This is a genomic window from Oculatella sp. FACHB-28 (assembly GCF_014696015.1).
Taxonomy (GTDB): domain Bacteria; phylum Cyanobacteriota; class Cyanobacteriia; order Elainellales; family Elainellaceae; genus JAAUTN01.
Map to the genome: position 1 here is coordinate 1 of NZ_JACJPJ010000029.1, position 57671 is coordinate 57671.

Below are 57671 nucleotides of genomic sequence, written 5' to 3' on the forward strand. Positions count from 1 at the left end.
CGCTAAACGTTTCACGGTTGACCCCACACAAGCGCTTAAAGTGGCGCTTCGATAGATGCTCCAACTCGTTATATCGCATATCTGCTTCTGACATTAGCTTCTATTCAGAAGCTATCTTGCTTCGCTGCGATCCTCAACTGTCACACTCACTTTATATTCGTGCAGGAAGTCTATTATTAGTCTCACAACGCGCCTAATGTTTCTACAGTTTAGACTGTAAGAAACGATACAATTTGAGGCGTTCTAGTTTGAATAAGATAAGGTTTCAGTAAACTTCCATAAAAGAATCATAAATTTCAACGATTTTTAGCTTTAGAATAGATGATAAATCTGTTTTAGGTTACAACAGTGATATCTTTCAAAGTCTTCAACTACAACTGGCGCAGTAAATTCTTTTAATTCCTGTTGAGGACAATATCCCCTGTAATAATAGCCATCTTCGATTTATAAACCATCCAATAGAGCTTAGCAGAGTGAGCAAGCTGTTGATTATTTCACATTTAATCAACAGTTTCGCTCAAGGGTTCTTGCTGTAAATCTACGAGGGGATAAATGGTTGACTTTACTGTTGCAATTAGAACGTACAACCGAGCGGATTTACTGTCTCTGATTTTAGATCGATTGCGATCGCAAATCGGAACTGAAGGTATTCAATGGGAAGTCGTAGTAGTAGATAATAATAGCACGGATCATACTGCTAAAACTGTTCAAGATCATCAAGCTAATTGGACTTCATCATGTCCGTTGAGATATGTTGTTGAACTTAAACAAGGTGCTTCATTTGCGCGGAGACGAAGCATTCAAGAGGCTCAAGGAGAATTAATTGGCTTTCTAGATGATGATAATGTTCCTGCTTTAGACTGGGTTAAGAATGCTTATACATTTGCTCAATCGTATCCCAAGGCAGGAGCATATGGAGGGCAAATTCATGGAAGTTTTGAAGTTGAACCACCTCATAACTTTGGACGGATTGCTCATTTTTTCCCGGTTATTGAACGGCGAGAAGTCATTTGTTTTACTTCAAAATATCCTAATAAAAAAGTTTTACCCCCAGGAGCAGGGTTAGTTATTCGGAAGACAGCCTGGCTCGAAAACGTTCCTGAAAATTTAAGTTTGAAAGGACCAGTGGGAAATTCTCTGTCTGCTAAAGGAGAAGATATTGAAGCATTACTTTATCTCAGTAGAGCAGGTTGGGAAGTTTGGTTTAACCCAGAAATGCACATTTATCACCAAATTCCTAAGCATCGTTTTGAAAAGGATTATTTGATCCAATTCTTTCGAGGAATTGGCTTCAGTCGCTATTACACCCGTATGTTGGGATGGAGTTTTTGGCAGCGACCCCTAATATTGCCGTTATACATGACGAATGACTTGTTAAAGGTTGTTTTACACGTTGCCAAATATCGTAGACAGCTAATCACAGACATAGTTTTAGCTTGTGAAATGGAACTATTTCTGAGCAGCTTTATTAGCCCATTCCATGCCTGTAAAAAGTATTTTTTAGGGAAAGGAATCCATTCGTCATGACATCACAGATTCAATACCAGACCATTCCTAACATAAATTCCATTTCTTTTCAGAGTAAGCGAAAAAAGAAATTCAAATTAGGAGTTGTTGCTAACGAATTCTTTGATCTGTCAACTAGCAGAATGGGTGGGTTTGGTTGGGCAACCCGTCAAGTTTCTACTTGCTTTAATACAAATCCTGACCTTGGAGTTGAAGTCGTATTCCTAGCAGGCGAGTTGTACGAAACACCTGGGCAACCAGAACGGTTGATTCATGGTAGCCGATTAATATTGCGACAACGAAACCGTCTTGCATATTGTCAACGGCTATGGGCTGAACAGTTTGATTGCCTATTGGCGATCGACTACCGACCGAGTTATCGCTCTATTTTCTGGGCACTACCACTTACTCCTATCTTGGTCTGGGTCCGTGATCCCAGACCTCCAGAAGATGTTGATAAAATTAATACCTTGAAAATTCCAGGTGCAGAGGATATTCGCCCTAAAGGAATTGATCCTATCGATTGCACATCGTTAGCTCAAGTTGTGCAAGGTTCTAAATGGTTTAATCGCCCAGTGAAATTTGCTACTACCGCTTCTTTCCTAGATGCCAAAGTCCCTGGAACCTATGGCGTAAAGCCATCTAAAGTTCACTTTCTACCAAACATTATTGACCTTGATCCTGGACAGATCGAGAAGAGCGATCGCCCTACTGTTGTCTTCCTAGCTCGGCTTGATCCTTATAAACGCCCGTGGATGTTTACAGAGCTTGCCCATCACTTCCCAGAAGTAGAGTTTATATTTTTAGGAAAAGCACATTTCAAAGGCCGAGGGGCTTGGGAAGCAGAAAACCTACCAAGCAACATTAAGTTTATGGGACATGTGGATGGCGATGAAAAAAACAAACTTCTTTTGTCAGCTTGGGCTTTAATTAATACCTCCATTCATGAAGGATTGGCAGTAAGTTTTTTGGAAGCCCTGATATGCGAAACCCCAATTTTAAGCTGTCAAGATCCTGAGACTGTTGTATCCCGTTTTGGGATTTATACAGGACGTTGGGATGGCTCAGGCATGGAAGGGTTGTCAGCCTTTATTGACGGCTTAAACCGACTGCTTAAGGACTCAGAACTACGAACTCAATTGGGTAAGGCAGGACGGGAATGGGTTGAGCAAACCCACAATCAAGCTCGCTTTTTAACTGCATTTCAGAACTTATGTTCACAAGTAGGAGCGCTAAGTGCAACGAAGTCGAGCCAGCGCTCTAGTTAAAGGATGAGCTATGTCAACTCCCGTTGTTGTCTATCGCGATGAGTTGTTGCCTTACTCTGAAACCTTTATTCCAGCGCAGGTTGAGCACTACTCAACCTACCGAGGGGTTTATGTAGGAACAACCCGAACGACACAAGCAGATGCATTAATTCCTGTTGAGAAGAGCATTGTTTTAAGTGATTTCGTGTCATCTCCAGCAGTATGGAAAACAGCCTTTAAACTGGCAGGGGTCATTCATCCCGGCTGGTTGAATGCTTTGAAGGAACTTTCTCCTCACTTAATTCATGCTCACTTTGGGTTAGATGGAGTATTCGCCTTACCACTTGCACAACGGCTGCAGATTCCGCTGATAGTCACATTTCATGGCTACTTTGCAACTGCGGATATTCAACTTAGCCCTAATCTCACATTCGCATCTAATTTTTTCAAACAGCGCGGCAAATTTTTCCGCGAGCTGTATGCAAGAAGGCGCGATCGCCTGTTTCAAAACGCTCACTGTGGCATTGCGGTTTCTGATTTTATTCGCTCACAGCTTATTGCTAAAGGATATCCAGCTGACAAAATTCAAGTTCATTACATCGGCATTGACATTGATCAATTTGTTCCCAACTCAAGGGTCGAACGAGAATCTGTAGTGCTGTTTGTGGGACGATTTGTTGAAAAGAAAGGCTGTCAGTATTTGATTCAAGCGATGAGTCGAGTGCAAGCTGTTATGCCTGAGGTAGAGTTAGTCATGATTGGCAACGGACCTTTGAAATCCAGGTTAGAAGAGTTAGCAAAAAACACGTTGAAACGCTATCGATTTTTGGGAGTGCAACCGTCTACAGTAGTGCGAGAGTGGATGAATCGAGCGTCGGTGTTGTGTGCTCCCAGTTTGACCACAGAGACTGGAGAATCTGAGGGGTTGCCAATCGTTGTTTTAGAAGCGATGGCGATGCAGTTACCGGTTGTTAGCTCATTTCATGCGGGCATTCCAGAAGCGATCGCCCATGCCGAAACAGGATTTTTATCTGCTGAAAAAGATTGGCAAACTTTGGCACAAAATATCCTGATTTTGTTGCAGAACCGAGAGTTGCACAACCAATTTGCGATCGCCGCTCGTAATCGAGTAGAGCAACAGTTTAATTTGAAGCACAATACTGCCAAGTTAGAAACCTGTTATTCTCAAGCTGCTTTGGAGTATTACAGTCGTAGATAGGTTGAACTAGAGGGATGAGTTCTGCCGCAAATACTTGGTGCTAGAGCCAACTGCCAATCAATACAAAGGGTGCCCAGTAAGCAGGATGAGAAAATTCTTCTCCTGTTTCAATTAGCCTGGTTTGCGCTTGTTGAAGTGCCTCTGCTTTGCTGGACTGCGGAATTTTCAGGTTAGCGTAAAAGGTTTCGACCAGGTCGGCGGTTGCCTGGTCATTCACAAACCAGAGGGAAGCTAACACACTACGAACGCCTGCTTGGGCTGCGGCTCCCGCTAGTCCCAGCGCAGCGCGGTTGTCTCCTACGGCAGTGGTGCAAGCGGTTAGTACCAGGAGCTCAACGGGGCGATCGCTTTCTACTTGTCTCAGCAGTCGATCTAGATTGGTCAAGGTGAGTTTATTATCGGGCACATCACCCGTTACCAAGAAGGTATCTTCTGGCTCGGTGCCAAACTCACCATGAGTGGCGATATGTAGAATTGGAAACTCTGCCGAAGTCAGGTTTTCCTCAATCCGCTCCAGGCGAAAGTCTGAATTGGTTAGGGTGACGCTTTCGGGTAGCTCTGCTTTGATTGCGGAAATTTCCTGATCTACATTGCTCAGGGCAGCGTAGAAGCCAGCTTCGCTATTTGCAGGAGTTTCCATCGTAAGTCCGGCAGCTAATGCTCGCAGGTTTTCTCGATCGAGCGGGTTCAGGTCGGTGAGTTGCAGGCTGGGAGTGTAGGCGATCGCATACCGTTGAATCAAAAACTTTTCCCCGTCGTGCAGAGCAGCCATTGGGACACTGCGTAAAATGTCATCTTGCACAAACACCAGTGTTTCAACCTGGGCAGTTGCCAGGGTTGCTTCAAACGGGCGAATCAACTGCTCATAGAGTCTTTGAGCTGGCTCTAAGTTGTAGCGACGAAAGGCAGTTTCTAACCCCAAGCGGTAGTCATTAACAGCGGTGGTAATTTCTGGACGAGAGAGCGGAATCCATTCGTACTGCTGGCGACTATCCGGTAGCGTCAAGATGATAGCGGTTTGGTCATCCAGAATTACCGTACTTAATAGGGCAGCGCGATCGCCTCGGGTCAACAGTTGTTCTGGCTCCGTCAAGTCCAGGTTACGGGCTATCAATACACAGTCATTGCCAAAGTAATTTTGCAGTTCTGCCAGTTTGAGTGAGTCGAGCGTGGTCAGGACACGACTCAGATCGTTAGGCTGATCCTCGGGCAAAGCAGGAAACAGGGTCGAGGGTGGGCTTTGCTTGAGCCGCAGGCTCATCAGTTGGCGGTAAATTGGCTCGATCGCATCGCGAAAGTCAAACTGCACGTCTCGACTAGCAATCAGAATGTCATCTCGGATCGTTTCTAGTGTTGTAACCGACTGCTCATATGCCTGAATTGCAGCGTCAGCCTGGTTTTGCGCTTGCAGAATGCGCCCTGCCTGCCATTCCCACAGATAGCGACTGTCAAAATCATATTCGGCTGCTGCCCGTGCCTGTTGGGTTTGCCTGAGCGCTTCAGCTATACGCCCCTGGCATTCATAGAGCCGTCCCAAAGCGCCTAATGCAAAGGACTGCGATCGCCGATCGCCAATTTGCTCAGCAATTTGAATCGCTTGCTGTAGCAGTGCCTCGGTGGGGGCGAGCGCTTCCTCCGCAGCACACTGGTTGCTGGGTCGTGGCTGATCAACCGTTGCAGGTACCTGTAACAGCGCCAGGTCAATTGCTGCTAGTGCTTTCTCCTGCATATCAGGAAGCTGGTTAAGCAAAGCTTCTGCCTGCTGGCGAGACTGTTGAGCAGCGGTCGTCGATCCGGTGCGATCGTAGGCTGGAATTGCCGCCAGCAGCACCCGCAGTTGATTCAGCGGTAGGGTTGGGCGAGATAAACTTTGCTGAAACTGTTGTAAAGCCATCTGGTCAAAGGTTTGTCCCTCATTCCTCAAATCCAAGGCTCTGTCCGTATCGCCCAGCAACTCTGCTGCAGCATACTGGCGATAGCGCACCACCGCCTGACTTGCAGCCGTTGCCCCCAAATCCGCATGAATTGAAGCTTCCAGCAGTGGATTATCTGCCTGCTGAGCAATGGCTAAAGCTGCATCAAGATATTCCCTGGCGAGGTCATAGTCTCCCATGAGTCGGTGTGCCTGCCCCAAGCTGCCTAGCGCTGCCGTTTCGCCTAACGGGTCCGCTGAAGTTTGGGCGATCGCCAGCGCACTGCCCTCCACACAGCTACTCTGCCCATCAAAACTGCCACACAGCAGCGTAACGGCTTTGCGCGACTGCCCAATGCGGCTATAGATCTGCGCCTGCTCGGTGAGCGATCGCCCTAACTGCTGCACATATTCGGATCGCTGAGCCGACGGGCTGGGCTGAAGCTCACCGTAATGGTCGATCACATTCTGCCAGAGGGCGATCGCCTCTGTTGCCTGCCCCAAGGACTGGTGAGCACGGGCTAAATTCTCCAGTACAGTTGCTTCGTCAGCTAAGTTCGGGTGCTGTTCGTAGTAGTCTAAAGCTGCCTCCCAGGGGGCGATCGCGCCCTGAAAGTCACCCTGCTGATAAAGCTCCACGCCTTGTTGTACCTGAGCCGTTACATCAACCGCAGGTTCCCTGGCTACTGCTGCAAGATGGCTGGTCAGCACGCTGAAAACCAGACTCAGACAAAACAACCCTACAAACAGCAGCCTACGCATTCATCCAACCCTAAAAATATCGCTAATGCTCAACACTCACTTACTTATTAACCCAGTATTAAAAAATACCTCAAAGACTCCCACAAGAAATAAATTTGTGTGAAATTAACTGTCAGAATATCTTGGCTTCAGGCAACCTTCAATTCGCTTTTACAAATCTTTCTCGGTACGTTAGGAGACATTGCAGATGTGGCAAGTGAGTAAACTACAGGTCAACCTCTGTATGGCACGGTTGAGCCTGGGAACCCTGATCATGAGTGGTGCATTCATTCCACTCTCTGCTGAGGCTCAGCTAGAACTCACGCCCAATACTGCTGGCGATCGCACCACCAACACCATCGTCACTCCCGTTAGCGCTGAAATCGATATCATTCAAGGTGGGGCGCGTCCTGCCGATGGTATCAACTTATTTCATAGTTTTGAAGAATTTAATGTGCCAGCAGATCGGGGCATTTACTTTGAAGCACCTAACGGGGTAGAAAACATCTTTAGCCGCATTACAGGAAGCGATCCTTCTGATCTGCTCGGCACTGTGGGCGTAATTGATCCGGCACTCAACTTTGACGATGCCAACCTGTTTTTGATCAACCCCAACGGTATCCTGTTTGGGCCAGATGCCATTTTGAATGTACAGGGTTCATTTGTTGGCACGACAGCCGATGCCATTGGGTTTGGCGATCGCGGCTCCTTTAGTGCGACTAACCCTGAATTGCCTTCTGAACTCCTAACGGTTAACCCATCGGTATTTTTCTTCAATCAACTAACTGCAGCCCCGATTCAAAGTACTGCACGGGATCTGTTGATTCCTGGACGCAGCGGTATCTTTTTAGGTGGAGACATTGTATTAAACAACAGCAACATTGCTGCCTTACGCAACAGATTAGAACTTGGTGGTGTTGCCGGACGGGGAACCGTTGGAATTAATTCTAATAATGGGATCTTTCGGCTGAACTTTCCAACCCATACAGCTAGGGCAGATGTTTCTCTGTTGAATGGCTCTGCGATCGGACTACTGGTGGATGGAGAGCTTGTAGTCAATGCTCATGATTTGAATCTCACCAACAACAGCAATATTATTTCAGGAATAACCCCTACACCAGGGTTTGAGGCTGCTCAAGCAGGAGACATCACCATTCATGCAACCGGAGATATTACCTTCTCTAACAGAAGCGGGGTGGCTAGTGGTGTTTTAGGTGCAACAGGCCGCAGCGGAAATATCCAAGTGACAGGTCAAAATCTCTTCCTAATCAACGGTTCTATCATTGGGTCTCTCAGTGCTGGACGAGGAGATGCCGGAGATGTAAATGTAGATATTGCAGATACCGTCTCCCTGTCTGGACGGGCACCCAATAATGCTGCTAGCAACATAACAAGCGTAGTTGGTTCTGACGATGAATTTGTAGGTATAGGTAATGGTGGTGATGTCAACATTCAAGCCAGGCGAGTTTTGTTAGACGATAGGGCTTCCATTTCATCCACCAACATTTTCGCTCAAGGTAATGCCGGAAACCTGCGAATAAGGGCAACTGATATTTTACGGTTAACCAATCTTTCTCGCTTAGAGACTGAAACAAGCGGTCGTGGAAGTGCTGGAAATATCTTAATTGAGTCAACCGATCAGGTCATTTTGTCTAGTGGTTCACGAATCTCAACGGCAACGAATGGAACGGGTAATGCAGGCAGAATTGACATTCAAGCAAATGACCGTGTTTTGCTAAACGGGGCTGATTCTTTAGGGAACAGAAGCATCATCTTTGCTTCGGTCAATCCCGCCGCTAACGCATTCCGAACCCGTAGAGCCGGAAACATCACTATCACGGTAGAAAATGGTCCGCTAACTCTAAATAATGGAACTTATATTGACAGCAATGTAGAAGCAGGAGCAGTCGGTATCGGTGGCAATATTTTCATCAACGCCGAATCACTTTCTCTGCTGAGTGGTTCTCAAATTCAGTCGATTCTTCGTGAAGAAGATTCAACCAGTAACACCCCCGGAGCGCAAGGCAGGACAGGTAATATTGCCATTACCACGAGGGATGTTTTTGCTGCCAGAGGATTAGATCGCAATGGATTTAGCAGTGGTGTGTTTACCTCAGTTGGAGCTGGCACACTGGGTGATGCAGGAAATATCAGGTTGCAAACTGGCTCCATTGCCTTCAACGCAGCTCGAATCACTTCTGAAACATTCGGGCGGGGAAGTGGAGGCAATATTGGAATTACAGCCAACTCCATCACCCTGGTGAATGGAGCGCAAATTGGCTCCAGTACTTATGGACGAGGAGATGCTGGAAACATTAACGTGGATGCTCGTGGCGGAAGGGTGACGTTTGATGGCAGGAGAGAGGGGATATTTCCTTCTGGCATCTTTAGCACAGTAGAACAAAATGCTATAGGCGATGGTGGCACGATAGAGGTTACAGCTGGTTCACTGTTCATCACAAACCGGGCACAGTTTTCTAGCTCGACGAGTGGTCGTGGCAATGCAGGAGATATCACGATTTATGCAAGCGATCGCGTCCACTTCCTCAACTCCATCATCATTTCTGAGGTGTCGAACGAAGGTGGTGTTGGGAGTGGAGGAGATATCGCTCTCACCGTAACAGATGGCTCTCTAGAACTGGTAAATGGCTCTGCTCTCCTCGCTGATACTGAGAACCAAGGTAATGCCGGAAATATCACGCTTGATATTGGTGATACCATTATCCTGACAGGTCAAGGCCCTAGCGCAGACGATATCAACATCATCGTTCCAAACCAAATTAGCTCTGCGGTAGATTCCTCCGGAACGGCGATTGGAGATGGAGGTGAAATTGATATCACCGCCAATCGACTTTTGATGACGGATGAAGCGTTTATTAGTTCTGCCACGTTTGGACGGGGAGATGCTGGAGATTTGTTTATCACCATTGATGATATTCAGCTTTCCCTCGGTAGCTCCATCACCAGTTCAGTTGGAAGTCGAGGAATTGGAGATGGCGGAGATATTGAAGTTGAATCTCGCTCCATTACCCTAACAGATGGCTCTCAGATTAGCGCCTTTGTCAATCGACAGCAGCGGAATAGCCAGGGAAATGTCATTCCGGCTGGGCAGGGAAGTGGTGGTACGCTTCGCATTCATGCATCTGAATCAATTACACTGACCGGAACCAGCAACAACGGATTCTCCAGCGGCTTTTCCTCACTCACCGAAAGGGGGGCATCGGGACGGGCAGGTGATATCTATATTGATACTGGTGAGTTGCAGATTGCAGATGGGGCAATTGTAGTTGCCAGTACTTTTAATGCCAGTCCCGGAGGTGATATCTACATTGATGCCAACACGTTAGAGGTAACGGGTGGAGCGCAGGTTGTCACTTCGGCTCGCGATGGTGGAAATGCCGGAGGTATTCAACTCAATATCACCGATTCAATTCAGCTATCTGGATTTGATGCTAATTTTGGCGATCGCCAGCAGCGCGTTGAGCAGTTTATTCCCACCTCTGAAGGGCAGTTTGAGCAAGTTGACGACATCATCACAAATGAAGGAGCCAATAGCGGCATTTTTGCAAACACTCGTTCTGGCTCAACGGGCAGAGGCGGTCAAATTACGGCAAATAGCACCAATCTAACCCTTATAGATGGGGCAACCATTACAGCTCGAAGTGACGGGAGTGGGTTTGCTGGAGATATCTTTATCACAACGAGCGATCGCCTTCGTCTAAACAACAGTGATATTGTCACCAGTGCGCTCAACTCCTCGGGTGGAGACATTCTAATCAACGCAATTAGAGAAAATAATGGCGAAGTCAGACTGGCGGATCGAGGTATTGTCACTCTAGAAGCAGACAGCGACATTACCACCAACAGCAGCGGTGATGGCGGCAACATCGCCATCGGTGGAACTGGGGTGATTGCCTTTGATGACAGCGATATTATTAGCCGCTCCAGTGAAGCACGGGGTGGAGATATCACGTTAAGTACTTTCTTTAGTGAAACCAATCCTCCTGGCAGTGCAGAAGACTTTGATCGGAATGACCAGGTTGATGTAAGCGCGGCAGGCGCACTGGAGTCAGGGCAGATTGTCACCACTGACACGACCACAGTGCAGAACAGTCTGGCTGATTTGCCTGACACCTCTGTGAATGTCAATCAGCTACTTGCAAATAGCTGCATCGTCCGTAGCCAGGAAAGCGGCACGTTTTTGGTGACTGGGACGGGTGGACTGCCTCAACGTCCGGGTGATACGGTCGTGCCGTCTTATCCAACGGGAGAGGTTCGTTCAATCCTCCAGGAGACTTCTGATGAAACAGTCTGGCAGTCTGGCAATCCCGTTGTGGAACCTCAAAACCTCTATCAGCTTGCAGATGGGCGAGTGGTGTTGAGTCGGGAGTGTGAGTAGAGGAAGAATGACGGAGGAAGGGTGAGGGATAAGAAGTGATAGGATAGTGGGTTCGTTGAGTTCTTATTGTTGGGCTGTGTGGATTAGAGCATTGAGGCGGAGAGGTTCTGGTGTTTTGGAGGCGATCGCCCTCTATTTAACTCTAACTGTGAGTATGACTTTGGGAGTGACCGCCCAGACCCCGCCTATGAATCTTCCTGATGACCTCCCTGACCCGGCTGAATCTGATATTCCAAACACCATTGACCAAATTACGCCGCGATCGCCCAGTGAGGAACCACTGCCCCTAGAGCCTCCAACCTCGCTCCCCTCCCCAATCCTGGAACCGCCTTCAGCAGTGCCGCCGGGGGTACCCAACTTAGCTCCCGTGCAGATTCGGGTGAATTCTATTGAAGTGCGAGGCAACAGCATTTTTGAGCAGGAGATTGATCAGTTAATTCAACCTTTGTTGGAACGCGAGGTTTCCTTTGATCAGTTGATTGCCCTACGGTCTGCAATTACGGCGCTCTATACCAGCCAGGGATACATTACTTCTAGTGCATTTTTGCCCAACAATCAGGATCTTTCCGATGGTGTGGTGCAAATTCAGGTAGTAGAAGGTGAGTTAGAAGCGGTTAATGTAGAGGGACTGGAGCAGCTTAACTCAAGTTACGTGCGATCGCGGCTCACTTTGGCAGGACGTAGACCGCTCAACCAACAAAACCTGGAACGCGCTCTACAACTGCTTCAGGTTGATCCACTTTTGCGTCAGGTGAATGCTGAATTAACCGCAGGCAGTGCTCCCGGACGCAGCATTCTTCAGGTTGATTTGCAAGAAGCTCCGCCACTGACCGCCAGCCTTGGCACCAACAACTACCAGCCGACCAGCATCGGTTCTGCTCAACTCACGGTTGCAGCTAGCTATACAAATGTGATGGGAATTGGCGATCGCCTCTCTGCTCAATACGGACGCACCAGTGGTTTAGATTTGTATGACATCAGCTACTCCCTACCTGTAAACCCTCGTGATGGCTCGCTCACGTTGCGCTATAACACCAATGACAGCCGCATCATTGAAGATGCAGTTGAAGACTTAGGCATTCGCAGCGAGGCAGAAAGCTGGTCATTAGAATTTCGTCAGCCCCTTTCTCGTAGCGTTACAGAGGAGTTTGCGCTGGGATTGGCGCTTGACCTGCGCCGCAGCCAAACTTACATTTTAGATGACATTCCTTTTTCGTTTTCGGCTGGAGCCGATGAAGGTGAGTCTAGAGTCACAGTGCTGCGGTTTTCCCAGGATTGGGTGAACCGGGGCAGAACTCAGGTGTTGGCGGCTCGTTCTCAGTTCAGCATTGGGCTGGATGCATTGGATGCCACGATTAACGATACTGGCACCGATGCAGAGTTTTTTAAGTGGCTGGGGCAGTTTCAGTGGGTGCGGCAAATTGAAGGGCGATCGCTCCTGGTTGCTCGGCTCAATGCCCAACTCACGCCCGACTCACTTCTCTCATTAGAGAAAATTGGATTGGGCGGACAAGACACCATTCGGGGCTATGCTCAAAACCAGCTCGTGGCAGACAACGCCATCTGGACTTCAGTAGAACTGCGCCTGCCGTTAAATCGCTCCAATCGTCTAGAGTTAATTCCTTTCCTAGAAGCAGGTCATGCTTGGAACAGCGACCTCCCCGACCCTGACCCCGATTTCTTGGTTGGAGCAGGCTTAGGCTTACGCTGGGAAGCATTACGCGGGCTAAATCTGCGAGTAGACTATGGCTTACCGCTGATTGGCGTTGACTCTGAAGGTGATTCTTTGCAGGACAATGGTATTTATTTGTCCGTACAATATTTCCCCTGGTAGATCCGCGTATTCCACGGTTAAAACTGTACCTTTTGAAGCTGAAACTAATTAAAGACTTTGTAAAGTGAGTCATTAACTCACCAAATGGCGTTAACTTAAATGGAGCAATGCCAGAAATGAGTTTCTCCCAAAAAACTTCTTCTAAGAAATTTTCTTGAGAAACCATGTTTGAAAATTGCTAAAAGTGTGGAACTTATCAAGCAATTCAACGTCCCTGTACTAAAACGTTTGGGAATCTACCGAATTCTGTTTGTTATTTCGACTGTCAACCATTCAGTAGCTTACTTAAAAGGAACATACAGTTGAACCCCTGATTTTACTACCGCAAAAGATGTATTGAGATACATCAAGATAGGATAACCAGGGCTTTTAAATTTTAATCACAGTAATTACTGGGTTGGCAATTACTAGTAGATAAACCCCAAAAGATCAGTAGTGCAAAAGTATTTAGCACTGCAAAAATATTCATGCCTGCTCCAGTCTGAAACATCTGATCCAACGGTGAGTAACTCAGGACATCTGCCAGTTGATGTTACTCAAGAGGAAAATCATGGCTGTTCTCACAGTTAGCAGTACCGCAAATGATGGTGCAGGTTCGTTAAGACAAGCGATCGCCAACGCTAAAGCAGGAGATACCATCAAGTTTGCCTCCAACTTGGCAGGGCAAAAAATTACACTCAGAAGCCAGCTCGAAATTAGCCCTGGCAAAAATTTAACCATTGATGGTGCTGGTGCGGCTGGGTTAACGATCAGCGGCAACAAGACTTCCCGCGTTTTCTACGTCAACTCTAATCAAGATTTTCCAACCAGTTTAACCGTCAAGAACCTGACGCTTACCGATGCTTACACGGCCGAACGAGGTGGTGGCATTCTTGCGGCTCATAAAGGCAATGTCACCGTAGAAAGTGTTCGCTTTAATAATAATGTTGCCGACAAGGGCGGTGGCGCAATCTACACCGAATGGGAAACCAATCTAACGGTCACCAATAGCAAATTTGACCGGAATCAAGCGACTCAAGGCAATGATGAAAGAGGGGCGGGGGCGATCGCCTTCCTCAGCTCTGGTAACTTTGTAGTTCGAAATAGTGAGTTCACCAACAATCGCGGCATCAATGGTGGAGCTATCAACAGTCTCAACGGTAAACTCACCATCGAAAATTCCAAGTTTACTAACAACGATACGACTGCTGCCAAATACGATACAGGCAAAGCAAATCCCTTCTTGCGTGGCTTTGGGGGCGCTGTCTATACCGATCGCGCCAGTTCTACAAATGAGGCATCTGGCACGATTCAAATCAAAAACAGCGTATTTGAGGGAAATAAGGGACGAGGTGAAGGCGGAGCTGCCTATCTTTACACCGGCACTCAAGACAAAGTCACTATCGAGTCTACCGATTTCAAGAAAAATGAGGTCTTGGCACTACCCAATGGCGGCAATGGTGGCAATGGCGGTGGACTGGTGGTGATGAGCAACGGGCTTAACAAGGGTCTGACCATCCGTGATACTGCCTTTACAGACAATACTGCCGCTGGTCAAGGGGGTGGACTTTGGACAATGGATTCCCCGACCACCATCAACGGCAGTCTTTTCTCAGGCAACAAAACTCTGGGGACAACCTACAGCAATGTAGGCGGAGCGATGGCTCTCTACAGTCCTACCGATATTGTAGATACCAAAATTCTTAACAACAAAGCAGGCTGGGTTGGCGGTGGTATTTCTGCTAGTGATAAGTTTCCCGTTACGGTAAAAGACACTGTCTTTTACAACAACACGGCTGACAACGGCACCAACAACTGGGGCATTCAGCAACACACCAGCAGTGAATTAACTGACAAAGGTGGAAATACTCAGTGGCCACCAAAGCGTACCAACAACTGGAATGATTACAACGCAACGGCTCGAATCACCATAGCTCAACCCACCGCAAGTGACTTAAACACCAACGGAATAGGAGTTGCCTCTGGCACAGGTGGAACTCCCACAACTCCTGGCACAGGTGGAACTCCAACGCCTACCGATCCGGTAACTCCCGGTACCGGTGGAACTCCCACAACTCCTGGTACCGGTGGAACTCCCACAACTCCTGGTACGGGCGGAACTCCAACGACTCCTACCGATCCAGTAACTCCTGGCACCGGTGGAACTCCGACAACTCCCGGTACAGGTGGAACTCCGACAACTCCTGGCACTCCTTTACCTCTTGTTGCCAGAGCAGATACTATCTCCACAGCAAAAAATACTCCAATTCGGATTGATCCGCTCTCTAATGATTCTGTAGGAAGCGATCGCCCTCTTACCTTAAATATCTCCAGACGTCCTACCCAAGGCAAGGTTGAGGTGTACGACAACAATACACCTGGAAATGTAACTGATGACTTCATCATCTACACACCCAAGAACAATGCCATAGGTAAAGACTCTTTCACCTATCAAATCAACACGGGTGACGGTGCTGCTTCTAATCCAGGTGTTGTGAGAGTAACGATCGGTTCCAAAACTTCTGCGATACCTCAACCTCCTGCGGCCCCGACTCCAACCCCCAACCCTCAACCCCCTTCAGCTCCCACTCCTGCGCTCAAAACACTCCGCTATGAAGCAGAGCAGATGAACCTCAACACCTATAAGGTGGAGGGACTGAACGGCTCCCGGGCATCAGCAGACCGCTACATCTCACTCCGCAGCACTGGCGAAACCTCGGGGAGTGCTAACGGTGTGTTTCGAGGTACAGCAGGTACTTATCAAGTCCGAGTCGGCTACTACGATGAAAACGATGGTCAGTCTTCTGCCAGCGTGACGGTTGCAGGTCAACGTAAGAACTTCAAGCTTGACAAAGACCTGCTCTCTGACTCTGCCATGCACGATGCTAAAGCCGTAGTCACGACTCATTCTGCTGTCACTTTGAAAACAGGTGATCGCTTTGAGATTTCGGCTCGATTAGATAAAGGAGAGTTCGCTCGATTCGACTATATCGAGTTTGTTCCTGTAAATCAAAGGAGCAGACCTGTAACTGGACGCACTGAGACATCCAGAACAGTGATTCAAGGTCGAGCGAGCAACGACACTCTGATTGGCTCCAGCGCTCCCAACAAACTGTACGGTGGCAAGGGCAGTGATTCCCTTGACGGAAAGGCAGGAAACGATGTGCTGATTGGAGTAGATGCCAGAGATCCAAATCCAGGACGCAACGAGAAGGATGACCTGGTGGGTGGAGAAGGCGCAGACCGCTTCTACTTGGGCGATCAGTCCAAGATTTACTATAACGACGGCAGGTCTGACAGGGCTGGGGTAGGAGATTATGCTCGAATTCAGGACTTCAATGCCAGTGAAGGAGACAAAATTTACCTACACGGCAAAGCAGAGGACTATCGATTAGGAGCAGCCCCTTCGAGAGTGGGCACAGGAACAAGTATCTTCCACACCATGGGTGAACGAGATGAATTAATTGCCGTGGTAGAAGAGGTGCAACTTAGCTTGAGCAGCAATAGCTTTAAGTTTGCATAGGGTTTGAGAGGTTATAGGGTGCTTACCGGTTGATGATTCATGAGAGAAACAACATGGCTATTATTACTGTTACAAGCATCGCCAATAGTGGAGCAGGTTCTCTGAGAGAGGCGATCGCCAACGCACAGTCTGGAGATACCATTAAATTTAGCTCTACTTTGGCAGGGCAAACGATTACCCTCACCAGCGGGCAGCTTGAAATCAACAAAGGTTTGACCATTGATGGTTCAGGTGCTGCAGGTGTAAAGATTAGTGGTAATAACACCAGTCGAATCTTTGATGTAACCGCATCCAGTTCAAGTTTTACACTGCGAAATCTCACCCTGATCAATGGAAGAGCCAATGGTACGGGAGAAGCAGGTGCCGGAGGTGCTATCCGCACCGCTGGCGGTGGTCAACTGATTGTCGAAAATAGCACCTTTCAAAATAATGCTTCTTTTGGTGAGGGTGGCGGTGCTATCTGGGCAGGTTACAACAGCACCAATACTATTCTCAACAGCACATTTAATGGCAATGATGGCACATCAGGTCAAGGGGAACGAGGTGGCGGTGCTATTGCAGTCAAGAGCAAAAGCAGTCTCACTGTTAAGAACAGCCAGTTTACCAATAACAAGGGAACTAATGGTGGTGCAATCAACAGTCTTTTAAGCGGACTCACGGTTGAAAACTCCACTTTTCTCAATAATGACTCAACCGCAGGTGGTCCGTTGGGCCCTCATACCAAAGGGTATGGAGGTGCCATTTACACCGATGGAGCCAATGCCTCTGGACCGAATGCTACACCCGGACCTCAAGGGGGTCTCATTACAATTCGCAGTAGTCGATTTGAAAGTAATACTGGGGCTGGACAAGGAGGAGGACTTTTTCTATTTGCTTATCCTCCAGACAAAGTAATCGTTGAAAACACAATTATCACAAAGAACAAGGTCGTTGAAGATGCGAAGGGAGATGCTCTTGGCGGTGGTCTTCGACTCGGCAATGCTGAATTTACAATTAAAAACACTACATTTACAAATAATCAGGCGCTTGACCAGGGTGGTGGCTTATGGGTAGGAGAAAAGTCTCCAGGCACCATCATTGACAGCACCTTTTCGGGTAATCGGGCTGAAAGCGCTGATCAGAAAGAAGGTCTGGGAGGAGCAATCACCCTAGCCAATGGCTCTAATCCTGTCGATATTGTTAATACTCTCGTTTCTGATAACTACGCTGGCTTTCAAGGTGGAGGCTTCTGGGGTGGCGGCTCGTCCACGACTGTTAAGGATTCTGTTTTCGTTGATAATGTCGCAAACAATGGCGGAAATAACTGGAACATCAAGAACCATACGGGAACTCAATTTGGCGATCGCGGCGGCAACATTCAATGGCCTCCCAAAAATCCAAATGACTCTACCGATGTGAATGTCACGGCAAACGTCAGACTGGTTGACCCAGCCCCCAACGATCTAAGAGACGTGGGCAGCAACATTCCTGTCGTAGGCAACCCCGTCCCGAGTATCCCAGATCCAGGTAGTACGCCCCCTCTTCCTAATACGCCTTCTCTAATCGCCAGAGCGGACTCCGCTACCACACGTCAAAACATCCCAGTTCGCATCAATCTCCTGGAAAACGACTCCCTCCCAAACGATCGCCCCTTCACTCTCAATATTGCTAACCGTCCCACACGCGGTCGTATTCAAATCAACAACAATGGTACCCTACAAAATACCTCCGACGACTTCGTTCTCTACACACCCAAAAACAACATTACAGGGCGAGATAGTTTTACCTATCAAATCAACACGGGTAACGGTACATCCGCTACAGCAGTAGTGAGAGTGGCGATCGCGCCCCAATCTCCTACCCAGCCTCCTACAGCTCCTTCCCAACCCTCATCGTCCCCCACACCCCTTAGAACTCTGCGTTATGAAGCAGAGCAAATGAGCCTCAACAACTACAAAGTTGAGTCCTTGGATAACTCCCAAGCATCCGCAAAACGATACATTTCCCTACGCAGCACTGGCGAAACCTCGGGGAGTGCTAACGGTGTGTTTCGAGGTACAGCAGGTACTTATCAAGTCCGAGTCGGCTACTACGACGAAAACGATGGTCAGTCTTCTGCTACAGTTACCGTTGCGGGTCAGCGTAAGAACTTCAAGCTTGATAAAGACCTGCTCTCTGACTCTGCTATGCACGATGCTAAAGCAGTGGTTACCACTCACTCGTCCGTCGCGCTCAAGACAGGCGATCGCTTTGAGATTTCGGCTCGATTGGATAAAGGAGAGTTTGCTCGATTCGACTACATTCAGTTTGTCCCCGTCAAGCAGCGACCGACTGGTACTGGTAAAAGCACTACAAACGCTCGAACAATGCCGAAAAATGCAGATGTGTTGCGGGGTGCCGAGGGAAATGACTTTTTAGATGGAGGGCGAGGAAATGATGTCTTGGTAGGAGCAGAAACAAGAAGCTCAACTCCAGGACGAAACGAGAGAGATATCTTAATTGGAGGCAAAGGTGCTGACCGTTTTCAGTTAGGAGATAAATCTCACGTCTTCTACAACGATGGCAAAGCCAACGACGCAGGACTTAGAGATTACGCTTTGATTAAAGACTTCAACCCCAGTCAAGGAGATAGAATTTATCTGCATGGGGAAGCTGATGATTACCGCATTGGAGCAGCTCCTTCAACGAACAGTAGAGGACTGGGAATTTACCACACAGGAGACGGACAACAGGAGTTAATCGCTGTGATCGAAAATCAGCAAAGCTTGAATTTGAGAAGCCATAACCTAAGGTTTGTATAAAGCGTCTAGCCTCTAGCACCCACTGTCATCGATAGTTGAGACTCAATTTGACCATACTCTAGCTTAATGATTTGGTCAGCCAAGTGGAAGTAGCGATCGTCATGAGTAATCACCAGAATGGTTTTGCCTTGCTCTTTTAGCCGGACAAGAATTTCTCGATAAAATAGCTCTCTAAACAGCGGATCTTGGTCAGAAGCCCATTCGTCAAACAGGTAGACGGGACGATCTTCTAAATACGCAGTTAGAAGTGCAAGCCGCTTTCGTTGTCCTTGAGAGAGATGAATCGTTGAAAATACGCCATTTCTCACACTCACTTTATGGTCTAGCTGCAACTGCTTCAGGTAACGTTTTGCTTCATGATCCAGATTAGGGCGATCGCATCCTAAACAGCGCTCGAACAGGTGAAAGTCCGAAAAGATAGCGGAGAAATGCTGTCGATACCATTCCCGATTGTGGTCAGCGATCGCCACGCCATCGATCGAAACCTTACCTGTCATCGGCGGATACAATCCTGTAATCAGCTTGGCGAGAGTAGACTTACCGCTACCGTTACCGCCAATCAGATAAGTCACCTGTCCGGGCTGCAAAGACAGGCTCACTGGACCCAGGCTAAACCCATGTTCATCTCCGTCAGGATGATAGGTATACGTCACCTGCTCAAGCTCAACCTGACAGTGCTGACTCACGTTTTGAGGAGTCATTCTGTGAGTTGCGGGGATATCGAGTTCGGCTTCCTGAGCCAGGGCTAATTTCATCCGTTCAATTTTCCGCAGCGCCACATTGCCGCGCAAGAAGTCAGGCAGTCGGTGCAGCAAATTTTGAATTGGAATTGCTAGATAAGTGGTCGTGAGCGCATAGGATGCCAGCATTGCAGGCGATGTTTCAACGAATCGAGGCAAGATAAACAGGGTGAAACCGAGGATGGCGAAGAGAGAGAACTGCCCTAAACCGTCTGCTAGTGCAAAGATTCTCATTGCCGCAATGTTTTTCTGGCGCATCGTGGCAGCACTGCCCTGTAGCTCCTCTGTCAAAAACTCTTCTCGGCGCGATCGATGCAGTTTTAATTCTTTGGTGCCAGTGGCGATCGCCTGAAAGTGCTTGAACAAATGATCCTCTTCTTCGCGGGCGATCGCAAACAGTTGTTGGGCTTTGCCTAACGTGGAGTGAGTACACCAAACGGCGATCGCCGTAATAGCAAAAATGACAATAAATACATCACTCGAAAGCCAAACTAAATAAGTTAAACAGCCGACAATAGTAGCGAGGTCGGTGCAGACATTAGGAATGACAGAAACCGTGTGTGAGAGAACACGCACGTCATCTGTGAGAGTCGCCAGTAGTCGATTACTGCCCAGCATTTCCAGATGTTGCAAGGGTGCAGCCAGAATATTTTCACTTAACCGCAGCCGCAGTCGATAAATTGCATTTTGGGAAAGGCTGATCAGCACAAACTGAGAGGAAGTACTGGTCAAAAGGGTTGCCGTTACCAGCCCCAAAAAGTAAAGCAGTGAGTGAGAAACAGCAGCTTGACCCACTGCCTGATTGATTAGCCAGATTAGCTTTGCGTTACACCCTCCGCTCACCAAACCCGCAACCGCAGCAATCACAATGTTGAGCCACGATGTCTTTAGCAAAAATTGGATAAATTTCATCTCACGCTGTCCTCTACAAAAGCTTTACCGAAATCGTTGTCTAGAGCGTTTGAAACAGAATGCCTTCTACCCCAACACCCGGTGAAAATGAGAAGGCAAGCCCTGTTAATGACTGTTGCGCTGTATCTTGCCATCCCGTACCGGGGTCAATTGGGGTGTGAAAAGCGCCTTCAGGATAGCGAAACTGCTCCAATCGATTTAGCATTCGCTCCATCACAAACAGCACAGAAGGACTCAACATGTTGCCATACTGCCGTAAGACTTCCCAACTGTCAGTTACCTGATCATCGGTTAGGTCAAGCGATCGCTGCACTTTCTGAATGATCCGAGTTCCACCAGGATGCACTGCCCACAGATCAATGTCTTCCTTGGTTAACTGGTGATCCGTCAGGTATCGTTCGATGATTCCGCCGACTCCTGCCTCAATGTAGTCAGGCAACTGACGCGAAAGTTTGCAGGTAATGCCGCTATCTTGAATCCCAAGAGCAATTCCATCTTGAGTGTTTTCTGCCAAATAGCTTAAATGATCGCGGATAACAACATGCCCCTGTCCCAAGCATTCTGCCTCCGTACAAGCACCAATCACCACAGCGGCACATCCATCTCCAAAAATGCTGTGAATGATCACGTCATTCAGGTCGTCTTCAAAGACAGCATTGACAGAACTGAGTTCCAGACAAACGACGAGAGACTTATGCGTCGGATTTGCTCTCACATAATCAGAGGCAACTCGTAAACCATTCATGGCAGCAGCACAACCCATAAAGTTGATTGTTACTCGCGCAATGTCTCGCCGCAGACCCAACCGATCAATCAAAGCTGCATCTACTCCCGGTGCCACAAATCCCGTGCTAGAAACAAACACAATCTGACGAATGTTACTCCTGATATCAACGGTTGTGTATCCAGAAAGGTTTACTCTTGGGGCTGAAGCGGCGGCGATCGCCCGTTCCGCAACCCGCTCTGCTAAAGGAACTGCGTGTTCTTGATAGAGCCGCATCCGGTCTTTGATGCTGTTAGCGTTGAGTGTGGCGATCGCATCCTTTGACAGCAAATTAATTGCCAGATGCCGAGTATCAATCCGAGTATTGTGATAGAGCTTTTCAATTAGCGATCGGTTTTGCTCCAGATTAGGCAGTTGAGCGACCAGTTGAGCTGCATCAGCTTGCCGGATAGTGTGTTCTGGTGTTCCGGTTGCAATGCCTTCAATGGTGGATAAGACTTGCCTCAAACTCACCAGGTTTGGTGCAAAAGTGTTATTGGCAAAAGAATTTGTGGAAGCGGGGTTAACTTGGACAGTGGCGGTACTCATGACACTTGCTCCTGACTAAGAATGAATCAATCACTAACACGTAATCTTGAACTCACACGAAATCCGTTTTGTAAAGAAGCACTATTTGGTGTACGGGCGAAGCATTCGGCAAAAGAATTGTGCCTCAGTGGCAGGGATTGTGACCGAATGCTTCGCCCCTACCGTTACCGCTACTCTACAGACGGATTTGACATCACATTTCTGGGCTGATTGCTTTCGCATCTGAACTTTCAATTACTCACATTCAGCGGTTTAGGATTAGATTGAACCGATACCAATTACACCTTTGATCATGTATTGCACAGAAGTTCGTAAAGCCTGAGGATTAACATGTTCTGCCAATACATTCAAATTGTTCTCTTTTGCCAAACGGGACGGACTGAACAGATAGTGTTTTGCCATGATGGGGAGGCGATCGCCAAAGAAATTCTTAGGCTGCAACCACTCAATTCCCATCTTTTCTGCTTCATCCCGAACAATTGCTTCACTGGCAATGTTGGCAAACCCACTTCTTTGGAAAGGCAAGACATGATGGACTCGATGCGGGCTCAATCCAGCCGACAGAAAACAGTCCACATATTTGTTGCCAATCATCGTCAGGTCATAGGAATTCTTGATCTGAAAAGTTGCCCAATCCTGACCCTGGCTCAAATCCGCAGTAGACTCCTCTTCCTCAAAATCGTGACTAGCGACAATCATGAAGGTGCTAATCCAAAGAGTGAGACAAAACTGAATCAGCCATGCATTCAGATCACCCTGCATCCAAAACAGCACCAGTTCACCCAGCAGCAAAAACCGCATTACCAACATCCCCAGATAGTGAGGCAGTCCTCGTTGCCAGGAGCCGTAAAAGTCCTTTACACCATGCTTGACCGCATAGGAACACATCTCAAAACTGCGAACAAACATCCCTGGAAACACATGTCCCAACTTATGCAGCGTGTGTAACGGAATCCGGTAATAGCGCGGCAGATCCATCATTGCGGTGAACACATTGCGTTGACATCGACTTCACTCTGGGTATGGGGATGGTGCATCAATGTGTGACCATCAATTACCACAAACGCCATAGGCACGTAGTTGATATCAAAAACATGAGAGAAAAACTTGTTGAAACCAACCTGGGCCCGGTGAATCAGATAGTGTCCTGCACCTGCCAGAGAAATTCTTAACGCCATCATGATGGGTGCAAACAGGTACACTGGCATGAACTGTGGAGCGGTTAGCCGCAATACCTGCACCAGAATGTAGGCGATCGTCAAAACAACAGTCGTGATATCAAAAAGGGTATCCATTCTGGCAATTTTGGCTTTCATCTCTGGTTGATTCAGCCGCGTTCTGATTCTGTTGAGCAACTGGTCATCTTTGTGAAAGTCAAATTGAGGTGTATCTCGCCAGCCGTCAAATCCATCTCGAAACAGAAAAGGTGGAGCATTGTATTTGGGGTGAAAGTCATCAGGAGTGGCTTTTCTACCGAGAGCGTACTTCTTTAGGACTTTCTTGACTTTTGCTGGGTTGCGATGCAACACATTCACCAATGTGGTGATATCTCGGTTTCTTAACCGTCCAATAAAAAACTCACCACCAGGATGTTGTTTAACAAAATCTGATAAGTCATAAACCTCACCGTCATAGATCCAGACATTTGACATTTGCTTGCTGGCAACCTCTGGTGGTCCTTGCATAGCGGCGATTGCCTCTGGGGTTCTCACCACTTCTGGCAGCGCAGTCAACGCAGTCCGAGCTTTCACTTCTGGTCTAAATTCGCTGACATGGGATAACGGTTCTGACTCACCTGGGTAGACAAGATCTGCTGCTGAACTTGCTGCTCCAGTCGCGCCAGATTCTCCATAATCTCGCTCATCTCCTGGGCGATCGATGAGTTGTACAGGCTCCAAAACTTCTGATAATACATCCATAACTCCTTGAACTCCTTAAAAGCTTTTGTCCTGGTGGGTTTGGAGAAGCTCCCCCATCCATTCGCTTAAGTTGATAATAGGAGTTCAAGTGAGTGCAGGTGTTACAGGTTTAATCCAGAGTGGCTGTACGAATCAGCGAAGTCAGTGGATGTTTATTGCTGTCTTGCTTGCAGAAAAGTGAAATGAAGTATTGAAGATACTTGTTTCCCTCTCTAACTTTAGATAGAGGTAAGATTTCCCACAAGCAAGTTTCCTTAGAAAAGAAACTTAACGGTCAGCTAAAGAATTCTGTCTTTTTAAATACTGAATCTACAAACTTTTTATAATAGCTACACCTCAGAAGGTGGAAAGCGAAGAGCGAGTAGACCTATGCTTAATTCCAAGTTGATGACGAATGGGTTGAAGGTATTGTTGGTCGATGATGATCGGGATACCTGCGAATTATTGACGCTCATGCTCAACTTGTATGGCATTGAAGTAACCTCTGTTAACTCGGCACCAGCAGGTTTGGAAGCAGTGGCGAGTCTGCATCCTGATGTCTTAATTAGTGATATTGCAATGCCAGATGAAGATGGCTATTCTCTCATTCGTAAGGTAAGAAGTCTTGATGCCGAACACGGCGGAAGTGTCCTTGCGATCGCCATCACCGCAGCAGTCACTGGAATTGCTCAATATGAGACCTTCGCAGCAGGATTTCAAAGATATCTTGCAAAACCATTTGACCCAGAAGAATTGGTTGCGGTGGTGTCCGATTTAATGAATAAACAGTCGTAGGTGAATTGCTTATTAAATAAACGGTGTTGTAGCAGCCCTGTCCTGCATCTGCCAAAACTACCTGACCACGAGAAAGCTGCTTGACTGGGTTAACTATCCAGGGGCGAGAAAAAGGTCCAACGTAGGGGCCAGCATTCGGGCAAAGACCTTCGCTTGAGGAGGTTGTTTAGCGAAGGCTACGCCCTTCCAGGAGGCTTGCTAATATCTAAAGTTATCTTCTGTCGCTTAGCTCAGCCGTTAGCGACATATCCTCCTTATCCTTGAGCTGTCTAACCGGGATCTCAATGAAGAATTCGGTTCCTCTCCCTGGATTAGACGAATAATAGAGCCGTCCTTGATGTTTCTCGATCACAATCCGGTGGCTGATTGCTAAACCGAGTCCCGTTCCTTTGCCAATTGGTTTAGTTGTAAAGAAGGGGTCAAACAATCGTTGCTGAAAGATTTCTGGAATGCCTGGTCCATTGTCGGCAATGCGAATAGAGACCCAGTCTGGATCATGCATTTGTGTCTGAATTTCGATCGCAGGTGAGGAATATTCGGCGGTCGTGGAGCGCTGATAGACTTCAGCACATTCTCCGACCATTTCTAGTGCATCAATCGCATTCACCAGCAGATTCATAAACACCTGATTCATCTGTCCGGCATAGCAGTCAATCAGCGGCAGGTCATCGTAGCGTTTAATAATTTTAATGCCTGCCGATTTTGCATCAGTTCTTAGACGGTTTTGCAAAATTAGAAGAGTATTGTCAATGCCTTCGTGAATATCGACGGGCTTCATTTCGGCTTCGTCTAGGCGAGAAAAGCTGCGAAGAGATAGCACGATTTGCCGAATGCGCTCTGACCCAACCCGCATGGAGGTCAAGATTTTAGGCAAATCTGTGACGAGAAAATCGAAATCGATTGTTTCTACTTCAGTTTGAATTTCGGGTACTGGGTTGGGATAGTGCTGTCGGTAAAGCTTAACCAGGTTGAGCAAATCTTGTGTGTAGTCGCTAGCGTGGTCAATATTGCCGTAAATGAAGCTGACGGGGTTGTTGATTTCGTGGGCAATTCCAGCTACAAGCTGCCCCAGACTAGACATTTTTTCGGTTTGTACAAGCTGCGCCTGAGTTGCCTGGAGGTCATACAGCGCTTGCTGAAGCTGCTGGGCCTGAATCTGTGCCTGAAGTGCGGCGGTACGAGTCTGAGAATAAAGTTCTGCTTGGTCAATGGCGATCGCCAACTGATCCGCCACATCTCGCAGCAGTTCCACTTCATGGTCGCGCCAGGGTCGAGCCTGCTTGACATGCTCACACACAATCACACCCAAGCGACCCGACCGAGTTTGCACAACGACTGTCAAAAGCGACTTAAAGCCTAAGTTAGCAAGCTGGCTCCGACCCGTTGCATCAAGCCGAGTCGTAGTTGCAACATCATCAACCTGCAAAATGCTAGAGCGCAAAATGACTTCTCTTAAAACCTCACTATCCCGTACTGGATAATGAGCTAGATTGGGCAGCAGGTCTTGGTCGCAGGCTTCATGGCTCAGCTCAAATCGAGCAGGGTCAGTGTTGGGTAAGTACCAGAGAAATTTGCAGCGATCGATTTGCAGTAGGTTACGGATCTCAGTGACTGCGGTAGTCAGAATGGTATCTAACTCTAGAGAATTGCGGATCTGACTAGACAAACTGCGCTTGAATAGCTCTGCGCGTTGGGTTAGCTTTTGCAGGCGATCGTTTGCCTCAATCAGTTCCCGTGATTTTTGCTCAAGCTGACAGTTATACAAAATCGCTTGAGCTGCCTCTGCCAACATATCTGTGACTAGCGTGGAGGCATCAAACTTAACGTCATCCATGCCCAGCCAGGGCTGCGGTTTGATCAGTTCGTCGTCTACCTGCACCAGGTCAAACTGTCCATTTGGTCGCACCTTGCCAATTCGGCAGGGTTTCCAGAGGTGATGGTTTTGCTCCACTCGCACCATGCCGCCAGGAGTCTGCATTGCTTGACCATAAGCCGCTAGCCGGACGTGATCGACCTCAAACGACTGCGCCTGCTCGACAGCCTGTTTCCATAGATAAACCTGAACATACGCTGACTCAACCGAGTCGCTTGTGACTCGATCTGCCCCGTAAGTTGCCTTGAAGTTTTTTACGAAGGTTTGATTTCTGAGGTTCTTCAGGCTCTGAAAGTAGCTATGGGCAGCGTAATGACCGACTGCTGACTCCACCCCAAGCTGTTGAATTTCTTCTTCGGTGACGCTTACGGCCAGAATGGGAATATCTTCAGCATCGATTCCTGCTTCGCGGTATTGCGGATAAAATCCCAGGTTGCTGTCGGTGTTAACTGTGCTAAAGACGACATCAGGCTTGGTTCGCTTGATGTTGGCGATAATTTGCCTGAAGTCCATGCCGCCGACTGGAACGTAATCCTCTCCCAGGACAGTGCCGCCCTGCTGCTTTAGTCTTGCCCGAATAATCTTACTGGCAGTTCGAGAAAAGACGATGTCAGACCCTACCAGGTAAAACCGCTTGCCCTTATTTTGCAGGAGCCACTGAACAGCTGGCTCGATCTGCTGATTGGGACAAACGGCAGTATAGAAGATGCTTTTAGAACACTCCAGCCCTTCATACTGAACGGGATACCAGAGTAGGGCGTTTAAGCGCTCCAGAGTTGGCACGATGAACTTACGAACCGTGGAAGTCCAGCAGCCAAAGATAGTAACGACCTGATCCTGTTCAATCAGCTTGCGGGTCTGTTGCTCAAAAATTACGGGTTCCGATGCACCGTCGGCAACAATCGGCTCGATTTGTTTCCCCAATACTCCGCCAGATTGATTGATTTCGGCAATCGCCATCATCTCTGCATCTTTCAGCGCAATTTCACCGATTGCCCAGGGGCCAGCGAGAGAATGGAGTATCCCGACTTTTACTGTAGAGCCTGCGATCGCGCTTATCACTGACGTTTTACCCTTTGGGTTCAAAGATAAATGCTGAGTTTCAAGTGTATTGAGTCAGATGATTCCCTGATTAGCGGATATGTGCCCACTTTAGCCTTCATTCTGTTGAATTTCTGCACGAATCGGCAATTCTTAAGAGATTGCAGGTCACTAAGCCTACCTTGCGGATGCGGTGGGTTTAGTTTTTAGCTAGATGCTTATCTTCTAGGGCAGCAATTTCAATGTCACCTCATCCACATCCCATAGACTACCCATGACGGAGCCTGCTCTTAACGTTTTTTAGACATACCTGCGGTTCAGGGGGAACATGATGAAGTTTGAGGTTAGCCTTGAAGCTTCGTAGATAAAGGTTTTAGCGAAATAAGAAGAGAAGCTTTGACTTTCGATGAAGCCGATCGCCAGCGGCTATGCTAGGTGAAACTCTAGTCTTTTTAATGAATGATTGATCTGAATCCACTGTTTGAATTTTCACGCACTAACTGTGTTGCTATCTGTGCAGTTCTGGTTCCAGCCAATCTGCTGGCGACCTCACAAACTTTGCTGCTGCTGTGGTTTCGTCGTCCCCTGAGGCAAGTGTGGCTGATGGCGGCGATCGCCAGCCTCTGTGCGCTGGTGATGGTGCTGCACGTCATGACCTGGCTAATCATCGGCGTGGTAATGATGCAAACTTTTATCTTGTTTGGGTTAGGGGCAATGTGTCTGTGTACCAATCTGGGGGCGATCGCCTACGCCAGCTATAGACGAGCCAAACCTAGCGGCAGCAGTTTTTTTGCCAGCAAACCTTCGCCTTCTACCCGAAGACAGCACTTTCTCAGCCTTGAGTCAGATTGAATTTTGAGAGCTTCTTGCTAGGTTTAGTTGTCTCATCCTTTTGACAAACTGGAGAAGCTTAAATGGACGGAACAAAAGGTTTACTTCGTTATCTTTCTCTCGCTCCTGTACTGGCAACCATTACGCTGGTTGTGATCGCTGTACTGCTCAGCAACTTCGTCTACTTCGTTCCCGATCGCTTATTTGTGCCTTCTCCGTAAGACTGGGTGATTTCTAGGAGAGTTATTGCCGACGGGCAAGGTAACAAATCAGATCTTCCAGACATTTTTTAAATCTGAAAACAACTTTAAGCGTGGGGGACTGCCTCCACGCTTAAGCGTTTGGATCATGACAACGAGTTGTAGGGCGGGTTAGCGCCCTACAACTCCTACAGGCGCTAGATTTTGTGCCTTAACCCAGCATTTCGATGCTGATATTCTTAGCGTAGTACCGTTACTAAAAGCGTTATGGAAACCGACTGGATGAGTTTAACAATCGGGGGATTGGCGATCGCCCTGGTTATTGCTGCATTCTTGATGATGTTTACGACCGTCTTCACCACCCGCAAACGGTAAAAGCTTCCTGGAACTTGAACAGGCTCAATCCATCCTATTTCTAGTTCAAGCTTCTAGTTCAAGGCAGTTCTTGACGGTGAACCTGAAACTCTTGCTCTAGGGAAGGAGTTTGCATATCTTCCTGGGTCATTTCTTGAAGTTCAGACATTTGAGCTTGAAGTGCCTGAATTCGCTCTTGCAGTCGAGCCTTGATGCCGGATGGACCGGATGCAACGCAATCTCGGCAAGCTTCGCCTTTAACAACGTCCTGGCGATCGTAAATGACTGCCAGCAAAAGCTGATTGCCCCTAGTTCGAAGTGGGTAGGCTCGACGACCGCAGATTGTGCAGAAGACGGGTGCGTTGCCGATATATACACTTGGCTCCCAGACAATTTTCATTCACCACCTCTAGAGCATCCAATGCCTTCAGAATAATGGAAGGCTTTGGCAGATGTTCGCGACTTGTATAACAGCAAGGACGTGACGGTACGTGACTTGCACATTGCGCCTACAATTCCTGCCAACTTAACCTACAAAATATGGCAACTGCCGTATAAACCGCAATATTTCTCAATCTCCTTTGGGTATTCCGACTGGATGCTAGCGTTAAGCGTCTTCTGAATCACTTGAATCGGCAATCTAAGGAGAATGTTGGACAGTAGATTTAAAAATAAAATTGCCCCACAGCTAGGGACCGCGAGGCAAAAGGACAGTTAAACGCTAAGTTCAGTGTGTTTGAGCTTTAAGTTGATTTGGCTGACCCATGTGACGATTTCTCCAGTGTCCATTCACCTGGATTAAAGTGGCACACTCAGGTCAACCTTTTACCCCACTGGCTGTCTCAGTCGGAACGATGTAGTTTTGCATCAGCACAAAAAACAGCAAGATTGGCGCAATTGAAATGACTGAACCCGCTGCAATCAAGCGCCAGTCGAGCGAGAACGCGCCTGCTAGCTTGGCAACTCCCAGCGGTAGCGTGTAATATTCCTGTTGGTCGAGGATGATCAGGGGCCATAGGAAATCACTCCAGGAACCGATAAACACGAAGATTGCTAGCGTCACCAGCGCTGGACGAATCGAGGGCAGCATGACAAACCACCAGATGCCCAATTCAGAGCAGCCATCGATTCGAGCGGCTTCTTCCAGTTCTTTGGGTACGCCTTGAAAGGCTTGTCGCAGCAGGAAGATGCCAAAGGCAGAGGCGATCGCCGGAAAAATCAGCCCTAGATAGGTATTTCGCAAGCCAAGCTGCACGATCAGGATAAACAGCGGAATCATCACGACCTGAAACGGAATCAGGATGGTTGAGACGACCAGACTAAAGATTAGGTCGCGCCCCCGAAACTCCAGTCGGGCCAGCGGGTAAGCTGCCAGCGAACAGAGCAGCAGATTTAGCCCCACGGTCAGGATCGCCACCAGAGTGCTGTTAAACAAATAGCGCCCAAACGGATTGGTTTGCCAGACGGTGACAAAGTTTTGCAAGGTTGGCTGGCTGGGCAGAAACCGGGGCGGAAACTGGAAAATATCTTCTGTGGGTGCCTTAAAGGCGGTGCTGGTGAGCCAGACCAGCGGCAATAGCATGACGATGGCGATCGCCCCCAGTGCCAGGTACGTCCAGGCATACCTCCAGGCAAATGAATTGCGTCGCCGCTGCCACACATTCAAAGAGGATTGCGGAAGGGGTTTGGTTGCATTCACCACAAAGCGTCCTTGCTCATTTGTCATCCTAACGAGATGACTATTGTATGGCTTCTTCAGCGTTTCAGGGATAGAGTGTGGGTTCTGTTTTTCAGCAAGGTTCCGGTAAACAGAAGGGCGATCGCCAATAGTCCTAATCCCGCCCCAGGTTCAGGCACATCGGTCGGTGATTCGGCATCAAAAACAACCTCGATATCTTCGTCAACCACGATCAAAACACTCTCTTGATTAAACCGTTGGGTATAGGCGGTAATGATTTCGTCAATTGCCGCTTCACTTTCTACCGTGTCGTCTAACAGCAATCGGACAACTTTTGACCGTTCCTCAATAATGGTGCCGGTGCTGTCTTGAAATTGCCCGTCTGCTTCAAATACCGTCAAGCCAGCCGGAAACCGAGAAGTAATCACTTCATCTAAAAAGGCTTGAAATTGCGCTTCAGATACCTCGCCGCCACCGGGAATGTTACGCCCAAAAAATAAGTCTGTTTGAATCAGTTCAGGAATGGGATCATTGTCAATGGCGTTCTCACCTGCGCCAAAGCCAACCGCGATGTCTTCGTTAACTGCTAACAAAACGCTTTCTTGATTGAATCGTTGAATGTAAGCATTAATAATTTCGTCGATCGCTGCTTCGTTTTCTACCGTATCGTCTAACAGTAATCGGACAACTTTTGACTGTTCTTCGATGATGGTGCCGGTGCTGTCCTGAAACTGTCCCTCTGCCTCAAACACGGTTAAGCCAGCCGGGAAACGAGGGGTAATCACTTCATCTAAAAAAGTCTCGAATTGCGCTTCAGATACCTCACCACCATCCGGTATGTTGCGCCCAAAGAATAAGTCGGCTTGGATAAACTCTGGTACTACATCATTGTCAATCAAGTTTTCACCTGTTCCAAATCCAACTTTCAGTTCATCCTCATTGCTTGTTTGTAGTACGCTTTCCTGATCAAATTGCTTGGTGTAGGCAGTCACGATTTGGTTGATTTCGGCTTCAGTTTCAGCCGTATCTTCAACAAACAGAGTCACAACTTTAGAGGGTTCTTCGATCAGGGTTCCTGTGCTGCTCAAAAATTGTCCTTTTGAGTCAGAAACGGTTAGTCCTTCTGGAAAAAGAGGGGTGATAACAGCATCTACAAAAGCTTGAAATTCTTCTTCGGAAACCTGCTCACCATTCGAAATGTTGCGTCCAAAAAATAGCTCCTTCTGAATCAAGGTAGAAGCTTCTGCTTTGGGAATTACTGCGATCGCAATCGATAATGTGGCTGTGATTGCAGCAGTTCTAAACTTAGATAATCCATTCTTCATAAAGTTCAACTCCGGCTATTAATCAAAAGTGATGAAGTGATGAAACGTAATGGGAAAAGGCGATCGCTTCTCTTCAAAACGAATCCTTTTACTACAGCCACAAGCCTAAGCAATTGATTTATCTCTGTCGGTGGGAGAAAGTCTGAAATAGTCAGAACTGCTTTAAAAAATTTCCTGATTGGGGTGGCGATCGCTGTCAAAAGAAAAGTGGACAGTGGAGTAGCCTACCCATGAGTGATCTTTGCCTGTTGGCTGTCAGCTTGTTGAATCAGGGACAGCTTCCGGGAACCCCTGAACTGCCGCAGCCGCTCGATTTTGAGGAGGCGATTAGCGCTCCGCGCAACTCCGCAGGAACCGCCCCCTCTCCCAACTGCCAGCCCACCCTGACCAAAGGCACGATTGCGGTTACAGAAACACATCAGCCCGAGTTCAGCCGCTCGGCATCAACGCGACCCTTAACGCGAGCCTATTCCCCGCTGCGATTTCTGCCGGAGTCGGCTCCACCCTTACCCCAGTTTCCTTACCCAGTTCCGATAGCGCCAGAGCTGATTCCAGAAACGCCACAGACTCGACCCCTTCGTACTGGACGACGCCCTAGCTCTGGAAGCCAACTTTATCAGCAGCGGTTAGCTGCCTTGAGCGCAGGTAGAACCTACACTCGATTACCAGTAGATAGCTTTTATGAAAGTTGGATTAATGCCACCCGGCAGCCGACTTATGAGCAGTGGACTAGCCTGCTAGGGCAAGAAGCACGGGCGATCGCCTACGGGCAGGGAAGCAATCGGTTGACCGTATTGGTGGGAGATTCTTTGCTGTTGTGGTATCCGCCAGAGCAGCTATCTGGCGATCGCCTCTGGCTCAATCAAGGCATTTCCGGTGACACTACCGCAGGCATTCTCAGGCGACTATCGGCATTTTCTCAAGCTCGACCCGACACCATTCACGTTATGGCAGGCATCAATGACCTGCGACAAGGGGCAACGGATGCGACCGTACTCAATAACCTGCGGCAAATCATGCGGCAGCTTCGGCAAAACCATCCCCACGCCCAGGTAATCGTTCACTCCATTCTGCCGACTCGTCTCGCAGCCCTGCCCACTGAGCGGATTTATCGTCTGAATCAGAACATAGCGGCGACCGCTCACCAGGAAAACGTCAACTATCTGGACTTACAGCCCGAATTCATCGGATCAGATGGCATTTTGCGGCGCGAATTGACCACCGATGGACTGCACCTGAGTCGCAGCGGTTACGCTGTGTTGCAGGCAGCGATTCGGTAAGTGGGGGTTGGGGATTAGGGGTTAGGGATTGCGTAAGAAGGTTGCTGTAGGGGCGAACAGCTGTTCGCCCTTCTGGTTGAGATGGGTCAATTCATATCTTTCTAACTCTTCAAGCTGTACTACAGGTCACTTTTCCCCCTGGCAGATTGCTCAATAATGGCTAGGAATCGGGGAAGTTTTCGGTAGAACGCAAGGACTGGAAGAAACTGTCCTTGGTCGCTCAGTTATTCATCATTGCTCAACCCCTAACCCCTAACCCCCGTTCTGCAATCCTGCTCCCTCTGTGCTGCTAGACTCAACTCGGCTGCTTTTTGATTTGCAACAGGTCAACCAGATTGTGGAGAGCTTTGCCAGTTGTCTGGCTCCTGAGGCGATCGCCCAAAAAGCTACAGCAGGTCTGGTTGAAAAGTTTGGCTGCGCCTTTGCCCGCATCTGGATCGTTGAGCCAGACCGTCAATCGTTGCGAATGATTGCCTCGGCAGGGCTTTATCCTCGCACCGATGGTTCTTTTGCTCGTGTGCCAATGGGAGCATTCAAAATCGGCAAAATTGCTCAAAACTGCATTCCCTTTCTCAGCAATCGGTTGGCAGAAGAAACCTGGGTGAAAGATCGAGAATGGGCGATCGCCAAAGGGATTTGCGGATTTGCTGGATATCCTTTGGTGATTAACGGGCGAGTTATTGGCGTTTTAGCAGCATTTAGCTATCAGCCTATGCCCGCTGAATTTATCGAAGTGCTGCAACTGCTTTGCACGCCCATTGCCGTTGCGCTCGAAAATGCCTTGCTCTATCAGCGGGAAAAGCAAAATTGGCAAAGCCTCAGTCACTCCAGCACACCGCTTAGTCAAAGTCCACTCTCTGAGCAACTGGCAAACTTGCTGCAAGATGCCCGGTTTATCTTAATGGGGACGGAACAGCAGCTTACTCCAGCGATCGCCTATCTACTTCTGCAAGTGGCTGAACGTTTACGCACTTTGGGCTGTGCTTACTGCCGTCTCACCTATGCGGTGGACGAAACTGTGAGTTTGGAGGCAGTCATTCCGCGATCGCCCCACAATTCCGCTTGTCCAGCCCAACCCATTGCCTCAGTATTTGAAGAGTTTGCCTTTGCATTTACTTGCCTGGGTGGAATGCTGCAAATCCGCAAAGGAGAAAGACCAGGAGTGACTGAGTTATTCCTAAAAACTCCAAATCGCTCTCCATCCAGTCAATCAGCCGTTGGAGTGTGTTGTCAATCACCGTTGTTACAGATTGCCCTGACCCAAATGGCCTATCTGGCAGGGCTAACCGTTTGTCCTGATCTGGATGCATCCGTTCCGCTGTTGACTGACCAGCCTGCGCGAGCGACCTCTCACCCTGCCGCTATTTGGATTGCTACGAGTACCCAACCCACTCCGCCAAATGTCAAGGCTAGAGTTGACTTGTCCATTTCACCTGAGCAACTGCAAGCCGCTGTAGAAGCGGTCAGTCAAGGTGAAACCTGGGGCGTTGATGCGGATCACTCAGATAAACAGTTTCTTTCTGGACGAGAACAGGAAATTCTAATGTTGTTGGCGCAGGGTTTGCGCGATCGCGACATTGCCAACAAACTCTACATCAGTGAACGCACCGTCAAATTTCATATCAACAATCTAATTACCAAACTCAATGCTAATACTCGCGTTCAGGCACTCCATGAAGCGATCCGTCAAGGTTGGGTTGCGTCTGCTTGATGGAATTTGTTCGTTCCCAAGCTGGAGTTTAGGAACTAGGAAAAACTAGGACTTGAGGTAGAACAAGAGGTTGAGTTCAGGGCTTACAGCAATTTCCACTTGTATAAATTACGAATCCCTGTAGAGGCGTTTCGCAAAACGCCCCTACGCTACTTATTACCCATCTGAAAGGGGCTGTAAGTCAATATCATTAGGCTTAAGCCCCTTGCTCGACAGGGCAGTGCGTAGCTTTGTGCGTAAGCTCAAGCCGCAAAATTCCACATGACGGGGTTATCGTCCAGATGGTCAGTAACAGTGCGACCGATCGCATCAATTTCTGCCAGGTCACTTTCTGAAAGCTGAATCTCAGCCGCTTTTGCATTTTGCACAGCTTGGTCAGAATTGCGTGCCCCAGCGATCGCATTCACTTGAGGTTGGGCGATCGTCCAGGCGAGAGCCAACTGAGCCATACTGCACTGGTTGCGATCGGCAATGGGACGCAGTTTTGCTAATGCCTGCTGTGCCCGCTGGTAATGCTCCCCCTGAAACAGCTTATTTTTATTGCGAATATCGCCCTCTTCAAACTGGTGATCTGCACCAAACTTACCTGTCAGCAAACCCTGTGCCAGAGGTGAGTAGGCAAGGATAGAAATATTATTCTCCACGCAGTAGGGCATCGCATCTTGCTCAATGCCGCGCCAAAACAGATTGTAAGGGGGCTGAAGACTGTCGATTCTACCGTACTGGGCAGCTTCGGCTAACTGATCGCGAGAGAAGTTTGACACCCCGATCGCCCGAATTTTGCCCTGCTGTTTCAAGTCATTCAGCGCTCGCATTGTTTCCTCAATCGGGACGATTTCGCTGTTAAAGGCTCCTGTGGGCCAGTGAATTTGGTACAGGTCAATGTAGTCTGTCTTCAGTTTTTTTAGCGAGCCTTCACAGGCATCAAACACCTGCTGATATTTCAAATGATTTGCAAAGACTTTGGTCGCAATTACGGCGCGATCGCGCACTTCTGCAAGCGCCTGTCCCACAATTTGCTCAGAGTAGCCCTTGCCATACACCTCTGCAGTGTCAAACGTCGTAATTCCTGCATCAAAAGCTGCTCTCAAAGCTTGAATCACTTCTGCATCTTCAATGCCAACCCAACCGCTCTTGCCTGCCTGCCAGGTACCCACGATGATTGGGGTAATTTCGATTCCTGAGGTACCAAGCAATCTTGCCATGCTGATTTCCTTATTTAACGGCTGACCCCATGCTCAAATATTCTGTCGGCATAGCCCAGATACTCAAGAAATATTTTCGTCACTCGCAACTTTCCCAAACACTAGCCAAGCCGCTCCAAACCTTGCTTGACTCATTCTAAATACTGCTTAACTAGTCTCAAATACTACTCGACTAGTCTTAAACATTGCTCAACCAGTTTCAAACACTACTCGATTAGTTTCAAACACTGCTCGACTAGTCTCAGAATCTGCTCAAGCAGTATTTGAGTTAACTTGAGTAGTGCCAAGTATTACTCAGCTAGTTTTAACTGCTGGCTGAGTAGGGTTTGAACTGGCTCCAGCAACTTCTAGAGACAGGTTGTGCTTGTTCCCGTTCACGCAGTCGGCAGCCCCTGCCAACATTGCCGCCTACGCATGAATTCCCCAGAACAATTTGAGAAAACGACTTGTCTCTTTTAAAGGGAACTTACACATTTGGACTCAACAAAATTAACTTGCTGTTTGAGTACAGTGAGTTTCGTCCCTCCTGTATTGTGTCCGTCAACTCTTTTGTGGTTGAGCAGAATGCAGAATTTTATTGACACACCGAAATCCTGCTGTTTTTAGATAGCAAAGCAGTGAGGTGGGTGCGATCGCGCCCTAACATTACCTATCTGCATTCCGCCAATCAATTCAAATTTCCTAATGATTGTTCCGTGAGTATTTTTCAAGGAGCCGCAAATCAGATAATGGTATCTGGGGAAAAGAACTTGAATCACTTTGATCCCAACTACTTTGCAGGTGGGGTGAAAGCTTGAGTTATTCCCCAGATTAACGCTAGCTGAACTTTTGAAGTCATAGGCTTAAACAGCACAGACCTGTCGCAAAAGTGACCTATTCAACTGAATAGGATTCAGGCGGTTTCTGCGCTCGCAAAGGAGACTGAAACCCTCTTTTCCAAAGGTAAATGCGCAACTCCTGACAAAGAGTTGTGCTGTGGCTGTACCAACTGAACTCTACTCTGCTTCTTTTGAATCAACTCCTTGATCGTGTTGACATATCGGTAATCATCGCTCTTGCTTGAATAGCGTTCTAGCTGATCCAGCGTAATTAAGTTTTGTTCTGCCAAACTCAGGACTTCCCAGGGCAACAAGGCATTCAGCTTCACACTCTCAACAAAATATTCGCAAGTCTCGCCCCGTTCGGTATTCAGTGCCGTTACCTGACTTTGAATCGTCTGTAAATCATGGTAATCAGCGCTTCTAGCGATCGCTCCGCTGGACTTGATGCGGCAAGCCAACCTGTAAAACGTGTCTTCCATGGTTAAAAATTAAGTACTTTACTTGACAAACCCATGACCGTAAGTGGGTAGACACGCCATGCGATCTAAGATAACACTAAGCAACACGATTGCAATACAAGCAAACAGTTTTTTCCAAAAATTTTAGGTTTTCCAAATAGACCTTCAGTTTTGTGATTTTCGGCTTTGAATTAAAGTTTTAAGCCAAAGCTTATTTGCATCAGAACGCCCTTGAAATGCGGTTTTCAAGATTTTGTTAGCTAAAGATGTGAAGTCGATATCTGGAAGAGATCTAATTTCCAATTAAGTAATGAAAATGAATAATTCCATCTCTTCTTTAGTAGACGAACGGTCGTCTACATCGGTCAAAAGGCGTAAGTCCCTAAATTATTTAGTAGACGAACGGTCGTCTACATCGGCCAAAACGCTTAAATTCTTGAACTTTTGCTAAGCTCCCAGAACGGCTAGAGGAAGCTCTCCCTTAAACCCCTTCTACGAATTTTTGATGAAGCCGAACTGAGGCGATCGCATCTCTTCACCAATTTGATTAAGATATGCAACGGAAATCTTTAGGGGTGCGAACGGAATCGATCTGCCTGCTGCAACCGTTTTCTACTGCGGCTGCTTGACTGACATCTACCCACTTCGATCCGGCTACCACTATGAATAAGAAAAAGGGTGCGATCGCCAATCAGCATCGCCTGACTCGTGCTGAAAATCCAGTTGCTCAGCCTCAGAACCGTACTCGGCGTTCAATTTCCAGCTTTTTAAGCTTTGGTGCGTTAACCCTAATTTTGGTCTATGCGGCTCAAAAGTGGTTTGCTAAAGCAGAAGTTACTCATTTTTGGACTCATCTCATCAGTTGGCCATTATTTAATTGGCTCACTCGCCCTTCCTGGGTTATTGCGCCACTGGTACTGACCATTGTTTTTCCACTATTGATCGACCTTCCTCGATACCCTGCTCAGGTTACGAAGCAAGTCGCAGCTATCCTGTGGGGACATCCGTTAAATTGGCAAGTTTGGCTCAGTCGAATTGCTGCGATCGCGCTTCTAGCCTATCTATTTCTCATTTCACCAACGCTGTCTTCTTTAACTACAGCCAGTTTGACTTGGTTTGTTCCATCTGACTCTGGTGCATTGGCTGATGCGATCGTTGTCTTAGGTCGGGGTGAAACCGCCAATGGGCAGCGCTATGAAGCCGCCGCACAGCTTTGGCAAGACCAGCGAGCCTCACAAATCTTCGTCACTTCGCAAGAGAATTTTATCCACACGGCAGAACTGTTGCAGCAAAGGCAAATCCCTACACAGATTCTCAGCGGCACTAACTGTGTTATGACAACTTATGATGAAGCCGTTTTAACCGCAGCAATTTTAGGTCCACAAGGGGTTGAACACATCATCTTAGTGACCGACCCGCCTCACATGTTGCGATCGCTCCTTACCTTTAGAGGCATGGGCTTCAGCGTCACACCTCACACTACACCACTTCCTGCTGCGATGAGTTCGGTGGAACGTTCCCTGCTGGCATTGCGAGAATATCCAGGACTATTGAGCTATGCACTTCTGGGCCGCTTTAACCAACAGTCCAGTAATTTGAAACAACCTCCTGCAAAAACATTGCAAGATATAGAACGGCGAAAATGCCAGCTCCCCAAGATAGAGTAGAGGAACTATGGTTCCCTTTGAGACAAATTTACTGGATGCAGCTTTAGCTCGTCGTCGAGAAGACAACGAGGCACAGCGACTTGCAACAATAGAACAGGCAATCCACTGGTTAGAAACGGAGGGAGAGCAATATGGAATCAACGAGGCTTATCTGTTTGGTTCAGTAACTCGTCCCTATCGGTTCACCGATAACTCTGATGTAGATGTTGCAGTAGAGCAGTTCAACCCAGAAGATTTCTTTGTTGCAATGGCTGCACTGTCTGAAACATTGGAGCGCGACATAGATTTGGTAAACTTATCCAAATGCCATTTTGCCCATCGTATTCGTCAGCAGGGAATGGTATGGAGGCGAGAAACTTAGCAGTTTTCACGGCAGATATTACAGCTCAACAGCAAGCTATTGAGCGAGTATTTGCAATGTTAGAGCAGCGGGCGGAGGGGCTTAAGCCTGATTACCCTGAGCGCTTAGAGAGCGTTGCCTATCAGCTTCACAACTTCTATGGCGCGATCGAAGAGTTACTCAAGATCGTTGCAACTTATTTTGAAAACAACGTTTCAGACACAGCGCGATGGCATAGCCTGCTGTTACTGCGAATGACACAAGCGGTGGAGGGAGTTCGCCCTGCGGCTATCTCAACGGAGAGCTACGCCTTGCTGAATGCTTTGAGAGCGTTTCGACATTTTTTTCGTCATGCCTATGGCGTTCCAATTGATTTTGCTCAGCTTCAGAGCAATTTAACTAAGGCACAGCAGCTTAAACCGCTGCTTGACAGAGATTTGAAGTGTTTTTTGCAAGATCTTAGAGGCTTAAGCAATTGAAAGTTTCACTATTTACATCAAAAAAATGGAAGAGCTTAGCTCTTCCATTTTTTTTAACTTACAGCAATTTCCACTTGTATAAACCACAAACCTCTGTAGGGCGGTTCGCGAACCGCCCCTACGCTAGGGCTTACCCATCTGAAAATGGCTGTAAGTGACCCTAAAAACGTCTATACAGTTATACGGCTGCAAAGAAGTTTTTGGACTTAACGGGGTCGGGATTCATGGTTGCATCACCAGGCTTCCAACCAGCGGGGCAAACTTCATCGGGGTGAGATTGTACGTACTGAATCGCCTGCAGAGTCCGTAGCGTCTCATCAACACTCCGTCCAAACGAGAGGTTGTTGATGGTGGAGTGCTGAATTACACCATCTTTGTCGATGATGAACAGTCCACGTAGCGCGACTCCTGCTTCGGGCTCCAACACGTTGTAAGCGATGCTGATCTCTTTCTTGATATCAGAAACCAGAGGATAGTTGAGGTCGCCTACACCACCTGATTTGCGGTCGGTTTGAATCCAGGCAAGGTGAGAAAACTCACTGTCAACAGAAACACCCAATACCTCGGTGCCAATCTGCTTAAACTCATCAAAGCGATCGCTAAAAGCAGTGATTTCAGTGGGGCAAACAAAGGTAAAGTCGAGTGGGTAGAAAAACAATACGACATACTTGCCGCGATAGTCAGACAGCTTAATGGTCTTGAATTCTTGATCGACCACAGCGGTTGCAGTGAAGTCGGGTGCAGATTGACCGACCCGGAGGCATCCTTCTGTCTGATAAGTCATGAATTTACTCTCCTTAAGATGAACATGCGTCTACGTTCGTTTGTATCTTGTTCGTTTGTATAAGAAGCTAGTCAGACAGTCGCCCACTGGGCAACGACCGCTTTATTTACGAACTGTTACGACTATATCATAGTCATAACGATTTTGAGTAACAACGCCATCCTAGCAACCTCGAAAGGAAACGGTAAGACTTCACTGAAAACTATCAATTTTTTTGCTGTGCAAATTTATAGTGAATCCTGTAGCGGTAGCAACCTGTAGAACAGGGAGTCGGTTTAAACTGCCAGTATCAAGATAGTTTAAGTCTGGGAAGCCTTTGGACTTCGTTGATCTTTGAAGCTGTTGGATCTGAGGATGCTTTGAGGCTAGAATCTTCGGTTTCACACTTTAAGCATCTCTTGCCAGGCGATCTCAACCTTGCTGGTTTCGGGTGTTGGTCTATTAGTGATGTGGGCATGGGTGAATTAGATACGAGAGAATGGCTGCTGACAAATGGGCTGGGCAGCTTTGCCAGCGGGACAGTTTGCGATGCCCACACGCGCACTTATCATGGCTGGCTGGTTGCGGCACTCGACCCACCTGGGCAACGGACCCTGTTGCTGTCTCGGATTGACGCAACCCTTGAGCTACCGGGACGACGCTTTGACCTGGGCACCAATTTTTGGATGAGTGGGGCGATCGCCCCCTCAGGCTATCAACTGCTGCAATCTTTTCAGCTTGAGCCAGTGCCAACTTGGGTGTGGGGTCAAGCTGACTGGCAGCTTTCGCGTCAAATCATTCTGCCCCATGGGTTGCTGCCGCCTGAGCAGAATCTGGACCCCCCCTCGTTTCGCAATCAGGTGTTGATTCGCTATCGCTATCAGGGAGAAGAACCTGCGATAGTCAAGCTGCGTCCCCTGGTAGGCGATCGCAACTTTCACCACCAGCAACAAGAAGACCCCAACCTAAATTTCTCTCAACTGATTGAGCCACATCGCGTATTAATTCAGGCTTTGCGCCCTGACTGGGTAGGAACACCGTGGCAGCTTTGCTGGTCACACGGAACCTACCAGCCCAACGGCGTGTGGTACTGGAGCTACCGCTACACCGAGGAAACGAAACGGGGCTTGGGCGATTGTGAAGACCTCTACAGTCCTGGCTATTTGACGGTCGAGCTTCAACCTGAAGAGACGCTAACGCTGGCTGCCAGCGTTTGTTTACCTGACACGATTCAGTCTGCTGTCCAGCTAGATTCTCAGACCTTTGAGCGAACGATTCAGGCAAAATACTATCGGCTCGATCACCATTTCAAAGAACTTTATCAAGATGCGATCACCACTTCTAAAGAGAAAGCTGCGCTCTGGCGGCAGCTTCTCCATGCGGGCGATCAATTCATTGCTTATCGTGCTTCGATTTCAGGTCCGACCGTGATTGCGGGCTACCACTGGTTTAACGACTGGGGACGCGATACGCTGATTGCGCTGCCCGGTTTGGCACTGGCAACGCGACGATTTTCTTTAGCACGAGGGCTACTCGAAACATTTGGGCATTATTGTGCAGACGGTCTAATTCCCAATGCGTTTCCCGATGCGGGGGCAAGACCTTTCTATAACAGCATTGACGCAGCCCTGTGGTGGATTGAAACGCTGGGCCTGTATCTAGAAGCTACTCAAGACTGGGATTTTCTGGCAAAGCAATATCCTATCGTGCGGCGCATCTACAAAGCTTTTGTAGCAGGCACTATACACAACATTCAGGTGGATGCGTTTGACAGTCTAGTGTCGTGGGAGGCTCCCGGTGTGGCGCTAACCTGGATGGATGCAGTAATAGATGGGCAGCCTGTTACACCTCGACAGGGCAAAGCTATCGAAATTAACGCGCTGTGGTATTCAGCCCTGTGCTGGGCCCACCAGTGGGCAGAACGTCTGCGCCAGGTATCAACCGCAGACTCGGTGAGCCTCACTAACCAGGCGAAGCGCTATGCTCAGCAGGCGGAGCAAGTCAAAGCCTCACTACAAAAGTTTTGGAATCCACATCAGGGCTATCTGTATGACGTGATCGAACCGACGGATCGCCCCGATCCTCAAATTCGTCCAAATGCGGTTATTGCGCTCTCGCTCTATCACTGCGGCTTTCCAGAACATCAGGGGCGGCGGGTGTTGCAGGTGGCTCGCGATCGCCTGCTCACTCCCTATGGTTTACGCTCACTTTCACCAACAGACAGAGACTATATTGGCAGGTATGAAGGCAATCTCTGGCAGCGCGATTGCGCCTACCATCGCGGCACCGTTTGGAGTTGGCTGATTGGACCTTTCGTCCGGTCATGGCGCAGATTTTATGAGGCTGAACCGCTTCCCTTTAGCTGGGAGCCCCTGTTGGACCATTTCCAGCAGCAGGCTTGCCTTGGCTCGATTTCAGAAATCTTTGATGGTGATTCGCCGCACCAACCTCAAGGAGCGATCGCACAAGCTTGGTCAGTTGCTGAGCTAATTCGCCATTGGGATGAAATTCAACGTTAGAAGGTAGAGCTTTTTGTCAAACCCGCCTAACTGTCCTATATCTCTTGCTATCATTGCTATGAACTTGGGGCTGTGGCTCAGATGGATAGAGCAAGCGCCTCCTAAGCGCTAGGTCGCGCGTTCGAATCGCGCCAGTCCCGTCCAGGTTTTACAAGGTTTTCAGCCTTTGCGAGCATGAGTTAAGGGAATTCTGGGGTGTTCTGAAACCCTTAGAATTCCGTAGAACTCCTGGCAAATTTGAGTACAAAAACGGGTACAACAGGTAGATACTTCTTGTATTCAAGTTTTGAATGAAGCAGTAGAACAGTGAAGTAGTGGAATAAGGAAATAAAAAGCGTCCCTATTGTCCCTATTAATATAGAACTCCTTATTTAATAAGGCCTTTGAGTAGATAAAGTCTATCCCTAAACCTGTCCCTACTTTGTCCCTATGTCCCTAAATTGCATCAACTTCAACATCTTCAGCAACGCTCATGGCTAAAAGTGAGTACAACCTAAATGCCGTCAATCAGCGGCTTAAAGCTGCGAAAACAAAGGTTTCTATTAAGCAACGAGGCGGAAGCCTTTCAATGGTGGCAACACTGCCTCCTAAATCAGGGAGCGATCGCCCAAATCCATACCGCCAGGTAATTGCATTGCACTTGCCCGCCAGCGAAAATGGCTTCAAGCGAGCAGAGCAAGAGGCAAGGTTGCTGGGCGCGAGGCTGGCAGCAAGGGAATTCGATTGGAGCCTCTACCAGGACGATAGCTCCGATAGGGACTTGGCAGCCAAGCTGGTTGAGCGCTTCAAGCAGCACTATATGAGTACGCACACGCCAACCGAAGCCACCTGGGAAAACCAATGGCAGAAAATCTATAAACGGCTCCCGCAGGATAAACCTTTAGATGCGGCTACACTTGTCAACCTGGTTCGCCAAACAAAGCGAAACAGCCGCAATAGAAAACAAACCTGCCAAAAGTTTCAGAAGTTAGCAGACTTTGCAGGGTTGAAGGTTGATTTACTTCAGTTTCAAGGTGATTACGGAGGCAGCAAAGTTGAGGATCGAGACATCCCAATAGATGAAGCCATTGTCCAGTTCAGAGCAAACGTTACAAACCCTGCATGGCGCTGGGTCTACGGCATGATGGCTGCTTATGGTTTGCGAGATCATGAAGTGTTTTTTTGCGAGTTCACTTCTGATGGTCTACGTGTAACACAGGGTAAGACTGGTCCTAGATTGGTGTTTACAGCGCTGTACCCAGAATGGGTAGAACAATGGGAACTGACGGAAGTAGAACTTCCGCCAGTGAGACTTGATAGAGGGTATGAGTACTTGAGCGGGCTGACTTCAAAAGCTTTCAAGCGCTATGGTATTCCCTTTGTGCCTTATGATTTGCGTCATGCTTTTGCTGTCAGAGCTAGCGTCAAGTTTGGCTATCCAATATCGACAGCTGCGGCCTTGATGGGACATTCCCCTGAAACTCACCTTCGTACCTATCAGCGACATATCAACCAGCAGCAACACTTGGAGACTAGTAAGCGGATTCTGGGTAGCAGCGATCGCCCTAAACCCCCCGACGCTTAGATGGATCGCTACTTAGGCGTTTTTCACAACTGGGAACATGAAACTGGTATATCGCCTTTTGGCTCCCAGGATTACGGCGATCGCGTACTTCTTTGCCCAGCCTGAACAACCCGGAGTCAATACTTGCGTACAAACTTTTAGGGCTGGGATATCCCAGCCGTTTGCAAGCTTCGTTAGTATCAACCCAATCAGAGACAGAGTTATCACCTGCTAGGCGAGACACAAAAGAAGCAAGCAGTTCACGAAATTTGCTTTCAACTTTTGCGTCTATTAAAGCTTCAAATTCGTCATTCATCATGCGTTAACAAATACCTCATCTCCACAACAAGTAGATGCATCCCGATCATCAATAGATAGGTTGAGCTAGCAGAGCACTTCTTTCGTCAATCTCACGTCTGCCAGCGGAATCTCTCTTGTCACCGACCACCCTTCAGCTTTGGCTTCTATCGTCTTTACACCAAACCCTGTCGATACATCACTAATTACCTTCAGTCGTTTCTGCCCACACACTTGGACAAGAGATGGATCTTTGCCGCAGTATCTAACTGTTGACCCCTTAACAACAGCGATCGATGATGGCGGACTGGCTACAGCCACATCACCCCCTGAATCCTCAAACTCTTCGTTTACTTCGTACTCCGCGATGACGGTTGGAGCTAGCTCTGAAGGGGGCTTTTCAAAAGCCTGAACCTTCTCAACCTCCTCATCAGCTAATGAGTTGCTGTCATCCTTCAGTAGCGAGGCAATCCACTTCTTCGATCGCCATTTCTTTCCGTTGGGGCTAAGCTCTCCATGTCCCAGTTCAACCGCACGTTGAAACCATTTTTGTATGTCAACAGCTTTTGCAGGCTTGCCATTTTTATAGCGTTTGAAGAAGCTGAGACTATCCTTGGTGGTTTGCGCGTCTATCCATCCTTCAGAACTTTCGGGACGCTTATCAGATAGCTGCACCAGCTTGGTAACGATAGCTTCTTCGTCGCCATTAGCCGCTCCACCATCGACGTGCAAGAGCCGAGCTTGTCCAATGTAATACTTGGCGAGCTTGATAGCTCCTCGCATTGTTTCAGCAGAAACTTCTGATGCAGGCTGTTGCTCACCTGCGGCAGCAGCATTGGTTAAATGCAACAGCAAAGCAATCACTCCAGTATCCCGCCGCATCTTTGAGAAGACTGATCTTAAGGCAGGTTTAGACTCTGCTTCGCCTAGATCAGCAAGCTGGTCGTGCCAAGGGGTGTAAAGCTTACGAGCATCCTCGCTCAAAATATACTTCTGCGGCTCGTACTCCGCGATTCTGGAGTATAGCCAAGTCATTAGTTCGTCAATGTTGTAGCTCCCGTCCGATTTGGGATAGCGGTTCAGTGTCCCTGGCATCCAACAAAACAGAAACCGCGCCCAGCACCCATTCTCATCAGCGTAGTCGCCCATAACGCGCCGAAGCACACCTGGCTGAATGCCGCCCGTGATGCTGTAGGCTTTCTGCGGTGCTGAATAACGAACACCAGAGCTGCCCATACCAACTCGGTTGACTTTTACTGGTCCACCATCACGTCCAGACAACAGATCTTCCATATCTGAGCCGCGACCGTTGCTGTATTGCCCCATCGACCGGAACAGCGCAACTAGCTCATCGAAATACCCCAGAAACCCTTGCTCTGGTTGATTGCACTGAATTCTGGCAATTGCTTCGCGGGTAGCATCCACTGTGTAGTATTCTCTGGGTTTAGGTGGCTCAGGCTCTTCCTCTTCTTCGGGTTCTTCCTCCTCTTTCCCTTTTTTTGAGTGTTTTTTACTTTGCTGCTTTAGTGCTGCGCGATATCCTTTTTCCTCCGCTTCATACTGCTCATCAGCCCGTCGCTGAAGGTTAAACAAACCCTGCAACAACATCTTTTGCGTCGGAGATTTCATGCCTCCGCTCTCGCAAATCAAGCAAGTGTAAATGATGGGTAAAGCTTGAAGGCTAGTAGGATGAATCAGTTCAAGGCTTGTTCCTACTTTTGCTAGGGAGGCAATGATAGGAAGTAGACTTGTCAGTACAGCAGCGTGAGAAGTCTCCAGCAAATCAGTAACTTTTGTCAGAGGTTCTGCCAATTCTGAACGCAAAAACTCACCAAGCGTTGGTTGGTAATCGCCTAGCTTCAGAAGGTTGTTAATTTCAACTGACTTCTCATCGGCTGATTCCTCTGCCTCAAGCTCTTCAAGCCTTGCCTCGTATGCTTTTCTGACAGTTAACCCATCTCTCCCTGACTCTTTAGCCAGATCATCTAAGTCTAGTTCGATCTCTGACGTTTTTAGTGATTGTGACCGTTTCGCCAGTTCGGTGATTCTGCTATCAAGCTCAGTTTTAGATAGCATTAACCGCTGCTTGGTCGGATGGTCGATGACTTTCCCAGCAGTAGGTTTTCCTTTCCTGGTTTCAGGCTTAGATTGCTGCCGCTCATCAAAGGGATTCACCCAACCGTCACGCTTTGCCATTGCACCCAAACTCCCAATGGCAATTCCGCTACGCTTGAACGATTTCCATTTCTTCTCGCATTCACCAGGCTTGTATTTGCTGCTCTGCTGACTCCACCTATCCCACTCAGTCAGCAGCGAATCAGAAACGCTGTGCAATGCCATGCCGACCGCTAACCAATCCTCGTAATCGTCTGCTCTGCTGGAGTGGAGCGCATCTAGATAAGACAGCGCCCAATCCTCGTCACTCCAACGCTCAAACGTGGGAGATTGCTGAGACGCAGAAGAATCAGGAGCATCTTTCAGCATTTGCTCAACCATCCACAATGGTGCTTCAGCGATCGTACATTCCCAAGGAGCTTGCCCAGACAACCAACGGTAAGCACCAGTCATCGGATGAGCGCCAGCTACAACAGATTGGCAACCGTTCCACCGAAACTCAATTTGCTCAGGCTTGCCGTCGCTATCCTTTGCACCAGTTTTCAACTTCTTGGTTGCGATCGCTCCCCAGTACTGCTCAGGCACACAGTAGATAAGCTGGTATCGTCCTGGTCTACCACTGGTTACACCAACGGTCTTTGGCAATTCGCCGGATAGTTTCTCTATCAGTGCGTCGCAACTGATTCCATCATGATCGAAGAACAACAGTCCGCCTGATGGTTCACCGCACAGAACTCCAATTGCCTTACAGCGCCCTGCTTTGATTTCTGCTGCAACAGCACGCTTACCTAATGGTGTGTTCTGCCAATTCTCTTGGTAAGGAGCTTTCTTACCGTCAACTGGCGTTAACGCCCAGTCGTTAGGCAATTTCTTCAAGTACTCAAGCAATGACAAAGGATTTAGACTAGGAGATGCTTGTACCATTACTGCACCTCCCCTTTGACGATTGCCTGAATCTGAACGAATTTGTCGCGCCTCAGCCATTTGACGAAGCGACGGCAATGACTGCAATCGAGCCGCCCAGCATGAGGCCCACTTCCAGGCAAAACCACTAGATCATGACTGCCGCAATACCGACATTCTCCAAGATCAACGCTGTCAGGCAGTTGAAAAATATCAGATTTGACAGAACGGGTCAGGTTGCTATCATTGAGTATAGATAGCTGACATTCGCTCCTATTTGCTGATAGGATTGGTTCAGTTTTCAACATTTAACCTCCGCCAGAGGGCATCTGGCACTAGTAGTGAATGGTTGGCTCTCTTGCTTTGCCGGCGTGGGGAGCCAATTGTTTTTTGGGCGTTATGCAACTAGTCCTGTTGCTTTGTGGACTGGAATTTTTTGTCTCTGTAACTGAGCGAAATCGTGAGCATAGGCTATTTCGAGTGCCTGAATGATCAGGCTGTTACGTTCTTCCCCTTTAGCGGCACATAGCGCTTCAAGATTTTCAAACAGTTCGTTTGGCAATCGAATTCCCGATGATCTTGACGACTTAGATCGTTTCCAAGCTTTCGCCTTTTGCATCATTGGATCTCCCGATACGGGCTTGAGGGTTGTACGCAACCCGACTATGCCCAAGTTTTCAAGAAAGTTACGCCTTTTTCATAAATTGATCGAGGCAAGTTAATAATAACCCGAAATCTCACGGTTGACAAATTGACACTCTGCATGTAGTAGAATACGATATAGTTTTTCAGGAGCTAGGCACTAGATGTAGCATCTTCGGAATCGATGCCGCCAAGCTCCTCGGCGGCTTTTGTATCTTTGGGCACTAACATTGATAGCACTAGCCCTGTAACTTGCCGAACTGCTTCAGCGTCAAGCTTGTCGAGTTCGTCCAATATTTCCTCTTCGGTCAATTCATCATTCGCCATTAGCTCTTCGGCTTTGCGAACTTGATCTTCAAAGCTGCTCATTTCTAACCTTGTGGAATCAGCCGCTCTAACAGACTAAGCAGCCGATCGATCTGTTCATCTCTCTTCTCAGACTGGCGTTTCAAATCCTGGAAGCCGAGCGTTACAAGGTTTCCCAGCTTTGTTATGCCTTCAGTCATTCTGCCTACCTGGTCTGTCAAAATTTCGACTGATTCAGATAGCCGATCCAAGCGTTCGGTAAGCCTGCGGTCGAGGGCCTCAATGCTGATGTCTGCTGGTTGCTGGTTAGTCATGGCGACCGCCCCTATTCAATAATTCCTTCGGATTTTGCCTTAGCAATCGCTTCCTTAATCAAGACCAGCACAAGATTGCTGATAGGACGATCGCTTGCCTTAGCTAGCTTTTCCAAATCATTTTTGATTTCTTCGTCAATGTAAACCGTCACTCGCGGCTTGTCACTGGGCATTCCGACATCAACATTTTCAAACACAGTCATAGTTTACCCCTTGTCAGCGTTGAACTTGTTCAGTGCAGTTGCGGTACATGTACCGTAGTGCTACCATGCTAGCATGACAGCCACAAATAGCCGCGATAGTCCATTTAGCGCCACTAGTGGCATCAACTTGAGATGACCTTGAGGGGCGACAAATAACTTCAGAACTTTTGCCTAGCAAGGATTTGACTGCATTTTCGATAGCGCTGAGTGTGCAGCCATAGAAAGCCACTCAACGCCACAAGTGACCACATAACGCCAGAGGAGCGTTTACCAATGACATCGACTTTGACCAAATCAAAAATTCCTGCCTTAACCTCTGCTAATCCGTTGCTTACTCCAGCAGCGGTAGACATTGGCAACCACGAAACTAAGCTGGCGATCGCCTCTGATGTAGCGGTAATCGAATCCGCTTATGCCGAAGTGATCAACGACTCGGAAGTGGGAGATATTGAAGATCTGAACCCTGGCAGCACCTTTGTCCGATACCTAAACGGCACCCGCGATGACCTAATCGGTAAGAAATGGTTAGCTGGGGGTGATGCCCGCGTGATGTTCCCCGAAACCTATCAGCGAGTAGTCGATTACCAGAACAACCAGGGCAAGGTACGGCTAGGGCTGCAACTGCTGCTGGCATCTATCGAGCCACCCAAAGTAGGCAACCGTTTAGAAATTGTCTTAACTGCCTCACTTCCTGATGTAGCGCTGCTCTCAGAAGCTTTCAAAGATGCCTTACTAGGGATTCATCACATTGAACGTAATGGCATCACCTTCACCGTCCTGATCACTGCCATCGAAGTCTATGAGGAAGGAACTGGGGCGTTCCTTTGGGGTCTGGCTCAAGGACTTTTTCCTCAAGGTTCTCAGGTTGCCACTGTGGACATCGGCGGCGGCACAGTCATCATTCAAGGCTTCACCGCCAAGGGTAAGCCCATTCCCAAAACTCGTGATGTGACTGAGCGGGGCGTGAATGATTTGGCGCTGGCGATTGCCCGTGATGACCGATTCAGAGCGTATTTAGGCAAACACGCAGATCCAAGCCTGGTTCTGGATGGCATTCGTGATGGGTCATTTAAGTACGGCGGTAAAGGTTTCAATTTCTCAAGCATCTATAGCGACCATCACCGCGTTTGGGTGCAGACGACCGTTGCTCCTGCGCTGCGGAAGCTTCAGGGCATTCAAGACCAGATTGCAGCCGTACTGCTGATTGGTGGTGGCTCGTTCTTAGTTCAAAGCATTGCTAAAGGCAGTATCCACCATTGCAGCACGGCTCAAACTGTTCACGTCCAAGGTTTGCTGATGCTAGCCCGTCGCCTTGCTATAGGAGGGTTGACCAATGGCTAAAGGACAGCGAGTTGTTGTACCTGCATCTCTTGTTCCGGCTGTCGAGGAAATTCAGAGCCGTGAGCTGCTGGATTCTTTTGGAGAAGCAGTTTCATGGGTGATCAGAGATTGGGTGAAATGTCGAATTGAGTGCCCTAGCCATTCATCTCAACCCAAAACTGAAGCTGCATCTTCCAAGGGTGTAGATCTTGATTCTGTTCTAAACGATTTAGTTTAGCCAGCCCGTCCCCGTCCAAAGTTTCGGGCTGGCATCACTCCCACTCACTTTCATTCATAGGAGATTTCTCAATCATGCCCAACAATGAGCTACTTGGGTATCAAGGCGCAACAGGTGACTTCTTTGATGACCTTCAAGAGCGTTATGGCGCAACACTTCAAGGCATCCACATTGACGAGAAGTTAATGATGCTTGCCAACATTTTCTACTCCCACATGATTGGCGGTACAGCAGAAGATGCTCTGAGCATTTTGGATGATGGCAACGACACTCCAGAACATATTGTCAGCATTCTGAACGGACTTGAGGAGTTTGACCCTGATTGCCAGTTTGCCTTCTGTGCAGCTGTTCTGGCACAAGTTCAAGAGTCCTACCGATTGCATAAGCAATTCACCAAACAGTTAACCAACGCAGGGGTAGAGGATTTATTAGCTGAGGAGGTTGCCGGAGTCATCGCGGCTGGCGGTGAACGCACAGACGAGCAAATTGCGCTTGTGAGCCAAGCCTGGGGGCAGGTAGTTGAATCAAATCCCCAATTGGCTAACCGAATCGAATTAATCATGACTGCCGAATAGCACTCGCCACCTAAGCCCCTAGCCACTGTTGGGGGCAGCTTTCACCTATCTGGAGATAACCCTAATGGACTTCAAAGATTACCAAGCTCAAAGCAAATCACATTGGATAAAGCGCAACCCCATTTCGTCAGCAGCGATCGCTCTCATGGTTTTGGCTGGTGCTGCTAACTACTCCACCATTAGCCAAAACATGCAGGCAACCGGACGAGTGCGCGAGAAGGCGATGGAGCACAGTGAGTTCAATCAGCAGCTTCAGGCAACTTCACTGTTTGTTGAGCAGCAAGCAGAGATTGCAGAACAGCGCTACAGCGAAGGCTGCGTCCTGGTCGTGGCATCTAACGACCCCACTAAGTTCACCTCATTAACTGAAGGTCAGCCTGTCCTGGACTCAGTGCGAAATGTTCCGCTACCTGCTGGCACCGTCGTTTGTGATGTCTTCGGAAACACGGCCCGCATCGTCTCACTGGACGGACAACCAGTCGCAAGCGAGTTCGCATACACAGGCAACAAACAGCTTGTGGATGATGCGATCGCCGCTTCCAATGCAGCAGACGCAGAAATCAATCAACCCAACATCGAATAGGAGATACGACTATGGCATTTGGACGTAAAGCAAAGAATACCAACAACGCCCCTGGCAACTATCAGACCGCACCCAGGCGCAGCAGATCCAACCCTTTCGGCAGCTCTGAGAACGTCTGGTTCCTACGCTTGATCTACTGGCTGGCGGCTTCTGTCGGGGTCGTGTTCGCAGCGTTCAACGTTCTTCCTTACGAGCGAGCGGTACGATACCTGTTTGGTACTGCGATCGCTGATTCAGGCATTCTCGAAGTCGTCAGCCGATTGCCCGTACTCAACGCCATAGCAGGGATGAGTCTTATTACTGCCTTCTGGATCATTGGCATCGTCTTCTGGGGGCTGCTCCAAATGATGGAGCTATTTGAGAAGTTCTTGAAGCGTAATCGCGCCTTTGTTGGAGCCACGATCGACGATGCGGAGACTCACTCAAAATACGCGATTCGTGAAACCGACGATCCACTGCTGGCAGGGCTGAAGCGCCTTTACAATCGGCTTCCCCTACGAACGCTGAGGGATGCACGGAGAGCGAAGCTAGTTGCCTACAGCGTTGACTTGCTTATCTGCATCTGGGTCTATCCACCTACTGACGGAGGTTTTGGCAGGTTGATGATTGTCCTTTTGACAGGGCAATGGAGCCTGATCGACTGGGGCAACGTTATCGCGCTTCTAGCAACGTTGTTCATCGTTGAAATTGTGGTTGACATTCTGTTCTGGATCAGCGACCTAATCCGCTTCGTGAAGGTCGGAGTACAACAGCCTCAGTAATCTTTTGGGCATTGCAGGAACTCCCTGCAACGCCCTCTACACATAGTTTTGGGCTTACCAAATGACAAACTTTAACCGTTCTGCAATTCAACGCACGGCTCACGATTGGCTAGCGATCGCTGACGAGGCAAACGACAAATCGGGCAACCCTACCTTGACTGCAACCGCTGGCGTGATCGGCGGTCTAGCCTTTGCCAGCCTCACTGCCTCGCCCCTGGTCGCTGCCGTCCCGATTTGTTGGGGCATGTGGCAGGCATGGCAAATCAATGAGCGCAAAGCCAAAAATGATGAAGCGATCGCCGCTGGGTGCGTTGCTTCAATCCTCTCGAATGAAGCGTTTCACCAGTTTCGAGCGCAGGCAGGAGACGAGGCAGTTTACGATCAACTTGACTGGGCTGAAAGCGAAGGCTTACCCCTTAGCCGTGACGCTCAAGACTTCCTTGTCTGGTATCGCCAATTCAAGCAACCACAGCCGCAACTGCCTGCTGCCGAGACTACTGAAGCTGCTGGCGAGTTGCCCGCTGCTGTGGGATCTAACACTCGCTTGAATGCCGTCGAAACAACTGCAACACCTGTAGACGAGACAACAGAGGCGCTAGAGCAAATCTTTGAACTGCCAGATGAATCAGTGGAGCCGCAGACACAGACAAGTGCAATCGCCACAGTTCGCCCTGCTGCCGCCGTCACGAGCGACCTGGTAGAAATGATGTCTCGTCAACTGAAATCGACCATCATCGCGGCTCCACCTCGCACAGGCAAGGGCGTTCTGGTAGCCAATGCAGGTAGACGGCTGCTGAAGTATCGCCCCGATGTAGAAATCTGGTTGGTCGATCCAAAAAATGAACCCAGCGAGGCTCACTACTGGTCCTTTGTTGATCTGGACAAGCGGCTACACTTCGACCTGCGAGATTTCAGCATAGATGTGGCCCGCGTCGAAGGTTTGCTAGAGGAATTCCAGCAGCGGTTCAATGCTTCTACGGCTGCAACCAAGCTGCTGATCGTGGATGAGTTTGTGTCTCTCAACAAAATGCTAGACAGCAAAGTGATGGGGCTACTCAAGTCCCGCCTGGTCGCAATCAGTTCATCTGGCGAGACTGGCACGGATGGAAAGGGGCGATTCACTTGGATTGTGACCCAATCGCCCAATGCAACCGACATTGGCTTTGGAACTAAGTCTTTGCGCTCCAGCTTCAGCAGTGTGCTGCTATTCAGTAGTCAGACCGCCTCCATTGTTGATAGCGCTGTCGGTACTGGCTTCTGCCCCAAACTGGAGACAGCAGCAAGACACAAACTGCTTGCCCCTACAGGCAGGGCGTTCTACTACAGCAGGGGCGATCGCTGGGCTGCATTGCCAAAGTATGAAACTGAATTTCCAGCAGGTGAAACGTCGAGACTGAGCCATCCTTTTAGCTATCAACAGGACGATGAATACCAGAAGGAACAGTTCAACTTCAATGCTGAAGCAATCGATTTAGAGGCACTAGCAAGCTTGTTTGAAGAGGTGATTGACGAGCCTGAATCAGAATCAAATGATTTACCTGGTGAAGCAATCGCCATCCACGAATATGCACTTAAGCAGTCTGACGAGTGGGTGAAAGTTCGGGACATTCAACGGGCAAGTTTAGCAGCGCTAAAAGGGTGTAGCGTGGAGCAGATCAGGGAATTAATTCTACTACTTGAAAAGCATCATAAAGGTGATGCAGACGACGACAGCCCGACAGCTTACAAGCCATTCAGATAGCCCCTAAAACGGCTCTATCCGACACCCGACAGCATTTACCCGACACCCGACAGTTTACCCGACAGATTGCTGAAACCCTTGACTGGTACACCCGACAGACTACCCGACAATCTTTTGCCGCTGTCGGGTAGCTACCCGACACCCGACAGCACCCGACAGTCTATCCGACAACTTTTGAGCAGCACCCGACAGTGCTGAAAAGGCAAAACCCCTTGCTACAAAAGCAGGGGGTTTCTATTGGAAAACGTCTTAATTCCCTTGGATTCGCTTTACAGGTAACAACAACTCTGACTCAATTTGTTGTCGCACATCCCTTTCCACATAGCTGCTGTTAAGACAAGTGATCAGTAACTGATGAGCTTTGTAGTACTGCTCCAATTGTTCTCTCTGTTTGTCGTTGAACTGCCAATCCTGCCCAATATCACGATCCTCAATCATTACTTTTCTTAGTTGCTCAGTCCAATTCTGTCCTTTAGTTTGTCGCCATTGGTTGAGTTGCTTCCAGCTTCTATTTGAGGCTTTTGGTAGCTGTTTCTGAAGCTCTCTCAGTTTGCGCTGCAATTTTTGGTTGCTGGTGAGAGCGAGAGCGAGGGTGAGGGTAAGGGCAAGATGACGAGGATAGTTGTAGGCGAGGTCGCGATCGATGGGGAGATCGGGTTCGTCGTCCCGATCGGAGATATCAGTGTGAGCGAGGACACTGTTGTGGGCAAGGAGGCGATCGAGAGTGCGATCGAGGGTATGGTCGAGGTCGAGGTCGAGAGCAAGAGAGCGGGGAGAATTCAAGATATGGTTGAGGTCGAAGTCGAGAGTGCGGTTGAGTCTGAAGGTATGGTCGAAATCGAGAGTGCGGTTGAGTCTGAAGGTATGGTCGAGGTCGCGGGCAAGGTCACGATCGAGGTTGCGGGTGAGAGCACACTCGCGGTTAAAGTCGACTCTTATGGTAGGGGAGAGGTTGCTGTCATGGTTACTTATAAGCTCCATGTTGGACAAACAGATGAGTCTCTCGATACGGGCTATAGCATGGTCAAAGTAGAAAGCTCGAATTGCAGCAGGTTTATAAGGTGCCTCCACGGAACGGGCTTTTTGCTCTATCCAGATGAGAAATTCCTGTAATTTCTCATCCTCAGCTAACGTCTGATCAATCTGTTGCTTCATCATAGTTAGCAGGTGAGCCGCATTATCCATTCGCTCTGCCACCAGAAGGAAGACTTCTCGCCAGCGATTTTCATTGATATGTCCGACTAACTTCTGGAGTGCAGATTGCTGGACAGCGGGATCAGAAGCATCCAGGATATTCTTTGCGGTGAAGTATTCATGGAAGGTTAGGTGTGAAAAGGAGTAGATACCCGTAGCTCGTTCCGTCAATAGTCCGTGTTGCGACTCAACTGATTTCAGCACCGCATAGCTATCTACTAACAACGTTTCTGGGTCAGTTCTAGCATCAGGCAGATTCTGAATGTACTGCCCAATGAGTTGTTTTGCTAGGTGTTCTCGAAAAAAATAATCTCCACGTTCAAAGGTGTAGCGTGCCAATTGTCCCAACATGCTTTCCTTGCGTTTGATGGGCAGGCGTCGATAGACCTCCTCCCGCTTAATCCGTCGCTGTCCATCCCACTTACTCAGCAGCACATGCAGCGCTCGCTCATACAGTTCTGCTCGTCCTTGGGGAAACTCAGCGGATTGTTCAAACTCCAAACACAGCAGCGTCAATAGCAATGGATTTGCTGCTAGTTCTTTAATCGGTTCGCAAGCTTTTAATGCTTCCCAGAAGAGCTTGGCAACCTCCGAATTTCCTTCCTTGTCCAGGTTGTCTGGCTCCCTAGACTTGAACCATTTATCTGCAAAATCTAGAATCTGCTCATCACTGAAATCGGCCATCTCCACATCCGTAAACTGCTGAAACACGTATTCTCGCGCCGCAATTCGGCAAGTGATAACAATGTAGGAGGCTTCATAACGCTCAGTAAATTCCCGAATGTCACGTAGTATCCGATCATGATCTTTCTCCGGCACCTCATCTAACCCATCGAGAAGCACTAGCGCCCGACCTTGATAGAGGAGGCGATCGACTTCATCCATTGGTAACTTGGGTGCAAAATAATGAGCAATAAAATTCAGCAAAGCTGGCTGGTTGATGGTTTCAGCAAACTCCTTCAATGTGACGAACATAGGAACCTGTCCTGCCAGAAAGGTTCCCTGATTGCACAAGATAGCTAGCCGCTTGAGAAAAGTAGTTTTACCCGCCCCTGGTCGTCCCAGAATCATCAATTGCTTCTGTTGCTGCACGGCTTCCAGTCCATCAACCCGCTGCTCACGCACCTGTCCCAACAAGAAGCGGTCAAAATTCTCCGGAGTGCATCCCTGCATCAACTCATTTAGTTCTCGTCGGGTTCTACCGGTAATTTTTTCCAAAATATTGACATCGGTATAAATTACGCCCATGTCAATCCGCTGCTGCATGTCCAGCACCTTCATCCAGCCACAGCGTTTGTCTATGTCCGTTCTTCCCTGCTCCCGTGCTTGTTGCACCAGTAGGTCTAATTCGCTGGAGGTGAGAGTTGTTTCAGAAAGCTGCGGAGGCTTATCTGCATTACTTCTCTCCAGTCCCCCAATCTCCTCCCAATTCAATCCAAGTTGCTCACACAGTTTCTGAAAATTGGAGACTGAGAGTGCTTTTCCCCCGAAAAACTTCTGCGCTAAGCTGCGTGACACACCTGCGAAATCAGCGATTTCCTGGGCAGTTCTCCCACTGATGCGTCGTTTTTCCTCAATCTGCTTTAGTCCTTCT

The 57671-nt window shown here is 48.4% G+C and carries 44 protein-coding genes and 1 tRNA gene (1 of these 45 running past the window's edge); 25 read left to right on the plus strand and 20 right to left on the minus strand.

Annotated elements, in window-relative coordinates; all coding sequences use genetic code 11:
- Positions 1–552 precede the first annotated feature (552 nt).
- Genes hpsE through H6F88_RS01750 form a run of 3 tightly spaced genes read left to right on the plus strand, consistent with a single transcriptional unit; the run spans position 553 to position 3972 of the window.
- On the plus strand, positions 553–1527 hold the full coding sequence (hpsE, locus tag H6F88_RS01740; protein ID WP_190641028.1) for a hormogonium polysaccharide biosynthesis glycosyltransferase HpsE: 975 nt from the start codon (positions 553–555) through the stop codon (positions 1525–1527).
- Positions 1524–2774, plus strand: a complete 1251-nt coding sequence (locus tag H6F88_RS01745) for a glycosyltransferase family 4 protein (RefSeq protein WP_190641029.1) — start codon at positions 1524–1526, stop codon at positions 2772–2774. Before hpsE ends, H6F88_RS01745 begins: the two co-directional genes overlap by 4 nt.
- Before the next feature lie 10 nt (positions 2775–2784).
- Positions 2785–3972, plus strand: coding sequence for a glycosyltransferase (locus H6F88_RS01750; RefSeq protein WP_190641030.1), 1188 nt, complete (start codon positions 2785–2787; stop codon positions 3970–3972).
- Positions 3973–4012: 40 nt separating this feature from the next.
- Here the strand turns inward: H6F88_RS01750 and H6F88_RS01755 are convergent, their stop codons facing one another.
- Positions 4013–6646: a CHAT domain-containing protein gene (locus tag H6F88_RS01755; protein WP_190641031.1), complete on the minus strand. Its 2634-nt coding sequence runs from the start codon at positions 6644–6646 to the stop codon at positions 4013–4015.
- Between the two features lie 187 nt (positions 6647–6833).
- Here H6F88_RS01755 and H6F88_RS01760 point away from each other — a divergent pair, with 187 nt between their 5' ends.
- The 4 genes from H6F88_RS01760 (at position 6834) to H6F88_RS01775 (ending at position 19140) form a co-directional block, all read left to right on the plus strand.
- A complete protein-coding gene (locus tag H6F88_RS01760; protein ID WP_190641032.1) occupies positions 6834–11024 on the plus strand; it encodes a filamentous hemagglutinin N-terminal domain-containing protein in 4191 nt (1396 codons plus the stop codon).
- A gap of 91 nt (positions 11025–11115) precedes the next feature.
- Positions 11116–12858 (plus strand): ShlB/FhaC/HecB family hemolysin secretion/activation protein, encoded by a 1743-nt coding sequence (locus tag H6F88_RS01765; RefSeq protein WP_242050352.1) that lies wholly within the window; start codon positions 11116–11118, stop codon positions 12856–12858.
- A gap of 550 nt (positions 12859–13408) precedes the next feature.
- The gene (locus H6F88_RS33820) at positions 13409–16360 is read left to right on the plus strand and encodes an Ig-like domain-containing protein (protein WP_190641033.1); all 2952 of its coding nucleotides are present in this window, start codon (positions 13409–13411) and stop codon (positions 16358–16360) included.
- A gap of 53 nt (positions 16361–16413) precedes the next feature.
- Positions 16414–19140, plus strand: a complete 2727-nt coding sequence (locus H6F88_RS01775) for an Ig-like domain-containing protein (RefSeq protein ID WP_190641034.1) — start codon at positions 16414–16416, stop codon at positions 19138–19140.
- Positions 19141–19145: 5 nt separating this feature from the next.
- On the opposite strand, the gene H6F88_RS01780 is transcribed toward H6F88_RS01775, so the two are convergent.
- From H6F88_RS01780 to H6F88_RS32555, 4 genes are all read right to left on the minus strand, one after another.
- Entirely contained in the window at positions 19146–20792 is a 1647-nt protein-coding gene (locus H6F88_RS01780; protein WP_190641035.1) for a cyclic peptide export ABC transporter, read from the minus strand.
- Positions 20793–20832: 40 nt separating this feature from the next.
- Complete coding sequence (locus H6F88_RS01785) at positions 20833–22104, minus strand: 3-oxoacyl-[acyl-carrier-protein] synthase III C-terminal domain-containing protein (RefSeq protein ID WP_190641036.1); 1272 nt, start codon at positions 22102–22104, stop codon at positions 20833–20835.
- 258 nt (positions 22105–22362) lie between these two features.
- A complete protein-coding gene (locus H6F88_RS32550) occupies positions 22363–23085 on the minus strand; it encodes a hypothetical protein (RefSeq protein ID WP_199333405.1) in 723 nt (240 codons plus the stop codon).
- Complete coding sequence (locus H6F88_RS32555) at positions 23082–24023, minus strand: cytochrome b5-like heme/steroid binding domain-containing protein (RefSeq protein WP_199333406.1); 942 nt, start codon at positions 24021–24023, stop codon at positions 23082–23084. Before H6F88_RS32555 ends, H6F88_RS32550 begins: the two co-directional genes overlap by 4 nt.
- Before the next feature lie 369 nt (positions 24024–24392).
- Between H6F88_RS32555 and H6F88_RS01795 the strand changes: the two genes are divergently transcribed.
- Entirely contained in the window at positions 24393–24797 is a 405-nt protein-coding gene (locus H6F88_RS01795; protein WP_190641037.1) for a response regulator, read from the plus strand.
- Between the two features lie 211 nt (positions 24798–25008).
- On the opposite strand, the gene H6F88_RS01800 is transcribed toward H6F88_RS01795, so the two are convergent.
- Complete coding sequence (locus H6F88_RS01800; protein WP_199333407.1) at positions 25009–27732, minus strand: transporter substrate-binding protein; 2724 nt, start codon at positions 27730–27732, stop codon at positions 25009–25011.
- A 438-nt stretch (positions 27733–28170) separates the two neighbouring features.
- Between H6F88_RS01800 and H6F88_RS01805 the strand changes: the two genes are divergently transcribed.
- On the plus strand, positions 28171–28563 hold the full coding sequence (locus H6F88_RS01805) for a hypothetical protein (RefSeq protein ID WP_199333408.1): 393 nt from the start codon (positions 28171–28173) through the stop codon (positions 28561–28563).
- A gap of 62 nt (positions 28564–28625) precedes the next feature.
- Positions 28626–28763, plus strand: coding sequence for a photosystem I reaction center subunit IX (locus tag H6F88_RS01810; protein ID WP_190641038.1), 138 nt, complete (start codon positions 28626–28628; stop codon positions 28761–28763).
- 412 nt (positions 28764–29175) lie between these two features.
- On the opposite strand, the gene H6F88_RS01815 is transcribed toward H6F88_RS01810, so the two are convergent.
- The 3 genes from H6F88_RS01815 to H6F88_RS01825 form a co-directional block, all read right to left on the minus strand.
- On the minus strand, positions 29176–29496 hold the full coding sequence (locus H6F88_RS01815) for a hypothetical protein (protein WP_190641039.1): 321 nt from the start codon (positions 29494–29496) through the stop codon (positions 29176–29178).
- Between the two features lie 417 nt (positions 29497–29913).
- Positions 29914–30678, minus strand: coding sequence for a carbohydrate ABC transporter permease (locus H6F88_RS01820; protein WP_242042385.1), 765 nt, complete (start codon positions 30676–30678; stop codon positions 29914–29916).
- A 173-nt stretch (positions 30679–30851) separates the two neighbouring features.
- Positions 30852–32099 carry a DUF3574 domain-containing protein gene (locus H6F88_RS01825; RefSeq protein WP_190641041.1) on the minus strand — a complete coding sequence of 416 codons (1248 nt, stop codon included), beginning with the start codon at positions 32097–32099 and terminating at the stop codon, positions 30852–30854.
- Between the two features lie 230 nt (positions 32100–32329).
- Here H6F88_RS01825 and H6F88_RS01830 point away from each other — a divergent pair, with 230 nt between their 5' ends.
- On the plus strand, positions 32330–33379 hold the full coding sequence (locus H6F88_RS01830; RefSeq protein ID WP_190641042.1) for a GDSL-type esterase/lipase family protein: 1050 nt from the start codon (positions 32330–32332) through the stop codon (positions 33377–33379).
- Positions 33380–33662: 283 nt separating this feature from the next.
- The gene (locus tag H6F88_RS01835) at positions 33663–35090 is read left to right on the plus strand and encodes a LuxR C-terminal-related transcriptional regulator (RefSeq protein WP_347277652.1); all 1428 of its coding nucleotides are present in this window, start codon (positions 33663–33665) and stop codon (positions 35088–35090) included.
- 242 nt (positions 35091–35332) lie between these two features.
- On the opposite strand, the gene H6F88_RS01840 is transcribed toward H6F88_RS01835, so the two are convergent.
- Positions 35333–36295, minus strand: coding sequence for an aldo/keto reductase (locus H6F88_RS01840; protein ID WP_190641043.1), 963 nt, complete (start codon positions 36293–36295; stop codon positions 35333–35335).
- A 446-nt stretch (positions 36296–36741) separates the two neighbouring features.
- Between H6F88_RS01840 and H6F88_RS33825 the strand changes: the two genes are divergently transcribed.
- Complete coding sequence (locus H6F88_RS33825; RefSeq protein WP_277882134.1) at positions 36742–36876, plus strand: hypothetical protein; 135 nt, start codon at positions 36742–36744, stop codon at positions 36874–36876.
- A gap of 311 nt (positions 36877–37187) precedes the next feature.
- Here the strand turns inward: H6F88_RS33825 and H6F88_RS01845 are convergent, their stop codons facing one another.
- Positions 37188–37595 carry a hypothetical protein gene (locus tag H6F88_RS01845; RefSeq protein ID WP_190641044.1) on the minus strand — a complete coding sequence of 136 codons (408 nt, stop codon included), beginning with the start codon at positions 37593–37595 and terminating at the stop codon, positions 37188–37190.
- A gap of 641 nt (positions 37596–38236) precedes the next feature.
- On the opposite strand from H6F88_RS01845, the gene H6F88_RS01850 reads away from it, so the two are divergent.
- From H6F88_RS01850 to H6F88_RS01860, 3 genes are read left to right on the plus strand one after another with little or no spacing between them, the layout of a single operon-like run.
- On the plus strand, positions 38237–39241 hold the full coding sequence (locus tag H6F88_RS01850) for a YdcF family protein (RefSeq protein ID WP_190641045.1): 1005 nt from the start codon (positions 38237–38239) through the stop codon (positions 39239–39241).
- A 7-nt stretch (positions 39242–39248) separates the two neighbouring features.
- Positions 39249–39602 (plus strand): nucleotidyltransferase domain-containing protein, encoded by a 354-nt coding sequence (locus H6F88_RS01855; protein ID WP_190641046.1) that lies wholly within the window; start codon positions 39249–39251, stop codon positions 39600–39602.
- Positions 39584–40060 (plus strand): hypothetical protein, encoded by a 477-nt coding sequence (locus H6F88_RS01860; RefSeq protein ID WP_190641047.1) that lies wholly within the window; start codon positions 39584–39586, stop codon positions 40058–40060. Before H6F88_RS01855 ends, H6F88_RS01860 begins: the two co-directional genes overlap by 19 nt.
- A gap of 178 nt (positions 40061–40238) precedes the next feature.
- Here the strand turns inward: H6F88_RS01860 and H6F88_RS01865 are convergent, their stop codons facing one another.
- On the minus strand, positions 40239–40844 hold the full coding sequence (locus tag H6F88_RS01865) for a peroxiredoxin (protein WP_190641048.1): 606 nt from the start codon (positions 40842–40844) through the stop codon (positions 40239–40241).
- Positions 40845–41299: 455 nt separating this feature from the next.
- On the opposite strand from H6F88_RS01865, the gene H6F88_RS01870 reads away from it, so the two are divergent.
- From H6F88_RS01870 to H6F88_RS01880, 3 genes are all read left to right on the plus strand, one after another.
- Positions 41300–43342 (plus strand): amylo-alpha-1,6-glucosidase, encoded by a 2043-nt coding sequence (locus H6F88_RS01870; protein ID WP_190641049.1) that lies wholly within the window; start codon positions 41300–41302, stop codon positions 43340–43342.
- Positions 43343–43408: 66 nt separating this feature from the next.
- Positions 43409–43482, plus strand: a tRNA-Arg gene (locus tag H6F88_RS01875).
- Positions 43483–43814: 332 nt separating this feature from the next.
- On the plus strand, positions 43815–44906 hold the full coding sequence (locus H6F88_RS01880; RefSeq protein WP_190641050.1) for a hypothetical protein: 1092 nt from the start codon (positions 43815–43817) through the stop codon (positions 44904–44906).
- Here the strand turns inward: H6F88_RS01880 and H6F88_RS01885 are convergent.
- From H6F88_RS01885 to H6F88_RS01915, 7 genes are all read right to left on the minus strand, one after another.
- Positions 44887–45204 (minus strand): hypothetical protein, encoded by a 318-nt coding sequence (locus tag H6F88_RS01885; RefSeq protein ID WP_190641051.1) that lies wholly within the window; start codon positions 45202–45204, stop codon positions 44887–44889. The two genes, H6F88_RS01880 and H6F88_RS01885, sit on opposite strands and share 20 nt — an antisense overlap.
- 65 nt (positions 45205–45269) lie before the next feature.
- Entirely contained in the window at positions 45270–48221 is a 2952-nt protein-coding gene (locus H6F88_RS01890; RefSeq protein WP_190641052.1) for a DUF3987 domain-containing protein, read from the minus strand.
- Positions 48221–48508 carry a hypothetical protein gene (locus tag H6F88_RS01895; protein WP_190641053.1) on the minus strand — a complete coding sequence of 96 codons (288 nt, stop codon included), beginning with the start codon at positions 48506–48508 and terminating at the stop codon, positions 48221–48223. The genes H6F88_RS01890 and H6F88_RS01895 overlap by 1 nt, the downstream gene beginning before the upstream one ends.
- A gap of 89 nt (positions 48509–48597) precedes the next feature.
- Positions 48598–48762, minus strand: coding sequence for a hypothetical protein (locus H6F88_RS01900; RefSeq protein ID WP_190641054.1), 165 nt, complete (start codon positions 48760–48762; stop codon positions 48598–48600).
- Between the two features lie 233 nt (positions 48763–48995).
- Entirely contained in the window at positions 48996–49211 is a 216-nt protein-coding gene (locus tag H6F88_RS01905; protein ID WP_190641055.1) for a hypothetical protein, read from the minus strand.
- Positions 49212–49213: 2 nt separating this feature from the next.
- Entirely contained in the window at positions 49214–49462 is a 249-nt protein-coding gene (locus H6F88_RS01910) for a hypothetical protein (protein WP_190641056.1), read from the minus strand.
- Positions 49463–49473: 11 nt separating this feature from the next.
- Entirely contained in the window at positions 49474–49665 is a 192-nt protein-coding gene (locus tag H6F88_RS01915; protein WP_190641057.1) for a ribbon-helix-helix protein, CopG family, read from the minus strand.
- Between the two features lie 273 nt (positions 49666–49938).
- On the opposite strand from H6F88_RS01915, the gene H6F88_RS01920 reads away from it, so the two are divergent.
- From H6F88_RS01920 to H6F88_RS01945, 6 genes are all read left to right on the plus strand, one after another.
- Complete coding sequence (locus H6F88_RS01920) at positions 49939–51006, plus strand: hypothetical protein (protein ID WP_190641058.1); 1068 nt, start codon at positions 49939–49941, stop codon at positions 51004–51006.
- Positions 50999–51223: a hypothetical protein gene (locus tag H6F88_RS01925; RefSeq protein ID WP_190641059.1), complete on the plus strand. Its 225-nt coding sequence runs from the start codon at positions 50999–51001 to the stop codon at positions 51221–51223. The genes H6F88_RS01920 and H6F88_RS01925 overlap by 8 nt, the downstream gene beginning before the upstream one ends.
- 74 nt (positions 51224–51297) lie before the next feature.
- Positions 51298–51798 carry a hypothetical protein gene (locus tag H6F88_RS01930; RefSeq protein ID WP_190641060.1) on the plus strand — a complete coding sequence of 167 codons (501 nt, stop codon included), beginning with the start codon at positions 51298–51300 and terminating at the stop codon, positions 51796–51798.
- 64 nt (positions 51799–51862) lie between these two features.
- Entirely contained in the window at positions 51863–52381 is a 519-nt protein-coding gene (locus H6F88_RS01935; protein WP_190641061.1) for a hypothetical protein, read from the plus strand.
- 11 nt (positions 52382–52392) lie between these two features.
- Positions 52393–53142, plus strand: a complete 750-nt coding sequence (locus tag H6F88_RS01940) for a hypothetical protein (RefSeq protein ID WP_190641062.1) — start codon at positions 52393–52395, stop codon at positions 53140–53142.
- Between the two features lie 61 nt (positions 53143–53203).
- Positions 53204–54883, plus strand: coding sequence for a hypothetical protein (locus tag H6F88_RS01945; protein WP_190641063.1), 1680 nt, complete (start codon positions 53204–53206; stop codon positions 54881–54883).
- A gap of 249 nt (positions 54884–55132) precedes the next feature.
- Here H6F88_RS01945 and H6F88_RS01950 read toward each other — a convergent pair whose 3' ends face one another.
- Positions 55133–57671, minus strand: partial view of an NACHT domain-containing NTPase gene (locus H6F88_RS01950; RefSeq protein ID WP_190641064.1) — the 3' portion only. 38 nt of this gene lie beyond the right edge of the window; 2539 of the gene's 2577 nt are visible here — the last part of the coding sequence; its start codon lies off the right edge, out of view — the gene reads right to left on this strand; its stop codon occupies positions 55133–55135.

Bases quoted from the DNA above. Each gene is read 5' to 3' on its own strand.
- H6F88_RS32550 (WP_199333405.1), bottom strand. From the start codon at position 23,085: ATGATGGATCTGCCGCGCTATTACCGGATTCCGTTACACACGCTGCAT.
- H6F88_RS01860 (WP_190641047.1), top strand. From the start codon at position 39,584: ATGGAGGCGAGAAACTTAGCAGTTTTCACGGCAGATATTACAGCTCAA.
- H6F88_RS01840 (WP_190641043.1), bottom strand. From the start codon at position 36,295: ATGGCAAGATTGCTTGGTACCTCAGGAATCGAAATTACCCCAATCATC.
- H6F88_RS01940 (WP_190641062.1), top strand. From the start codon at position 52,393: ATGGCATTTGGACGTAAAGCAAAGAATACCAACAACGCCCCTGGCAAC.
- H6F88_RS01895 (WP_190641053.1), bottom strand. From the start codon at position 48,508: ATGTTGAAAACTGAACCAATCCTATCAGCAAATAGGAGCGAATGTCAG.
- H6F88_RS01920 (WP_190641058.1), top strand. From the start codon at position 49,939: ATGACATCGACTTTGACCAAATCAAAAATTCCTGCCTTAACCTCTGCT.
- H6F88_RS01945 (WP_190641063.1), top strand. From the start codon at position 53,204: ATGACAAACTTTAACCGTTCTGCAATTCAACGCACGGCTCACGATTGG.
- H6F88_RS01775 (WP_190641034.1), top strand. From the start codon at position 16,414: ATGGCTATTATTACTGTTACAAGCATCGCCAATAGTGGAGCAGGTTCT.
- H6F88_RS01810 (WP_190641038.1), top strand. From the start codon at position 28,626: ATGGACGGAACAAAAGGTTTACTTCGTTATCTTTCTCTCGCTCCTGTA.
- H6F88_RS01825 (WP_190641041.1), bottom strand. From the start codon at position 32,099: ATGAAGAATGGATTATCTAAGTTTAGAACTGCTGCAATCACAGCCACA.
- H6F88_RS01815 (WP_190641039.1), bottom strand. From the start codon at position 29,496: ATGAAAATTGTCTGGGAGCCAAGTGTATATATCGGCAACGCACCCGTC.
- H6F88_RS01760 (WP_190641032.1), top strand. From the start codon at position 6,834: ATGTGGCAAGTGAGTAAACTACAGGTCAACCTCTGTATGGCACGGTTG.
- H6F88_RS33820 (WP_190641033.1), top strand. From the start codon at position 13,409: ATGGCTGTTCTCACAGTTAGCAGTACCGCAAATGATGGTGCAGGTTCG.
- H6F88_RS01785 (WP_190641036.1), bottom strand. From the start codon at position 22,104: ATGAGTACCGCCACTGTCCAAGTTAACCCCGCTTCCACAAATTCTTTT.
- H6F88_RS01795 (WP_190641037.1), top strand. From the start codon at position 24,393: ATGCTTAATTCCAAGTTGATGACGAATGGGTTGAAGGTATTGTTGGTC.
- H6F88_RS01780 (WP_190641035.1), bottom strand. From the start codon at position 20,792: ATGAAATTTATCCAATTTTTGCTAAAGACATCGTGGCTCAACATTGTG.
- H6F88_RS01805 (WP_199333408.1), top strand. From the start codon at position 28,171: ATGATTGATCTGAATCCACTGTTTGAATTTTCACGCACTAACTGTGTT.
- H6F88_RS01850 (WP_190641045.1), top strand. From the start codon at position 38,237: ATGAATAAGAAAAAGGGTGCGATCGCCAATCAGCATCGCCTGACTCGT.
- H6F88_RS01745 (WP_190641029.1), top strand. From the start codon at position 1,524: ATGACATCACAGATTCAATACCAGACCATTCCTAACATAAATTCCATT.
- H6F88_RS01750 (WP_190641030.1), top strand. From the start codon at position 2,785: ATGTCAACTCCCGTTGTTGTCTATCGCGATGAGTTGTTGCCTTACTCT.
- H6F88_RS01910 (WP_190641056.1), bottom strand. From the start codon at position 49,462: ATGACTAACCAGCAACCAGCAGACATCAGCATTGAGGCCCTCGACCGC.
- H6F88_RS01865 (WP_190641048.1), bottom strand. From the start codon at position 40,844: ATGACTTATCAGACAGAAGGATGCCTCCGGGTCGGTCAATCTGCACCC.
- H6F88_RS01880 (WP_190641050.1), top strand. From the start codon at position 43,815: ATGGCTAAAAGTGAGTACAACCTAAATGCCGTCAATCAGCGGCTTAAA.
- H6F88_RS01905 (WP_190641055.1), bottom strand. From the start codon at position 49,211: ATGAGCAGCTTTGAAGATCAAGTTCGCAAAGCCGAAGAGCTAATGGCG.
- H6F88_RS01935 (WP_190641061.1), top strand. From the start codon at position 51,863: ATGGACTTCAAAGATTACCAAGCTCAAAGCAAATCACATTGGATAAAG.
- H6F88_RS01755 (WP_190641031.1), bottom strand. From the start codon at position 6,646: ATGCGTAGGCTGCTGTTTGTAGGGTTGTTTTGTCTGAGTCTGGTTTTC.
- H6F88_RS32555 (WP_199333406.1), bottom strand. From the start codon at position 24,023: ATGGATGTATTATCAGAAGTTTTGGAGCCTGTACAACTCATCGATCGC.
- H6F88_RS01890 (WP_190641052.1), bottom strand. From the start codon at position 48,221: ATGGTACAAGCATCTCCTAGTCTAAATCCTTTGTCATTGCTTGAGTAC.
- H6F88_RS01925 (WP_190641059.1), top strand. From the start codon at position 50,999: ATGGCTAAAGGACAGCGAGTTGTTGTACCTGCATCTCTTGTTCCGGCT.
- H6F88_RS01830 (WP_190641042.1), top strand. From the start codon at position 32,330: ATGAGTGATCTTTGCCTGTTGGCTGTCAGCTTGTTGAATCAGGGACAG.
- H6F88_RS01845 (WP_190641044.1), bottom strand. From the start codon at position 37,595: ATGGAAGACACGTTTTACAGGTTGGCTTGCCGCATCAAGTCCAGCGGA.
- H6F88_RS01855 (WP_190641046.1), top strand. From the start codon at position 39,249: ATGGTTCCCTTTGAGACAAATTTACTGGATGCAGCTTTAGCTCGTCGT.
- H6F88_RS01930 (WP_190641060.1), top strand. From the start codon at position 51,298: ATGCCCAACAATGAGCTACTTGGGTATCAAGGCGCAACAGGTGACTTC.
- H6F88_RS01885 (WP_190641051.1), bottom strand. From the start codon at position 45,204: ATGATGAATGACGAATTTGAAGCTTTAATAGACGCAAAAGTTGAAAGC.
- H6F88_RS01870 (WP_190641049.1), top strand. From the start codon at position 41,300: ATGGGTGAATTAGATACGAGAGAATGGCTGCTGACAAATGGGCTGGGC.
- H6F88_RS01915 (WP_190641057.1), bottom strand. From the start codon at position 49,665: ATGACTGTGTTTGAAAATGTTGATGTCGGAATGCCCAGTGACAAGCCG.
- hpsE (WP_190641028.1), top strand. From the start codon at position 553: ATGGTTGACTTTACTGTTGCAATTAGAACGTACAACCGAGCGGATTTA.
- H6F88_RS01820 (WP_242042385.1), bottom strand. From the start codon at position 30,678: ATGCTATTGCCGCTGGTCTGGCTCACCAGCACCGCCTTTAAGGCACCC.